This is a genomic window from Klebsiella sp. EMBS2024, assembly GCF_036233805.1.
GTDB classification, from domain to species: Bacteria; Pseudomonadota; Gammaproteobacteria; order Enterobacterales; family Enterobacteriaceae; genus Klebsiella; species Klebsiella pneumoniae.
In genome coordinates, this window is record NZ_JAZARW010000001.1 from 99,590 (window position 1) to 145,418 (window position 45,829).

Genomic DNA, 45,829 nt, shown 5'->3' on the forward strand with positions numbered 1-45,829 from the left:
TTGCGAAATCAGTAGGAACTGTAAGCGAAAGCGGTTGCTGCGCTAACTATTCTGCGCTTAGATGTTATAAAAAGGATTCCATACCTGAATAATGGTTATGTTTGGCACTTCTTACCCAAGGGGCAATTGTGAAACTGGATGAAATCGCCCGGCTGGCCGGTGTTTCAAGAACCACCGCGAGCTATGTGATTAATGGCAAAGCGAAGCAGTACCGCGTAAGCGATAAAACGGTCGAAAAAGTGATGGCTGTGGTGCGAGAGCACAACTATCACCCAAATGCGGTCGCTGCTGGCCTGCGTGCAGGACGCACACGCTCTATCGGTCTGGTGATCCCGGATCTGGAAAACACCAGCTATACCCGGATTGCAAATTATCTCGAACGTCAGGCGCGTCAGCGCGGCTATCAGCTACTGATTGCCTGCTCGGAGGATCAGCCCGATAACGAGATGCGCTGCATTGAGCATCTGCTGCAGCGCCAGGTGGACGCTATCATTGTCTCTACTTCGCTGCCGCCGGAGCATCCATTTTATCAGCGCTGGGCTAACGACCCGTTTCCGATTGTCGCCCTCGACCGCGCCCTCGATCGCGAGCACTTCACCAGCGTGGTTGGCGCTGACCAGGATGACGCCGAGATGCTCGCAGCTGAGCTGCGGACGTTTCCTGGCGAAACGGTGCTCTATCTCGGCGCGCTGCCGGAGCTGTCGGTGAGCTTCCTGCGTGAACAGGGCTTCCGTAAAGCCTGGCAGGACGATCCGCGTGAGGTGCATTATCTCTATGCCAACAGCTATGAGCGCGAAGCGGCGGCCCAGCTGTTTGAGAAATGGCTTGAAACCCATCCGATGCCACAGGCGCTGTTTACCACCTCTTTCCCGCTGCTGCAGGGCGTAATGGATGTGACCTTGCGTCGCGAGGGTAAACTGCCCTCCGAGCTGGCGATCGCCACCTTCGGTGATAATGAGCTGCTCGATTTTCTGCAGTGTCCGGTACTGGCCGTGGCCCAGCGTCATCGCGATGTCGCTGAACGGGTGCTGGAGATCGTCCTCGCCAGCCTCGACGAACCTCGCAAGCCGAAGCCGGGTCTTAGCCGCATTCGCCGTAATCTCTATCGTCGCGGTAGCCTGAATCGCCGCTAAGGGCGCCATATCGCCAGCGCCCAGGTATAAACCTGGCAGGCCTGACCGTAAGCAGGCCGCTGGCGATAAATCAGGCAATTGACGTGCAAAATGCAAAACTGAATATATTTCAGACAAATCCCTAAACTTCTTTACGCGTTATTTTATTTTATTCACTGACCATCGTTTTGTGACTCCAAATGAGGTAGAAAAAATGACTGCGCGGACTTTAATTGTATTATTTTGTTACATTCATCAGGTTAATTGCTGAATTAACACTCATTTTGTACGCGCCACGCTTTCTTCCCCGTCATATCCCGCGCCTGGCCAGTCCCTCTGCCAGCAACAGGTACTGTTAACGGCCGGCATAATGGCCTAAAATGCCGCTCGCGTCGCAAACTGACACTTTATATTTTCCCGCCGAAGATATTCTGTTGTTTATAACTGTTACGAGTTTGTTGGTTATTTTCTTACACGTATTCATAACGTTAATTTGCCTCGCCTGTTGATGATTTTTTCATCAGGGCTAATGTCGGCTGTAAATAATGGGTTTTTGAGCTCCGTTGGCATCCGTGCTGGCTTGACAAGCTTTTCCTCCGCTCCGTAAACTCCTTCTGGTGGGAATTTGTGGGGTAAAGTGGCGAAAAGGGGTGAGGCTGGCATGTTCCGTGGAGCAACGTTAGTCAATCTCGACAGCAAAGGCCGCCTGGCCGTGCCAACGCGCTATCGCGAAGGGCTGATCGAGGACGCTGCCGGTCAATTGGTATGCACCATTGACATCCATCACCCGTGCCTGCTGCTTTATCCATTGCCTGAATGGGAAGTCATCGAGCAGAAATTGTCGCGTTTATCGAGCATGAATCCCGTTGAGCGGCGCGTACAGCGTTTGCTTTTGGGTCATGCCAGCGAATGTCAGATGGATAATGCCGGCCGCTTGCTGATTGCGCCGGTGTTACGGCAGCATGCCGGGCTGACAAAAGAAGTGATGCTGGTCGGGCAGTTTAATAAATTTGAACTGTGGGATGAAACGACCTGGTATCAACGGGTCAAGGAAGATATCGACGCTGAGCAGTCCGCGACCGGTGAACTGTCGGAGCGCCTGCAGGATTTGTCCTTATAAAAATGATGGAAAATTATAAACATACTACGGTACTTCTGGATGAAGCCGTCAACGGCCTCAATATTCGTCCAGACGGTATCTATATTGATGGTACTTTTGGCCGCGGCGGTCACTCGCGCCTGATCCTCTCCCGGCTGGGTGCGGAAGGACGCTTGCTGGCTATCGATCGCGACCCGCAGGCGATTGCCGTCGCGCAAACCATCGATGACCCCCGCTTTTCCATCGTACATGGTCCCTTTTCACAACTCGCTGAGTACGTCGGCGAGCGCAATCTTACCGGTAAGATCGACGGCATTCTGCTCGATCTCGGCGTCTCTTCCCCGCAGCTTGACGATGCGGAACGCGGCTTTTCCTTTATGCGTGACGGGCCGCTGGATATGCGCATGGATCCGACGCGCGGTCAGTCCGCAGCCGAATGGCTGCAGACGGCTGAAGAAGACGATATCGCCTGGGTGATTAAAACCTTTGGCGAAGAGCGTTTCGGCAAACGTATCGCCCGCGCGATCGTCGAACGTAATCGCATTCAGCCGATGACCCGCACCAAAGAGCTGGCGGAAGTCATCGCCGCGGCGATGCCGGTAAAAGATAAGCACAAACATCCCGCGACCCGTACCTTCCAGGCGGTGCGCATATGGGTAAACAGTGAACTGGAGGAGATAGAGCAGGCGCTAAAAAGCTCGCTCAGCGTGCTGGCCCCGGGCGGGCGGCTGTCGATCATTAGTTTTCATTCGCTGGAAGACCGCATTGTGAAGCGCTTTATGCGTGAGCAAAGCCGCGGTCCGCAGGTTCCGGCGGGAATACCGATGACCGAAGCGCAGCTCAAAAAACTGGGCGGCCGTGAGTTGCGAGCACTAGGCAAGTTGATGCCGGGCGAAGAAGAGGTGGCAGAGAATCCACGCGCCCGTAGTTCAGTGCTGCGTATCGCAGAGAGGACGAACGCATGATCGGCAGAGTGACAGAGGCCTTAAGCAAGGTTAAAGGGTCGATTGGAAGCAACGAGCGCCATGCTTTGCCTGGCGTGATCGGGGACGACCTTCTGCGGTTTGGGAAACTGCCACTCTGCCTGTTCATTTGCATCATTATTACGGCGATTACCGTGGTCACCACTGCGCATCACACGCGCCTGTTGACCGCGCAGCGTGAACAGCTGGTTCTGGAGCGCGACGCCCTGGATATTGAGTGGCGCAACCTGATCCTCGAAGAGAACGCGCTCGGCGATCACAGTCGGGTTGAGCGGATCGCGACCGAGAAGTTACAGATGCAACACGTCGATCCATCACAAGAAAATATCGTTGTACAGAAATAAGGATTATTGCGACGGATGAAAGCAGCGCCAAAAACGCCTAAAGCAAAACGTCAGGAAGAACAGGCCAACTTTATCAGTTGGCGTTTTGCGTTGCTGTGCGGCTGTATTCTGCTGGCGCTGGCTTTTCTGCTGGGTCGCGTCGCCTGGCTACAGGTGATCAGCCCCGATATGCTGGTGCGCCAGGGCGATATGCGTTCTCTGCGCGTACAGGAAGTGTCCACCGCGCGCGGGATGATAACCGATCGCTCCGGACGTCCGCTGGCGGTCAGCGTGCCGGTGAAGGCTATCTGGGCCGACCCGAAAGAGCTCCATGACGCCGGCGGGGTTACCCTGGATACACGCTGGAAGGCGCTGGCGGATGCCCTCAATATGCCGCTGGATCAGCTGGCGACGCGCATCAATACCAATCCGCGGATGCGGTTTATCTATCTGGCGCGTCAGGTTAATCCTGACATGGCCGATTACATCAAGAAGCTGAAGCTGCCGGGCATTCATCTGCGCGAAGAATCCCGTCGTTACTACCCTTCCGGGGAAGTAACCGCTCACCTCATCGGCTTTACCAACGTCGATAGTCAGGGGATTGAAGGGGTTGAGAAAAGCTTTGATAAATGGCTTACCGGTCAGCCGGGCGAGCGTATCGTACGTAAAGACCGCTATGGCCGGGTAATTGAAGACATCTCTTCTACCGATAGCCAGGCAGCGCACAACCTGGCGCTGAGTATCGACGAACGCCTGCAGGCGCTGGTCTATCGCGAGCTAAACAACGCCGTGGCCTTTAACAAAGCCGAGTCGGGCAGCGCCGTGTTAGTAGATGTTAACACCGGTGAAGTGCTGGCGATGGCCAACAGCCCATCCTATAACCCGAACAACTTCGCCGGTACGGCAAAAGACACCATGCGTAACCGTGCGATTACCGACGTGTTTGAGCCGGGTTCGACGGTGAAACCGATGGTGGTCATGACGGCGCTGCAGCGCGGTATCGTCAACGAAAATACCGTGCTCAATACCGTGCCTTATCGAATTAACGGCCACGAAATCAAAGACGTGGCGCGCTACAGCGAATTGACCCTGACCGGGGTGCTACAGAAGTCGAGTAACGTCGGTGTTTCTAAGCTGGCGTTAGCGATGCCGTCCTCAGCGTTAGTAGATACTTACTCACGTTTTGGGCTTGGAAAGGCGACCAATTTGGGGTTGGTCGGAGAACGCAGTGGCTTATATCCTCAAAAACAACGGTGGTCTGACATAGAGAGGGCCACCTTTTCTTTCGGCTATGGGCTAATGGTAACCCCGTTACAGTTAGCGCGAGTCTACGCAACGATTGGCAGCTATGGCATCTATCGCCCGTTGTCGATTACCAAGGTTGATCCTCCGGTTCCGGGCGAGCGCGTCTTCCCGGAATCACTCGTTCGTACCGTCGTTCATATGATGGAAAGCGTGGCGCTGCCCGGCGGCGGCGGTGTGAAAGCGGCGATCAAAGGCTATCGCATCGCGATTAAAACCGGTACGGCGAAAAAAGTGGGGCCGGATGGCCGCTATATCAACAAATATATTGCTTACACCGCAGGCGTTGCGCCCGCCAGCCATCCGCGCTTCGCGCTGGTGGTGGTGATCAACGACCCGCAGGCAGGTAAATACTACGGTGGCGCCGTTTCCGCGCCGGTCTTCGGTGCCATCATGGGCGGCGTATTGCGCACCATGAACATCGAGCCGGATGCGCTGGCAACGGGCGAAAAAAGTGAATTTGTAATTAATCAAGGCGAGGGAACAGGTGGCAGATCGTAATTTGCGCGACCTACTCGCTCCATGGGTGCCAAACGCACCGGAGCGCATTCTGCGAGAGATGACGCTGGACAGCCGGGTGGCTGCTTCCGGCGATCTCTTTATCGCGGTACAGGGTCATCAGGCGGACGGGCGTCGTTATATCCCGCAGGCGATAGCGCAAGGTGTGGCTGCCATTATTGCTGAAGCGCAGGGCGAAGCTAAAGACGGTGAGATCCGTGAAATGCACGGCGTGCCGGTTATCTACCTGAGCCAGCTTAACGAACGCTTATCGGCGCTGGCCGGGCGTTTTTATCATCAGCCGTCGCAGCAGCTGCGTCTGGTGGGCGTCACCGGCACCAACGGGAAAACCACCACCACTCAGCTGCTGGCGCAGTGGGCAAAGCTGCTCGGCGAAACCAGCGCGGTGATGGGGACCGTCGGTAACGGTCTGCTGGATAAAGTCGTTCCAACTGAAAACACCACCGGTTCCGCGGTGGACGTTCAACATGTGCTCTCCAGTCTGGTCGGGCAGGGGGCTACCTTCGGCGCGATGGAAGTCTCCTCCCACGGTCTGGTACAGCACCGCGTAGCGGCCCTGCAGTTTGCCGCCTCGGTGTTTACCAATCTCAGCCGCGATCATCTCGACTACCATGGCGACATGGAGCACTACGAAGCGGCGAAATGGCTGCTGTACTCCACCCATCATTGCGGTCAGGCCATCGTCAATGCTGACGATGAAGTCGGTCGTCGCTGGCTGGCAAAACTGCCGGACGCGGTGGCGGTATCGATGGAAGATCATATCAACCCGAATTGCCACGGCCGCTGGCTAAAGGCCACCGCGGTGAACTATCACGACAGCGGGGCGACCATCCAGTTTGACTCCAGCTGGGGCAAGGGCGAAATCGAAAGCCGCCTGATGGGCGCATTTAACGTCAGCAACCTGCTGCTGGCGCTGGCCACGCTGCTGGCGCTGGGCTATCCGCTGGCCGATCTGCTGAAGACCGCAGCGCGTTTACAGCCGGTGTGCGGCCGTATGGAAGTGTTCAGCGCGCCGGGTAAACCTGCCGTGGTGGTAGATTATGCCCATACGCCTGACGCGCTGGAAAAAGCGCTGCAGGCGGCACGCCTGCACTGCAGCGGCAAGCTGTGGTGCGTCTTCGGCTGCGGCGGCGACCGCGACAAAGGTAAACGTCCGTTGATGGGCGCTATCGCGGAAGAGTTTGCCGACATCGTGGTCGTGACTGACGATAACCCGCGCACCGAAGAGCCGCGGGCGATTATCAACGATATTCTGGCCGGCATGCTCGATGCAGGTCAGGCGAAGGTGATGGAAGGCCGCGCGGAAGCGGTGACCAACGCCGTGATGCAGGCGAAAGAGAACGACGTGGTGCTGGTGGCGGGTAAAGGCCATGAAGATTACCAGATCGTCGGCAACCGCCGTCTGGATTATTCCGACCGCGTGACCGTCGCGCGTCTGCTGGGAGCGGTAGCATGATTCGCTTTACGTTAAGTCAACTTGCCGCGATCGCCCATGGCGAACGGCAGGGTAGCGATGTCGCTATCGACGAGGTGATCACCGATACCCGTAAAGTGACGGCGGGCTGCCTGTTTGTGGCGCTGAAAGGGGAGCGTTTCGACGCCCATGATTTTGCCGAACAGGCGAAAGCGGCGGGCGCCGGCGCGCTGCTGGTGAGTCGTCCGCTGGCCTGCGATCTCCCGCAGGTGATTGTGAACGATACCCGGCAGGCTTTCGGTGAGTTAGCCGCCTGGGTGCGTCAGCAGGTGCCGACTCGCGTCGTCGCCCTGACCGGCTCGTCCGGTAAAACCTCGGTTAAAGAGATGACCGCGGCGATCCTCAGCCAGTGCGGCAACACACTGTATACCGCCGGCAACCTGAACAACGATATCGGCGTCCCGATGACGCTGCTGCGGCTGACCAAAGAGCATCAGTACGCGGTGATCGAACTCGGCGCCAACCACCAGGGCGAAATCGCCTGGACCGTCAGCCTGACGCGTCCGGAAGCGGCGCTGGTCAACAACCTTGCTGCGGCGCACCTGGAAGGTTTCGGTTCGCTGGCGGGCGTGGCGAAGGCGAAGGGCGAAATCTATACCGGTCTGCCGGAAAATGGCATCGCCATCCTCAATGCCGACAATAACGACTGGCTGAACTGGCAGGCGGTGATTGGCGATCGCAAAGTGTGGCGCTTCTCGCCGAACGCGGCGAACAGCGATTTCACGGCGACCAATGTGCAGATCACCAGCCACGGCACCGAATTTACGCTGCAGACCCCAACCGGCAACGTTGACGTACTGCTGCCGCTGCCGGGACGCCACAACATCGCTAATGCGCTGGCCGCCACTTCGCTGGCGATGGCGGTAGACGCCGATTTGGCGGCGGTGAAAGCCGGACTGGCGCAGCTGCAGGCCGTTCCGGGACGTCTGTTCCCGATCCGGCTGACCGAGAGCCAGCTGCTGCTGGATGATTCCTATAACGCTAACGTTGGTTCGATGACCGCGGCGGTGCAGGTGCTGTCAGAGATGCCCGGCTTTCGCACGATGGTGGTCGGCGATATGGCAGAGCTTGGCGCGGAGAGCGCGGCCTGCCATCGCGAAGTCGGCGAAGCGGCGAAAGCGGCGGGTCTGGATTGCGTCCTCAGCGTCGGCGCCTTGAGCGCGGATATCAGCCGCGCCAGCGGCGTGGGCGAACATTTTAACGATAAAGCCGCCGTGGTGGCTCGCCTGCGCGAGCTGCTGGCGGAGCACAAAATAATGACCATTTTAGTGAAGGGTTCACGTAGTGCCGCCATGGAAGAGGTAGTACGCGCATTACAGGAGACTGGGACATGTTAGTATGGCTGGCCGAACACTTGGTCAAATATTATTCCGGCTTTAACGTCTTTTCATATCTGACGTTTCGCGCCATCGTCAGCCTGCTGACCGCGCTGTTCATCTCGTTGTGGATGGGCCCGCGCATGATCGCCCGTCTGCAAAAACTCGCCTTTGGCCAGGTCGTACGTAACGACGGCCCGGAGTCTCATTTCAGTAAACGCGGTACTCCGACCATGGGCGGGATCATGATCCTCACCGCGATCACCGTTTCCGTTCTGCTGTGGGCCTATCCATCTAACCCGTACGTCTGGTGCGTACTGACGGTATTAATCGGCTACGGCATCATCGGTTTCGTTGATGATTACCGTAAAGTCGTGCGCAAAGATACCAAAGGCCTGATCGCCCGCTGGAAGTATTTCTGGATGTCGGTGATCGCCCTGGGCGTGGCCTTCGCGCTGTATCTGGCGGGGAAAGATACCCCGGCAACCGAGCTGGTGGTGCCGTTCTTTAAAGACGTAATGCCGCAGCTGGGGCTGTTCTATATCTTGCTGGCCTACTTCGTTATCGTCGGTACCGGCAACGCCGTCAACCTGACCGACGGCCTCGACGGCCTGGCGATTATGCCGACCGTTTTCGTCGCGGCAGGCTTTGCGCTGGTGGCATGGGCCACCGGCAACATGAATTTCGCCAACTACCTGCATATCCCGTATCTGCGCCACGCCGGCGAGCTGGTGATCGTCTGTACGGCGATTGTCGGGGCGGGGCTGGGCTTCCTGTGGTTCAACACCTACCCGGCGCAAGTCTTTATGGGCGACGTCGGTTCACTGGCGCTCGGCGGCGCGTTGGGCATTATCGCCGTGCTGCTGCGTCAGGAGTTCCTGCTGGTGATCATGGGCGGGGTTTTCGTGGTGGAAACGCTGTCGGTTATTCTGCAGGTCGGCTCCTTTAAGCTGCGCGGTCAGCGCATCTTCCGCATGGCGCCGATCCACCACCACTATGAACTGAAAGGCTGGCCGGAGCCGCGCGTTATCGTGCGCTTCTGGATTATTTCGCTGATGCTGGTGCTGATTGGCCTGGCGACGCTGAAGGTACGTTAATCATGGCAGATTATCAGGGTAAAAAAGTCGTCATTATTGGGCTGGGCATGACCGGCCTGTCATGCGTGGACTTTTTCATGGCGCGCGGCGTAACCCCGCGCGTGATGGACACCCGCGTCGCGCCTCCGGGGCTGGATAAATTACCCGAATCGGTCGAATGCCATGTCGGCGGACTCAATGATACCTGGCTGCTGGCGGCGGACCTGATTGTCGCCAGTCCGGGGATTGCGCTGGCCCATCCTTCGCTCAGCGCAGCGGCCGACGCTGGCGTAGAGATCGTTGGCGATATCGAACTGTTCTGCCGCGAAGCGCAGGCGCCGATTATCGCCATTACCGGTTCTAACGGCAAAAGCACTGTTACTACCCTGGTGGGCGAGATGGCGAAAGCCGCTGGAGTTAACGTCGGCGTGGGNGGCAATATCGGCCTGCCGGCGCTGATGTTGCTGGACACCGATCGAGAGCTGTATGTGCTGGAGCTCTCCAGCTTCCAGCTGGAAACCACCTCCAGCCTGCAGGCGGTGGCGGCAACCATCCTCAACGTGACTGAGGACCATATGGACCGCTACCCGCTGGGGCTGCAGCAGTATCGCGCGGCGAAGCTGCGGATTTACGAGAATGCGAAGACCTGCGTGGTGAACGCGGACGATGCGCTCACCATGCCGGTACGCGGGGCGGACGAACGCTGCATTAGCTTTGGCGTCGATGTCGGTGACTACCACCTTAACCGCCAGCAGGGCGAAACCTGGCTGCGCGTTAAAGGTGAGAAAGTCCTCAATGTGAAAGAGATGCCTCTCACCGGTCAGCATAACTACAGCAACGCCCTGGCGGCGCTGGCGCTGGCCGATGCCGCGGGTCTGCCGCGGGCCAGCAGCCTGAAGGCGCTGACCACCTTTACCGGTCTGGCGCACCGTTTCCAGCTGGTGCTGGATCACAACGGCGTACGCTGGATTAACGACTCGAAGGCGACCAACGTCGGCAGCACCGAGGCGGCGCTGAACGGCCTGCAGCTGGACGGCACGCTCTATCTGCTGCTGGGCGGCGACGGCAAGTCCGCTGATTTCACCCCGCTGAAGCGCTACCTCGGCGGCGATCGTATTCGCCTGTACTGCTTTGGTCGCGATGGCGCCGAGCTCGCTGAGCTGCGTCCTGAGGTGGCGGTACAAACTGAGACTATGGAACAGGCGATGCGTCAGATTGCTCCCCTGGTGAAAGCGGGGGACATGGTGCTCCTGTCGCCGGCCTGCGCTAGCCTGGATCAGTTTAAGAACTTTGAACAACGGGGCGAGATGTTTGCCCGTCTGGCGAAGGAGTTAGGTTGATGCGTTTCTCTCTCCCACGCCTGAGAATGCCGCAGCTGAGCCTGCCTCGGCTGAGACTGCCGCGACTGCCGGGGATGTTTATTTTCGCCTGGCTATTCGCTGCGCTGAAAGGCTGGGTGATGGGCTCGCGCCCGAAAGATAACGACAGTCTGGTGATGTATGACCGGATGCTGCTATGGCTGACCTTCGGCCTGGCGGCGATCGGCTTTATTATGGTGACCTCGGCGTCGATGCCGGTCGGACAGCGCCTGGCGAACGATCCTTTCCTCTTCGCCAAGCGTGACGGCCTGTACATTGTACTGGCCTTCGCGCTGGCGATGATTACGCTACGTCTGCCGATGGATTTCTGGCAGCGCCACAGTACCGCGATGCTGATCGCCTCGATCGTCATGCTGCTGATCGTACTGGTAGTAGGCAGCTCGGTAAACGGCGCATCGCGCTGGATAGCCCTTGGTCCGCTGCGTATTCAGCCGGCGGAGTTCACCAAGCTGTCGCTGTTCTGCTACATCGCCAACTATCTGGTGCGTAAAGCCGACGAAGTGCGTAACAACCTGCGCGGCTTCTTAAAACCGATGGGCGTGATTTTCGTACTGGCCATCCTGCTGCTGGCGCAGCCTGACCTCGGTACCGTGGTGGTCCTGTTCGTCACCACGCTGGCGATGCTGTTTCTCGCCGGCGCGAAGCTGTGGCAGTTCATCGCCATTATCGGCATGGGTATTTCGGCGGTGGTCCTGCTGATCCTCGCCGAACCATACCGTATTCGCCGCGTGACCTCCTTCTGGAACCCGTGNGAAGACCCGTTCGGCAGCGGCTACCAGCTGACCCAGTCGCTGATGGCTTTCGGCCGCGGCGAGATGTGGGGGCAGGGCCTCGGCAACTCGGTGCAAAAACTGGAGTATTTACCGGAAGCGCACACTGACTTTATCTTCGCCATTATCGGCGAAGAACTCGGTTATATCGGTGTGGTACTGGCGCTTTTAATGGTATTCTTCGTCGCTTTCCGCGCCATGTCGATTGGCCGTAAAGCGCTGGAGATCGATCATCGCTTTTCCGGCTTCCTCGCCTGTGCGATTGGTATCTGGTTTAGCTTCCAGGCGTTAGTTAACGTCGGCGCGGCGGCGGGGATGCTGCCGACGAAAGGTCTGACGCTGCCGCTGATCAGTTATGGTGGTTCCAGTCTGTTGATTATGTCGACGGCCATTATGTTGTTGTTGCGAATTGATTATGAAACGCGTCTGGAAAAAGCCCAGGCGTTTACACGGGGTGTGCGATGAGCGGTCAGGAAAAGCGGTTGATGGTGATGGCGGGCGGTACCGGCGGGCATGTGTTCCCGGGACTGGCGGTCGCGCACCATTTAATGGACCAGGGCTGGCAGGTTCGCTGGCTGGGTACCGCCGATCGTATGGAAGCGGATTTAGTGCCGAAAAACGGCATCGAAATTGATTTTATCCGCATCTCCGGCCTGCGTGGCAAAGGTATCAAAGCGCAGCTACTGGCGCCGGTGCGTATCTTTAACGCCTGGCGTCAGGCGCGGGCGATCATGAAGCGTTTCCAGCCGGACGTGGTGCTGGGCATGGGCGGCTATGTTTCCGGGCCTGGCGGTCTGGCGGCGTGGTCGCTGGGGATCCCGGTGGTCCTCCACGAGCAAAACGGCATTGCCGGCCTGACTAACAAGTGGCTGGCGAAGATTGCGAAGAAAGTGATGCAGGCGTTTCCCGGCGCGTTCCCGCATGCGGACGTCGTTGGGAACCCGGTGCGCACCGATGTACTGGCGCTACCGCTGCCAGGTCAGCGTCTGGTTGGCCGTCAGGGACCGATTCGCGTGCTGGTGGTCGGTGGCTCTCAGGGCGCGCGCGTCCTGAACCAGACGATGCCGCAGGTGGCGGCGAAGCTCGGCGCTACGGTGACCATCTGGCATCAAAGCGGCAAAGGCGGCCAGCAAACCGTGCAGCAGGCCTATGCCGCCGCCGGACAGCCGCAGCATAAAGTGACGGAATTTATTGATGACATGGCCGCGGCGTATGCCTGGGCAGATGTTGTGGTTTGCCGTTCCGGCGCGCTGACGGTTAGCGAAATCGCGGCCGCAGGTTTACCAGCGCTGTTTGTCCCGTTCCAGCACAAAGATCGTCAGCAGTACTGGAATGCGCTGCCGCTGGAGAAAGCCGGCGCGGCGAAAATTCTTGAACAGCCTGAGTTCACGGCAGAGGCGGTTGCCTCTACCCTGGCGAGCTGGGATCGGGAAACCTTGCTGGATATGGCGGAACGAGCGCGTGGCGCTTCGATTCCGGACGCTACCGAGCGGGTAGCAGAAGAGGTCAGCGCCGTAGCTTTGGCGCGCTAATTGCGGTGATTTTCACCGCCCGAATACAGAAGTTGATGGCGTAAAGAATGAATACACAAGATTTGGCAAAACTGCGTTCCATAGTGCCCGAGATGCGTCGCGTTCGGCACATTCACTTTGTCGGCATCGGCGGTGCCGGTATGGGCGGTATTGCCGAAGTGTTGGCTAACGAAGGTTACCAGATCAGCGGCTCCGACCTGGCGCCGAATCCGGTGACCCAGCAGCTGTCGCAGCTTGGCGCCACCATTTATTTCAACCATCGCCCGGAAAACGTGCGTGATGCCAGCGTGGTTGTCGTTTCCAGCGCGATTTCGGCAGATAACCCGGAAATCGTTGCCGCGCATGAGGCGCGTATCCCGGTGATCCGTCGTGCCGAAATGCTGGCGGAGCTGATGCGCTTTCGCCACGGGATCGCCATTGCCGGGACCCACGGCAAAACCACCACCACCGCGATGGTATCCAGCATTTACGCCGAGGCCGGGCTGGACCCGACCTTCGTCAACGGCGGACTGGTAAAAGCGGCGGGCGTACATGCCCGTCTTGGCCATAGCCGTTACCTGATCGCGGAAGCGGATGAGAGCGACGCGTCGTTTCTGCATCTGCAGCCGATGGTGGCCATTGTCACCAACATCGAAGCCGATCACATGGATACCTACCATGGCGACTTTGAGAATCTGAAGCAGACCTTTATCAACTTCCTGCACAACCTGCCGTTCTACGGACGCGCGGTGATGTGCGTGGACGATCCGGTGATCCGGGAATTGCTGCCGCGCGTTGGCCGGCAGATCACCACCTACGGTTTTAGCGAGGACGCCGACGTGCGCGTCGAGGACTATCGTCAGGTTGGGGCGCAGGGGCATTTCCGCCTGGTACGCCAGGATAAAGCGATCCTGCAGGTGACGCTCAATGCCCCGGGACGCCATAACGCGCTGAACGCGGCGGCGGCCGTCGCCGTGGCGACGGAAGAGGGGATTGACGATCGGGCTATTCTGCGCGCACTGGAGAGCTTCCAGGGAACAGGACGCCGCTTTGATTTTCTTGGCGAGTTTCCGCTGGCCGAAGTCAACGGCAAACCGGGCAGCGCGATGCTGATCGATGATTACGGTCACCACCCGACGGAAGTGGACGCCACCATTAAAGCAGCGCGCGCCGGCTGGCCGGATAAAAACCTGGTGATGGTATTCCAGCCGCACCGTTATACCCGTACCCGCGATCTGTATGATGATTTTGCCAACGTGCTGACCCAGGTGGATGCCCTGCTGATGCTGGACGTCTATCCGGCGGGCGAAGCGCCGATCCCGGGTGCCGACAGCCGCTCGCTGTGCCGCACCATTCGCGGCCGCGGGAAAGTGGATCCGATCCTGGTGCCCGATTCGGCCCAGGCCGCGGAGATGCTGGCGTCAGTCCTGACCGGCAACGATTTAGTACTGGTGCAGGGCGCCGGTAACATCGGTAAAATCGCCCGCCACCTGGCTGAAATCAAACTGATCCCGCAAAAAACGGAGGAGGAGCGCCATGGCTGATAAAATCGCGGTGCTTTTCGGTGGAACCTCCGCTGAACGTGAAGTGTCGCTGAATTCAGGCGCGGCGGTGCTGGCCGGGCTGCGTGAAGGCGGGGTGGACGCCCATCCGGTCGACCCGCGCGATGTTGATATTACCCAGCTAAAAAAGCAGGGCTTTAAGAAAGCGTTTATTGCCCTCCACGGCCGCGGCGGGGAAGATGGCACTCTGCAGGGGCTGCTGGAGTTAATCCAGCTGCCTTATACCGGCAGCGGCGTGATGGCTTCGGCGATTTCAATGGATAAACTGCGCAGCAAGTGGCTGTGGCAGGGCGCCGGATTACCGGTCGCGCCGTGGGTGGCGCTGACCCGCGCCCAGTTTGCCGCCGGGCTGTCTACTGACGTCGAACAGCAAATTGCGGCGCTGGGTCTGCCGGTCATCATCAAGCCGAGCCGTGAAGGCTCCAGCGTCGGGATGTCGAAAGTCAGCGAAAGTTGTGATTTAGCAAGTGCATTGGCGTTGGCTTTTCAGCATGATGATGAAGTTTTGGTCGAAAAATGGCTCAGTGGACCGGAATTTACCGTCGCCATAGTCGGTGAAGAAATTTTACCGTCAATACGTATCCAGGCCGCGGGAACCTTCTATGATTATGAGGCGAAGTATCTCTCTGATGAGACGCAATATTTCTGCCCAGGATTTGAAGATCCCGCGGGTGAGTCAGCTATTCAGAACCTGGTGCTTAAAGCCTGGAATGTTCTGGGTTGCAAAGGCTGGGGCCGTATTGACGTGATGCTGGACAGCGATGGCCAGTTTTATCTGCTGGAAGCGAATACTTCCCCGGGCATGACCAGCCATAGCCTTGTGCCAATGGCGGCGCGTCAGGCAGGAATGAGCTTCTCCCAGCTTGTTGTACGAATTCTGGACCTGGCGGGGTGATATGTCGCAGGCTGCGCTGAATACGCGGAACCATGAAGAAGAGGCTTCTTCTTCGCGTCGGAGTAATGGAACGCGGCTGGCAGGGATCGTTTTCCTGCTGGCGGTGCTGTTTACCGTGCTGGTCAGCGGGTGGATGGTTCTTGGCTGGATGGAAGATGCGCAGCGCTTACCGCTGTCGAAGATGGTGGTGACCGGCGAGCGTCACTATACGCGCAATGATGACATCCGTCAGGCGATCCTGGCGCTGGGTTCGCCGGGTACCTTTATGACTCAGGATGTGAACATCATCCAGAGCCAGATTGAACGTCTGCCGTGGATTAAGCAGGCGAGCGTCCGAAAGCAGTGGCCCGATGAATTGAAGATTCATCTGGTTGAATATGTGCCGATTGCGCGCTGGAATGATCAACATATGGTGGATGCAGAAGGAAATGCCTTCAGCGTGCCGGCGGATCGCACCAGCAAACAGAATTTACCGATGTTATACGGTCCCGAAGGCAGCGAGAACGAAGTGCTGCAGGGGTATCGTGACATGGGGCAGGTGCTGGCAAAGGATAAATTCACGTTGAAAGTGGCGGCGATGACCGCCCGTCGCTCCTGGCAGTTGACGCTTAATAATGACATCAAGCTCAACCTTGGCCGTGGCGATACCATGAAACGGCTTCAGCGCTTTATGGAACTCTACCCGGTTCTTCAGCAGCAGGCGCAGACCGACGGCAAACGGATTAGCTACGTTGATTTGCGTTATGACTCGGGTGCGGCAGTGGGCTGGGTACCTGCTCCCGCAGAGGAAACTAATCAACAACAGAATCAGGCACAGGCAGAACAACAATGATCAAGGCGACGGACAGAAAACTGGTAGTTGGACTGGAGATTGGCACCGCCAAGGTGGCCGCTTTAGTAGGGGAAGTTCTGCCCGACGGCATGATCAATATCATCGGCGTGGGCAGTTGCCCATCGCGTGGTATGGATAAAGGCGGTGTGAACGACCTCGAGTCGGTGGTGAAATGCGTACAGCGCGCCATTGACCAGGCCGAACTGATGGCGGATTGCCAGATTTCATCAGTTTATTTGGCACTTTCGGGTAAACATATAAGCTGTCAGAATGAAATCGGGATGGTACCGATTTCGGAAGAAGAAGTGACGCAGGACGACGTCGAGAACGTGGTCCACACCGCGAAGTCGGTTCGCGTTCGCGATGAACATCGTGTCCTGCACGTGATTCCGCAGGAATATGCTATCGACTACCAGGAAGGGATTAAAAACCCGGTAGGGCTGTCCGGCGTGCGTATGCAGGCGAAGGTGCATCTGATCACCTGCCATAACGATATGGCAAAAAACATTGTTAAAGCAGTGGAACGTTGTGGTCTGAAAGTTGACCAACTTATTTTCGCCGGGTTAGCGGCCAGTTATTCGGTATTAACAGAAGACGAACGTGAGCTGGGCGTCTGCGTTGTGGATATCGGCGGTGGTACAATGGATATCGCCGTCTACACCGGCGGCGCATTGCGTCACACCAAAGTGATCCCGTATGCCGGTAACGTGGTGACCAGCGATATCGCCTATGCCTTCGGTACGCCGCCGAGCGATGCCGAAGCCATCAAGGTTCGTCACGGATGCGCATTGGGTTCCATCGTCGGTAAAGACGAAAACGTCGAAGTACCGAGCGTCGGTGGACGTCCTCCGCGTAGCCTGCAGCGTCAGACGTTGGCAGAGGTGATTGAACCGCGCTATACCGAGCTGCTTAACCTGGTCAATGAAGAGATCCTGCAGCTGCAGGAACAGCTCCGCCAGCAGGGTGTTAAACATCATCTGGCGGCGGGGATTGTGTTAACCGGCGGCGCGGCGCAAATTGAAGGTCTGGCGGCCTGTGCGCAGCGCGTGTTCCATACTCAGGTGCGCATTGGCGCGCCGCTGAACATCACCGGTTTAACCGACTATGCCCAGGAGCCGTATTATTCAACGGCGGTGGGGCTGCTGCACTACGGGAAAGAGTCACATCTCAGTGGTGAAGCGGAAGTAGAAAAACGCGTGACGGCCTCAGTGGGCTCGTGGATTAAGCGACTCAACAGCTGGCTGCGAAAAGAGTTTTAATTTTTTAAGAGAACGCAGACAATTAGCGTTCTCAGGCGACAGGCACAAGACGGAGAGAAACTATGTTTGAACCTATGGAACTGACCAACGACGCGGTGATTAAAGTCATCGGCGTCGGTGGCGGCGGCGGTAACGCCGTTGAACACATGGTGCGCGAGCGCATTGAGGGTGTTGAATTCTTCGCGGTAAATACCGATGCGCAGGCGCTGCGTAAGACGGCGGTTGGCCAGACTATCCAGATCGGTAGCGGTATTACCAAAGGTCTGGGCGCGGGCGCGAACCCGGAAGTCGGCCGTAACGCGGCTGATGAAGACCGTGAAGCGCTGCGTGCAGCCCTTGATGGCGCAGACATGGTGTTCATCGCGGCAGGCATGGGCGGCGGTACCGGTACTGGCGCGGCGCCCGTAGTCGCGGAAGTGGCGAAGGATCTGGGGATCCTCACCGTTGCGGTGGTCACTAAGCCGTTTAATTTTGAAGGTAAGAAGCGCATGGCGTTCGCTGAGCAGGGGATCACCGAGCTGTCCAAGCACGTTGACTCACTGATCACCATCCCGAACGACAAGCTGCTGAAGGTCCTGGGGCGTGGAATTTCCCTGCTCGACGCATTCGGCGCGGCAAACGACGTCCTGAAAGGCGCGGTGCAGGGTATCGCCGAACTGATCACCCGTCCGGGTCTGATGAACGTCGACTTCGCGGACGTCCGTACCGTGATGTCTGAAATGGGCTACGCGATGATGGGCTCCGGGGTGGCGAGCGGTGAAGACCGTGCGGAAGAAGCGGCTGAAATGGCTATCTCTTCTCCGCTGCTGGAAGATATCGACCTGTCAGGCGCGCGCGGCGTGCTGGTCAACATTACTGCGGGCTTCGACCTGCGTCTGGACGAGTTCGAAACTGTGGGTAACACCATCCGTGCTTTTGCCTCGGATAATGCGACCGTGGTTATCGGTACCTCTCTGGACCCGGATATGAACGACGAGCTGCGCGTGACCGTAGTGGCGACCGGTATTGGCATGGATAAGCGCCCGGAAATCACCCTGGTAACCAACAAGCAGGTTCAGCAGCCGGTGATGGATCGTTACCAGCAGCATGGTATGTCGCCGCTGACTCAAGAGCAGAAGCCGGCAGCCAAAGTGGTGAACGACAATACGCCGCAAACCGCGAAAGAGCCGGATTATCTGGATATCCCAGCCTTCCTGCGTAAGCAAGCCGATTAAGAATCGACTGGAAGTTGGGCATCTGCGCTCTTTGTGCTAAACTGGCCTCCCGATAGTGGTGTACACTTCGGTTGGATAGGTAAATTGGCGAGATTATACGATGATCAAACAAAGGACTCTTAAACGTATCGTTCAGGCGACTGGCGTCGGTTTGCATACCGGCAAGAAAGTCACACTGACGTTACGCCCTGCGCCGGCAAATACCGGGGTCATCTATCGTCGCACCGACTTGAATCCACCGGTAGATTTTCCGGCTGATGCCAAATCTGTGCGTGATACCATGCTCTGTACTTGCCTGGTTAATGAGCATGACGTGCGGATTTCTACGGTTGAACACCTGAACGCCGCATTGGCTGGCCTGGGTATCGACAACATTATTGTTGAAGTCGATGCGCCGGAAATCCCGATTATGGACGGCAGTGCGGCTCCGTTCGTTTATCTGTTGCTGGACGCCGGCATTGATGAACTGAACTGCGCCAAGAAATTTGTACGTATCAAAGAGACGGTTCGCGTCGAAGATGGCGACAAATGGGCTGAATTCAAACCGTACAATGGTTTTTCGCTGGACTTCACCATCGATTTTAACCATCCAGCGATTGATGCCAGCACCCAGCGCTATACGCTGAACTTCTCGGCCGATGCGTTCATGCGTCAGATTAGCCGTGCGCGTACCTTCGGTTTTATGCGCGATATCGAATATCTGCAGTCCCGCGGCCTGTGCCTGGGCGGCAGCTTCGATTGTGCCATCGTTGTTGACGATTATCGCGTACTGAACGAAGACGGTCTGCGCTTTGAAGACGAATTTGTTCGCCACAAAATGCTGGATGCGATCGGTGACCTGTTTATGTGTGGTCACAACATTATCGGCGCATTCACGGCGTACAAATCGGGTCACGCGTTGAACAACAAACTGTTGCAGGCGGTTCTGGCAAAACAGGAAGCCTGGGAGTATGTGACCTTCGAAGACGACGCAAAACTGCCAATGGCGTTCCGCGCACCGTCGATGGTTCTGGCGTAAGCCTGACCATTCAGTAAATTCGACTGGTAACCTGGTACTCTCTCCGACCAGGGAGCCAGTCGTTTTTCTTTTATAGCACCCTCCAGTTATTTTCGCTGCGATCCCTGGATAATAATTAGCGTGCGTTCGCTGCTTTATTAAGCGTTTTCGCCGGGCAATCGCCTTCATTCATGCTGCCTCAGGCCGGTATTAATGTTAGTATTTGAGCGCAAAATTATTTCTCAGGGTTGCTTTACCCCGTGGACATCAGGTTGTCCTGCGAAAAACATCAATAAAGAGACAGCCTGAACGACGACGGGTCTAGCAAAGAAAGGTAATGAACGTGAGTGGATTGCTGACGCGCTGGCGACAGTTTGGCAGACGGTATTTTTGGCCGCATCTCCTGTTGGGGATGGTCGCGGCCAGCCTCGGCCTGCCTGCGCTAAGCAACGGTCACGAGACCGCGGCGCCAGCGAAGGCGACCGCCAGCAATCACAATCCGAGCAAGGTTAATTTCTCTCAGCTGGCGCTGCTGGAGACGAATCGCCGGCCCAGCTTTACCGTCGACTACTGGCATCAGCACGCCATTCGCACCGTTATTCGTCATCTCTCCTTCGCCATGGCGCCGCAGGCGCTGCCGGTGGCGGAAGAAACTTCCCCGCTGCAGGCTCAGCATCTGGCGCTGCTCGACACCCTCAGCGCGCTGCTGACGCAGGACAGCACGCCGCCGGTGGTGATCCGCCAGGCGGGTTACATCCCTTCTTCATATTCTGCCTTCCGCGTCAGCGCCTGGATAAGCCAGGTGGCGGGGATCCGCGCAGGGCCTCAACGTCTCAGCTGAAAATAACCACGGACCATCCTATTTTTTGTGACTCCGCACCGCGGGGCGTTTGAGATTTTATTATGCTTATCAAAATGTTAACCAAGGTTTTCGGCAGCCGTAACGACCGTACGCTGCGTCGTATGCGCAAAGTCGTCAATATCATCAACGGCATGGAACCGGCGATGGAAAAGCTCTCTGATGACGAGCTGAAAGCGAAAACCACTGAATTCCGCGCGCGCCTGGAAAAAGGCGAAACGCTGGAAAGCCTGATCCCTGAAGCTTTCGCCGTCGTTCGCGAAGCCAGTAAGCGCGTATTCGGCATGCGCCACTTCGACGTCCAGCTGCTGGGCGGTATGGTGCTTAACGATCGCTGCATCGCCGAGATGCGTACCGGTGAAGGTAAAACCCTGACCGCGACCCTGCCGGCGTACCTCAACGCGCTAACCGGCAAAGGCGTTCACGTAGTGACCGTCAACGACTATCTGGCCCAGCGTGACGCCGAAAATAACCGCCCGCTGTTTGAATTCCTGGGCATGACAGTTGGCATCAACATGTCCGGCCTGCCGGCGCCGGCGAAGCGTGAAGCTTACGCTGCCGATATCACCTATGGCACCAACAACGAATACGGCTTCGACTACCTGCGCGACAACATGGCCTTCAGCCCGGAAGAGCGCGTTCAGCGTAAACTGCACTATGCGCTGGTGGATGAGGTGGACTCCATCCTGATCGATGAGGCGCGTACGCCGCTGATCATTTCCGGCCCGGCGGAAGACAGCTCTGAAATGTACCGCAAGGTAAACAAAATCATCCCGCATCTGATCCGCCAGGAAAAAGAGGATTCGGAAACTTTCACTGGCGAAGGCCACTTCTCGGTGGATGAAAAAGCGCGTCAGGTTAACCTGACCGAACGTGGTCTGGTGCTGATTGAAGAGCTGCTGGTACAGGAAGGCATTATGGATGAAGGTGAGTCCCTGTACTCTCCAACCAACATTATGCTGATGCACCACGTTACCGCCGCGCTGCGCGCCCATGCGCTGTTCACCCGCGACGTTGACTACATTGTCAAAGATGGCGAAGTTATCATCGTCGATGANCACACTGGCCGCACGATGCAGGGCCGCCGCTGGTCCGATGGTCTGCACCAGGCCGTTGAGGCCAAAGAGGGCGTGGAGATCCAAAACGAGAACCAGACTCTGGCCTCTATCACCTTCCAGAACTACTTCCGTCTGTACGAGAAGCTGGCGGGGATGACCGGTACAGCCGATACCGAAGCCTTTGAATTCAGCTCTATCTATAAGCTGGATACCGTGGTTGTACCGACCAACCGTCCGATGATCCGTAAAGATATGGCGGATCTGGTCTATATGACCGAAGCGGAAAAAATTCAGGCAATTATCGAAGATATCAAAACTCGTACCGCTGCCGGTCAGCCGGTGCTGGTGGGGACTATCTCGATCGAAAAATCTGAAGTGGTTTCCCGCGAACTGACTAAAGCCGGCATCAAGCACAACGTCCTGAACGCCAAATTCCACGCCAGCGAGGCGGATATCGTCGCCCAGGCGGGCTACCCTTCAGCGGTGACCATCGCCACCAACATGGCGGGTCGTGGTACCGATATTATGCTCGGCGGTAGCTGGCAGGCGGAAGTCGCTGCGCTGGAAAACCCAACGCCAGAGCAGATTGAGAAAATCAAAGCCGACTGGCAGGTACGCCACGATGCGGTACTGGCCGCAGGCGGTCTGCACATCATCGGTACCGAGCGTCATGAATCTCGCCGTATCGATAACCAGCTGCGCGGCCGTGCTGGTCGTCAGGGGGATGCCGGTTCTTCCCGCTTCTACCTGTCAATGGAAGATGCCCTGATGCGTATCTTCGCCTCCGATCGCGTGTCTGGCATGATGCGTAAACTGGGAATGAAACCAGGTGAGGCGATTGAGCACCCGTGGGTCACCAAGGCGATCGCCAACGCCCAGCGTAAAGTGGAAAGCCGTAACTTCGATATCCGTAAGCAGCTGCTGGAATATGATGATGTGGCCAACGACCAGCGCCGGGCGATCTACACCCAGCGTAACGAGCTGCTGGACGTGTCTGACGTCAGCGAAACCATCAACAGCATCCGCGAAGACGTCTTTAAGGCGACGATCGATGCCCATATTCCGCCGCAGTCGCTGGAGGAGATGTGGGATATCGAAGGTCTGCAGGAGCGTCTGAAAAACGACTTCGATCTCGACCTGCCAATCAAAGAGTGGCTGGATAAAGAGCCGGAGCTGCATGAAGAGACCCTGCGCGAACGTATTCTGCAGAGCGCGGTAGAAACCTACCAGCGTAAAGAAGAAGTGGTCGGCGCCGAGATGATGCGCCACTTCGAGAAAGGCGTGATGCTGCAGACTCTGGATTCGCTGTGGAAAGAGCACCTGGCGGCGATGGATTACCTGCGCCAGGGTATCCACCTGCGCGGCTATGCGCAGAAAGATCCGAAGCAGGAGTACAAGCGCGAATCGTTCTCAATGTTTGCCGCGATGCTGGAGTCACTGAAGTATGAAGTGATCAGCACCCTGAGCAAAGTCCAGGTGCGGATGCCGGAAGAAGTCGAGGCGATGGAACAGCAGCGTCGTGAAGAGGCCGAGCGCCTGGCGCAGATGCAGCAGCTCAGCCATCAGAGCGATGATGAAGCCGCAGCCCAGGATCTGGCGGCGCAAACCGGCGAACGTAAAGTGGGCCGTAACGATCCGTGCCCGTGCGGCTCCGGCAAAAAGTACAAACAGTGCCACGGCCGTCTGAGCTAAGGTCTGATAAAACAAACAAAGGCGCAGAGTTCTGCGCCTTTTTTATGGAGCGCATTCAATGAAAAAACTGCAAATCGCCGTCGGGATAATTCGCAATCCGCAAGGCGAAATCTTTATTACCCAGCGCGCCGCCGATGCCCATATGGCGAATAAGCTGGAGTTCCCGGGCGGGAAAATTGAATCTGATGAGACGCCTGAGCAGGCGCTAATCCGCGAACTGCAGGAGGAGGTTGGGATTACGGTCACCGCCTCTTCGCTCTTTGATAAGCTGGAGTATCAGTTCCCCGATCGCCATATTACGCTGTGGTTTTTCCTCGTGGAAAGTTGGCAAGGCGAGCCGTGGGGTAAAGAAGGGCAGCCGGGTCGGTGGATGGCGGGACCAACGTTGGATCCGGCGGCGTTTCCTCCGGCGAATGAACCGGTTATCAGCAAACTTATCGCCCAGGGCTGAGCCCCGGGGCGCGAGGCTAACCCGCCAGGCGCCGGGTTAGCTTGCCATCAAATCAGGGTTGCTGCTCGCTCCAGTCATCGCTATCGGAGAGATCCCCCGCGCTGGGGATGCGCTTCTCTTCCGCAGCCCATTCTCCCAGATCGATCAGTTGGCAGCGCTTGCTACAGAACGGACGAAACGGACTCTGCTCGCCCCACACCACAGTTTTGCCGCAGGTCGGGCAGTTGACGATAGTCTCTTCTGACATGTTATCTCCTTAACAGCAGGCCAGTTCAAAATCAAAGCGCTCCGGCACGATCCCATATTCACTGTCCAGCGCCAGGAAACGGATGGCGAAACGGCTCTTATGGCCGGAAATTTGCGGATAAAGCTGGTGAGCCAGNTCGAGACGCAGGCGCAGCAGATCGGCATCTTCGCCATTATCCTGATAAAAGCCGTTGAGGCTGGTCTGTTTGCGGAACAGCGCGGAGTTGCGGATAAGATCGAGGATCAGGCTCAGGGACTGGACCAGCGGATCGAGGCTGGCAAGCCAGCTGGCCACCTGCTCGTCGCGATGCGCCTGTGGCATATGGAGCCAGATATGCAGGGTCGGTAAATCGAAGCTGCAGCAGCCGCCAGGAATACTCAGGCGCTGACGCACCAGCGCAATCAGGCGATCTTCACGCAGAAACTGACCAATGCGCGGCGCGGCCATCAGGGTGCTGGAGGACTGCTTCAACTGGTGGCGCAGCTCGTTTATGCNCTCCTGATCGACGCCCGGCACTTCTGCCCATGACTGGAGCTTACGCTGNTGGCGTTCCAGCTCTTTAACCAGGTCAGTGCGCACCTCGCCGCGCTCCAGGACATCCAGCAGATCGCCGGCGTTACGGAAAAAATGGAGCGCATCGGCATGGCTGGCAATCTGCGGATGGAAAGCCATCTGCTGGATCAGAAATTCGATGCGCAGCCAGGTGCGCATTTTCTCATTAAGAGGATGTTCAAACAGAACGGGGGTATGCATTACGAGTTTTCCTGTGAGGCGGCCTGCGATGCCAGCGTTAAATACTTTTCGTGCAGGCGGGCAACATCCGATGCCACTGCATCCGGCGTGCCAGTGTTTTCAATAACATCGTCCGCGACGGCCAGGCGCTGCTGGCGCGTGGCCTGGGCGGCAAGAATATGTTCAGCATGTTCGCGGCTGACCTTATCGCGCAGCATGGTGCGTTCGATTTGCGTCTCTTTCGGCACATCGACGACCAGTACGCGATCGGCCTGGCCGGACAGGCGGTTTTCGACCAGCAAAGGTACGACCCAGAGGAGATAAGGGGAGGTGGCGGCCTGCATCTGGCGGCGCGTTTCCTGCTGAATCAGCGGGTGCAACAGCGCATTGAGCCAGGCTTTTTCCTCCACGTGAGCAAAAATTTTTTCCCGCAGCAGGCGGCGGTTCAGCGTGCCGTCGGGGGCAATCATCTGTGGTCCAAAGTGGCCGACAATGGCCTGGAGCGCCGGGGTACCGGGCTCGACCACCTGACGGGCGATAACATCGGCATCGATAACCTTAACCCCAAGCTGCGCGAAGGCGTCGGCGACCGTACTTTTACCGCTGCCGATCCCGCCTGTTAACGCGACTGTGTACCCCATATCTTCTGACCCTGAAACGGATTGCTCGTATTTTTTGCAGGCAGACAGCGATGACTGGCAGCGCGCCGGGGAGGCGACAGTGAGCATGTCGTGAGGGCCCCGCGCCAACCGGGATCGCCGTCCGCTATACTGTTTGTTTTAATCAAGCAAATCAAATGGTTAAAAACAATACTCCGGCAGGGGAAGGCATAGGCGCCTTTTTCTCCATTCACCAGGTAAATTTATACGATTGTAGCGTAAAAAAAGTGAAAATCGCAGTCTTGCGCGGGCCTGATTCGCGCGTATGATAACGTCACTGGAGTTGTGCTCTCACATTCATGCCATTAACCCCAGGAATTCGCACATGCGTATTGAAGAAGATCTGAAGCTTGGTTTCAAAGACGTTCTTATCCGCCCGAAACGCTCTACCCTCAAAAGCCGTTCTGATGTTGAGCTGGAACGTGAATTCACCTTTAAACATTCAGGCCTGACCTGGTCCGGCGTGCCGATTATTGCGGCTAACATGGATACCGTCGGCACCTTCAGCATGGCTAAAGCGCTGGCCACTTTTGGTATTCTGACCGCGGTACATAAGCACTACACCGCTGAAGAATGGCTGGCGTTTACCCAGGGCGCATCCGCAGACGTACTCAAGCATGTGATGGTTTCCACCGGCACGTCCGATGCGGATTTCGAAAAAACCCAGCAGATCCTCTCTCAGAACCCACAGCTGAGTTTTGTGTGTATCGACGTCGCCAACGGCTACTCCGAGCACTTTGTACAGTTCGTGGCGAAGGCGCGCGAAGCCTGGCCGCAAAAAACTATCATCGCCGGGAACGTGGTCACCGGTGAAATGTGCGAAGAGCTGATCCTCTCCGGCGCCGATATCGTCAAAGTTGGCATCGGCCCGGGATCCGTCTGCACCACCCGCGTTAAGACCGGGGTCGGCTATCCGCAGCTCTCCGCCGTGATTGAGTGCGCCGATGCGGCGCACGGCCTTGGCGGCCAGATCATCAGCGACGGCGGTTGCACCATGNCGGGCGATGTGGCGAAAGCCTTCGGCGGCGGCGCTGATTTCGTGATGCTTGGCGGCATGCTGGCGGGCCATGAAGAGAGCGGCGGAACCATCGTTGAAGAGAACGGAGAGAAATTCATGCTGTTCTACGGCATGAGCTCCGAGTCGGCGATGACCCGCCATGTGGGCGGTGTCGCGAAATACCGCGCGGCGGAAGGCAAAACCGTTAAGCTGCCTTTGCGTGGACCGGTGGAGAATACCGCACGTGATATTCTCGGCGGCCTGCGTTCTGCCTGCACCTACGTTGGCGCCTCGCGTCTGAAGGAGCTGACCAAGCGTACGACCTTTATCCGCGTTCAGGAACAAGAGAACCGGGTATTCAATAGCCTGTAATCGGCTGCACTGGCGCCTGCGCGGCGCCAGTGTTTCTCATCCTCCCGCCCCGCCAATGGCATCGCCCAGGTGAAAAACGGGCAAATACATTGCCACCACCAGAATCCCGACCAGCGAGCCGGTTATCACCAGCATCATTGGTTCAAGATGCGCAGCCAGACTATCGGCTCGCTGATAGGTTTGCTGGCGATGGTGATGCGCCAGGTTTTCCAGCATCTGATCCAGCGCTCCCGCGCTTTCCCCCGTGCGGATGAGCTGCAGGCACAGCGGTGTAAAACCGCCGCAGCGGCTTAACGCCTGCCAAATCGGCTCCCCCTGAACGATCAGCGCGCGGGCCTGCGCCAGACGCTGGCGCCACAGCGGGCACGACAGGGACTCTTCAACGCTTTGCAGCCCCTGCAGAAAGCTAATACCGGCGCTTTGGGTTAACGCCAGGATGGTGAAGATCAGGCTCAGCTGTTGTCCGCCGATCAGGGAGCCAATGAGAGGGAGCGCGTTAAGCAACCGCTGGCGGCGCAGCAACCAGTCGCTGCGCCGCCGGATCAGCTGGTTGAGCAGCAGCGGGCTCAGCAGCGAGGCCAGCAGCAGCGGCCAGCCGCGACTTAGCATGTCGCCTGCCGCAACGACCATCCGCGTCAATAGCGGTAGCGGCGTACTGAACGTCTGGTAGATGGCGGTGAACTCGGGCAGGACAAAATAGAGCATCCCCAGCACCACCAACAGCGCCAGAGAGAGCACGATCAGCGGGTAGCGCAGCGCTTTTTTGACTTTGCTGGCGAGCCGCTGCTGCTCCTGCTGCTGATTCGCCAACTGCAGGCAGCAGATATCGAGCTTGCCCGTCAGTTCGCCGGTGCTAATCATCGCCAGATATAGGGGCGGAAAAGCCTGGGGCCACTGCGCCAGCGCGGCAGAGAACGCCACGCCCTGGGCCAGCTCGCGGCCTAGCGCCTCAAGCAGCGCCTGCCACTGGGCATGCGACTGCTGCTGCGCCAGCAGCGATAACCCTTCCGCCAGCGGCAGGCCGGCCTGCAGCAGGGTCGCCAGCTGGCGGATCGTTTCGCAACTGTAGCGCGGGTGCCAGAGGCTCTGCTTCACCGCACAGCGGCGTACAGCCAGCGGTATAACTCGCTGCTGTTGGAGGTGCTGCAGGACCTCCAGACGCTTGGTTTGCCATAGCATCCCCTGACAAGGGGCGCCCTGCACATCGATACCGCGCCAGCGCCAGAGACGCTTAGTCGCCATGGGGGATCCCCAGCACCCGCACCACCTCTTCGAGGCTGGTCAATCCCTGTTCGATAGCCTGACAGCCGCTTTCAAAAAGCGTCATCATCCCTGCGGCTCGCGCCAGAGATTCAATCTCAATGGCGTTAAGTCCCTGGACTATCCCCTGGCGTAGCCCGGGGGTAACAGGCAGCACTTCGAACAGCGCCAGCCGGCCGTAATATCCGTGGTAACAATGTTCGCAGCCCGCTGCCTGCCAGCGTGGCAGCGGGCGGGGCCACAGGCTGTGCGGCAGGTCGGCGGCGCTGCCGGCATTACGCCGACAGTGGGGACACAGCTTGCGGACCAGACGCTGGGCGATGACCAGCGAGAGCGCAGAGGAAATCATCCAGCGGGCGATGCCCATTTGCTGCAGGCGGGTCAGGGTTTCACTGGTGGAATTGGTGTGCAGGGTGGATAGCACCAGATGACCGGTCTGGGCGGCTTTGAGCGCGATTTCAGCGGTCTCGGCATCGCGGATCTCGCCCACCATGACAATATCCGGATCCTGGCGTAACAGGGCGCGCAGCACACTGTGAAAAGTGAGTCCGGCGCGGGGATTGATTTGCGTCTGGTTCATCCCGGCGATGGGGATCTCCAGTGGATCCTCCACGCTACAGATATTCACTTGCTCACGGTTTCTGGCCTGCAGGGCGCTGTAGAGGGTCACCGTTTTCCCGCTTCCGGTTGGGCCGGTGACCAGCAGCAGACCCTGCGGCTGGTTCAGCGCCTGGCGAAAGGCCGCCAGCTGGGAGGATGAGAGTCCGAGTGCTTCCAGATCCAGCGCCTGGTCAACCTGATGCAGAAGGCGCAGGACAATCTTTTCGCCATAGCGGCAGGGCAGAGTGGCGATGCGAAAAGAGAGCGGTCGTCCCGCAAGATTCAGCGCGAACTGGCCATCCTGCGGTAAACGGTGCTCGGCGATATCGAGACTGGCCAGGACCTTGAGTCGCGCGATAACCGGTGCGGCCAGTTCGGGAGCCAGCAACGGTAGGGCGTGAAGGACGCCATCGACCCGCAGGCGGATGCGTAAGTGCGTTTCCGTGGGCTCGATATGAATATCAGACGCCCGCTGACGCAGGGCCTGTTCGAGGATCTGGTTGACCCGTTCGGCGATATTTTCCGGCCCGTCGTTCTGCGCCAGTTGCGCCTGCTTTTCCTGGGCCTGCAGACGCTTATCCATCTGCTCCTGGCTCCAGCATTCAATGTCGATCCGCTTTTGCGTCGCGAAGCGTAGCGCCTCCATTAACTCCGCCGGCGGGGTATTAACCACCGCAATAGAGATTGTCTGTTCATCGCTATGCAGCAGCATGGCGTGGTAGCGACGGCAGAGGGGGATCAGCTGTTCTGTTTTCATGCATTCGCCCTCACTTCACCCGGAAAACGTCTTCGCAGGCCTGCTGAAGCGCGCTATTGCCGGTGATGGTGCAGACGCGCTGCCAGCCGGTGACGCCCTCGGCATTGTCCCAGGTCGGCGTCAGGGTGACCCCCAGTCCGTTCAGACTCTCCTGACCGGTGAGGGTGACGACCCCTTTGGCCACGCTCATGGCGGAGAGGTAGCGCGTGGTTGTCGGCGAGGGAATGCCGTTGCTGCCGCCGTCGCATGGCGTTAGGCCGCCATGATCGAGCGCGCAAAGTTCGATGGCTGTCCGGTAAGGGACAAAGGTCTGCAGCAGGTCGGTGAGGGCGGCTTTACGCAGGTAGTTCTGGTAGGCCGGGATGCCGATGGCGCTAAGAATGGCGATGATTCCGATAACCACCATCAGTTCAATCAGGGTAAAACCTCGTTGTTTATCCATAAGTCGCTCCTTGTTGTGACAGGAGCACTGTGAAGGGATTGAGGGGCGCAGGCGAGGGGGCGAAAACGATCCGGGAAAGCGGGTTCCAGGGTTTTTATCTGGATTTCATGGTGAGCACGGGCGACTGCGAGGCGGGCCGCAAATTCAGGCCTTCACGCCCGGAAGCGTGAAGGCCTGTTGCTCAGCGAAAGCGCATCGACAGGTCGAGCGCCTGCACATGTTTGGTCAGGGCGCCGACGGAAATATAGTCGACGCCGGTATCGGCGAATTCGCGGATGGTGTCAAAGGTAACGTTGCCGGAGACCTCCAGCGCCGCCTGGCCTGCGGTAATTTTCACCGCCTCGCGCATCAGGTCGGTGGTGAAGTTATCGAGCATAATGATATCGGCCCCGGCTTTTAACGCCTGCTCCAGTTCATCCAGGGTTTCCACTTCCACTTCCACCGGCACATCAGGATGCAGCCAGAACGCCTTTTCCACTGCCTGACGGATCGATCCGGAGGCGATAATGTGGTTTTCTTTAATCAGGAACGCGTCGAACAGGCCCAGTCGATGGTTGGCGCCGCCGCCGCAGAGTACCGCGTATTTCAGCGCGGTACGCAGCCCTGGCAGCGTTTTGCGCGTATCCAGCAGTTGGGTTTTGGTGCCGGCGAGCAGGTCGACATAGCGACGGACGACGCTGGCGACGCCGGAGAGGGTTTGCACAAAGTTCAGCGCCGTGCGTTCGCCGGTGAGCAGAATACGCGACGGGCCTTCCAATTCGAACAGCGGCTGGTCGGCTTTGACCGCATCGCCGTCGGCCACGTGCCAGGTGATATTCACGTCGTCACCGGCGAGCTGAATAAAGACCTCTTCCACCCAGCGTTTGCCACAGAAGACGCCATCTTCACGAGTAATGACCACCGCATGGGAGCGTGCATCCTGCGGCAATAATTGCGCGCTAATATCGTTGTTGGCGTCGACTTCGCCGCCCAGATCTTCCCGCAGGGAGTGTGCGACAGCATCGGTAATATCGAGATTAATACGTTCCAGCAGCACGTCACGGCGGCGGTCGGGGTTGTAACGACGAGGCGACATGATAAAGCTCCAGATAGATAAGATTCAGAAGTGGGAAACATGCTAACCTGAACGACGTTTCAGTACCATACACACTTCATCCTTTGGGCCGGCGTGTGGCCCGGAAGCATGAGTTCGCGAAAGGAGATCCCGCATGCAGTTGAACGAGGGGTGGTTGGTCGGCGCGCGTCGGGTTCCCTCGCCGCACCATGACTGCCGTCCGGATGAAGAGACCCCTTCCTTACTGGTGGTGCATAACATTAGCCTGCCACCGGGGGAATTTGGTGGTCCGTGGATTGATGCGCTGTTCACTGGTACCCTGGATCCGCACGCGCATCCTTTCTTTGCCGAGATTGCTCATCTGCGCGTTTCGGCGCATTGTCTGATTCGCCGTGATGGCGAAATCGTGCAGTATGTGCCTTTCGATAAGCGGGCGTGGCATGCGGGCGTCTCCTGTTATCAGGGACGCGAACGCTGCAATGACTTTTCCATCGGCATAGAGCTGGAAGGCACCGATACTCTGGCGTATACCGACGCGCAGTACCGGCAGCTGGCGGCGGTGACGGATCTGCTGATCGCGCTTTATCCGGCTATCGCCGAAAACATTGCGGGCCACAGCGATATCGCGCCCGTGCGGAAAACCGATCCAGGACCGGCCTTTGACTGGATAAAATACCGTGCGCTGCTCAGCGCCCCGTCAGAAAAGGAGACCTCATGACGCTGTTTACGACGCTGTTGGTGCTTATCGCCGAACGGCTGTTTAAGCTGGGCGAACACTGGCAGCTTGATCATCGGCTGGAGGTGGCGTTTCGCCGGATAAAACATTTCTCGTTACCGGGCACGCTGCTGATGACGCTGGTGGCTGTCGCGGTCGTGTATATCATTCAGCGTCTGCTGCAGGGGCAGCTGTTTAACATACCGCTGCTGGTGTTCTGGATTTTACTGGGCCTGCTATGCATTGGCGCCGGCAAAGTTCGGCTGCACTACCATGCCTATCTGAAAGCGGCGTCGCGCAATGACAGTCGCGCCTGCGATGCCATGGCCAGCGAGCTGACGCTTATTCACGGCGTGCCGCCGGGCTGTGATGAGCGTGAGTACCTTAGCGAACTGCAAAATGCGCTGCTGTGGATTAACTATCGATACTATCTGGCGCCGCTTTTCTGGTTTGTCGTGGGGGGCGCCTGGGGCCCGCTGACGCTTATCGCCTACAGCGTACTGCGCGCCTGGCAGACATGGCTGGCGCGCTACCAGACGCCGCACCACCGGTTGCAGTCCGGGATCGATGGTATCCTGCATATTGTGGACTGGCTGCCGGTGCGTCTGGTGGGGGTGGTCTATGCCCTGGTGGGCCATGGTGAAAAAGCGCTCCCGGCGTGGTTTGCTTCGCTGGGCGACCGCCATTCGTCGCAGTATCAGGTGTTGACCCGCCTGGTGCAGTATTCTCTGGCCCGTGAGCCGCACGTGGATAAAGTAGCGACGCCGAAGGCTGCGGTATCGATGGCTAAGAAGACTTCGCTGGTGGTAGTGGTGATTATGGCGCTGCTGACGATTTACGGTACCCTGGTTTAACGGCCTGAGCCCGCGCGCTGCCTGCCACGATGTACGTACCTGCGGGGCTTTTGTTGCCTGATGGCGCTGCGCTTATCCGGCCTGGCGAGTCACCCGCAGGCTCACGTCACGTAGGCCCGGCAAACAACAGCGTCGCCGGGCGATATATCAGACGCCGTGCTGGTCATGTTGCCGGGTGGCGGCTTCGCCTGACCCGGCCTGGAGAACCCGCGCCAGCGGGTAACATTCCGAACCGCTACAGCGTATCCGCCGGTGGAATACCGAAGTCGGGCATCCCGTCTTCCCGCCAGCTGACCAGCTTTAACCGCGTATGGCGATTGGGATCATACAGCGGGTCGCCTTCTATCTCAGTGTAATTCCGCGCGTGATACACCAGCACATCTTCCCCTTCCGGCGTTTGGGTAAAACTATTATGACCTGGGCCATACTGGCGGTTTTCATAGCTGGTGCGGAACACCGGCTGCGGAGCTTTATGCCAGTTTGCCGGCTGCAGCGGATTGGCCTGCCGGTCGATCCATAACAACCCCATGCAGTAGTTTTCATCGGTGGCGCTGGCGGAATAGCTGATAAATAGCTTATCGCCATGCATCAGTACCGCAGGCCCTTCGTTGACCTTAAATCCCCGGCACTCCCAGTCGAACTCCGGCTTGCTCAGCATGACCGGCTCGCCTTTTAACGTCCACGGGTTAGCCATTTCGGCGAGATACAGGTTTGAGTTGCCTTCGATATGCGGGGATTTTTGCGCCCACAGATACCAGCGTTTCCCCTGATGGGTAAAAGTGGTGGCATCGAGGGCGAAGGTATCGAAAGGCGTGACCACCTGGCCTTTTTCCTGCCAGCGGCCGGTCAGCGGATCGCTGTCAGCGCACTCGAGAACGAACATGCGATGCTGGAACATCCCCAGCGCATCCAGATCGTGAGTATGGGTGGCGGCAAAATAGATATACCACTTACCGTCTATTTCATGCAGCTCCGGCGCCCAAATCAGCTGGCTCATCGGCCCGCTTTGCGGCGCGCGCCAAACCACGACCGGCTCAGCATCGCGTAATCCTTCAAGGGTTACCGCGCGCCGGATCTCCAGCCGGTCGTATTCCGGCACCGAGGCAATAAAGTAGTAGTGGCTAAGATGGCGCAGGATAAAGGGGTCTGCACGCTGTTCAATAAAGGGGTTTGGCCAGTTGTTCATCAGGCTTTCCTTACGTGTTCACTGGTTTTCAGTTCCTGGTATTCGTTCAGCTCGCTGTAGTTGCTGCGGCGCTTCTCCAGATCGCTCTGAATCTGGCGCATCAGGGTACGGTCAACCTTCAGCAGACGCACCACGCCGGCGGTGATCAGATAGCCGACGCCGGGAATGACTGAGAATAGCAGCACGATACCGTTCAGCGCGGAGGCGCTTTGCGCTTTCGCGCCGGCGTCGTAGCCGTACCATGACAGCAGGAAACCGACCATCGCCCCGGCGACCGCCAGGCCAACCTTCAGGAAGAACAGATTACCGGAGAAGCTGATACCGGTGATGCGCTTGCCGGTTTTCCATTCGCCGTAGTCATCAACGTCGGACATTAGCGACCAGTGTAGCGGGGAAGGGATTTGATGCAGAATGTTGAGCAGGAAGTAGAGCACCATAATCAGCGTGGTGGCGTGTGGATTAAAGAAATAGAAGGCGCAGGAGAACACGGCCAGCACGATATTGGTCCAGAAGAAAACCTGCAGTTTGCACCAGCGGTCGGTCAGGACTTTCGCCAGCATGCTGCCAATCATCATCCCAACTACGCCGAGGCTGATAAACAGGGTGGCAAAATGGGTGCTTTGTCCCATCACCCAGGTGACGTAGTACATGGTGGCGGCCATGCGGATAAAGCCCGGACAGACGTTGCACAGCGTGAGCAGCAGGATGCGCACCCACTGGTCATTTTTCCAGACGTCTTTCAGATCTTTTTTCAGTTCGTCATTCGTCTGCACCGCCGGGCGGATACGTTCGCGCACGGTGGCGAAGCAGAACAGGAACATACACATACCGATAAAGGCCAGCACGGTCATCGCCATCTGGTAGCCCTTCGCTTTATCGGCGCCGCCGAACCAGTCGGCCATTGGCAGCAGCGTCAATGACAGCAGGAGCGTGGCGATACCCACCATGACGAAACGATAAGACTGGCAGGCAACACGCTCTTTCGGATCGGCGGTCATCACCGTTCCCAGCGAGCAGTAGGGAATATTAATCGCGGTATAGGTAATCGACAGCAGAAAGTAGGTCACAAACGCATAGATGACTTTGCTATTGTAGGTCCACTCAGGAGTGGTGAACATCAGGACGCTGAACAGGGCGTAGGGGAAGGCGATCCACAGCAGCCATGGACGAAAGCGACCATATTTACTACGGGTGCGGTCGGCAAGAGCGCCCATGATAGGGTCGGTTACCGCATCGATGACTCGCACCGAGAGCAGAAGTACGCCGACCAGCGCCGGCGCCAGTCCGAATATATCAGTGTAAAAATAGTTCACAAACAGCATGATGGCGCCAAAGATAATATTGCATCCGGCATCACCCATCCCGTAACCAATCTTTTCTCTTATTGAAAGCGTGTTCTCTGCCATGTGCGGTCTCTCCGTTGCAGTATGGAGAGAATTATTGGCTGCGGTTGGCAGAAATACGTTGCAGGAACTCGTTGACGATATGGATAAATAAGCTATGGAGGGGAAAGTGTGAAGCAGATAACAATGCTCTGCGCCCATTATTCAGGGGAGGGCGCAGAGCAAAGTGAAGTATTGATGAGATGTATTATTGTGCTTTTATGGTGGCGGCGGCTTTCTCTTTAAACAGGTAGCCCACGCCCAGCACCGCAATCCATACCGGGATCAGCCAGACGGAAATCGCCATCCCCGGGGTCATCAGCATAATCACCAGCACCGCCGCCATAAACAGCAGGCACAGCCAGTTGCCCAGCGGATAGAAGAGGGCCGGGAAACGCGTGACCACGCCCTGCTGCTTTTTGGCGCGACGGAATTTCATATGCGCGAGGCTGATCATCGCCCAGTTGATGACCAGGGCCGAGACCACCAGCGCCATCAGCAGACCGAAAGCAGATTCAGGCGCCAGGTAGTTGATCAGCACGCACAGCGCAGTGACCAGGGCCGAGACGAGAATGGTATTCACCGGCACGCCGCGTTTGTCGACGCTGAGCAGCGCTTTTGGCGCGTTGCCCTGCTGAGCAAGGCCGAACAGCATACGGCTGTTGCAGTACACACAGCTGTTATAAACCGACAGCGCTGCCGTCAGCACCACCACGTTCAGAGCGTTTGCCACCAGCGTATCGCCAAGTTCATGGAAGATCAGGACGAACGGACTGGTGTCCGCGGTGACGCGGGTCCACGGCAGCAGGGAGAGCAGCACCGCCAGCGAACCAACATAGAAGATCAGAATACGGTAAATAACCTGATTGGTGGCTTTAGGAATGCTTTGCTCCGGATTATCCGCTTCCGCGGCGGTGATCCCCACCAGCTCCAGGCCGCCAAAGGAGAACATGATGATCGCCATCATCATTACCAGCCCGTAAAAGCCGTGCGGCAGGAAGCCCCCCTGATCCCACAGGTTACGTACCGTCGCCTGCGGGCCGCCGTTGCCGCTGAACAGCAGCCAACCGCCGAACAAAATCATCGCCACTACGGCGACCACTTTGATAATCGCGAACCAGAATTCCATTTCACCGAACACTTTGACATTGGTCAGGTTAATGGCGTTGATGGCGATGAAGAAGACCGCCGCCGAGGCCCAGGTAGGGATTTCCGGCCACCAGAACTGGATATATTTGCCAACGGCGGTCAGTTCCGCCATGGCCACCAGGACATACAGTACCCAGTAGTTCCAGCCGGAGGCGAAGCCGGCAAAACCGCCCCAGTATTTGTAAGCAAAGTGGCTAAATGAGCCGGCCACCGGCTCTTCCACCACCATTTCGCCCAGCTGACGCATGATCAGGAAAGCGATAAAACCGGCGATAGCGTAACCAAGAATGATACCCGGGCCGGCGGACTGAATGGCGGACGCGCTCCCCAGAAACAGGCCGGTGCCGATAGCCCCGCCCAGCGCGATGAGCTGAATGTGACGGTTTTTCAGGCCGCGCTTCAGCCGATCGCCGTGCTGTTGACCTTCCATATGAAACCTCGTGTGTGGTTATTTTTTGTGTACGTCATCCGTCAGGTTGCTGCTTCACTGCTGTCCCTGCCTGAAAGCATAGCCAGCGAAAATTTGGGCGAAGTGGCCCACTTTTTACCCGAGTGATGGCGCGCACATATTGTTGTGTTTGTGTATTTTGGAACTTCCGTTTCTGTATTGTTTTGTTTACGGAAGGCTGTGTGGTAATTCCGAAAAAGGCCTTTCGTCTCCGGCAGAATAGTGGTAAGCGCGTTTGAATGCACCTGCTTTATGAAGGGATGATGACGATGTGTCTAAAAAGACATCAATAGTCACAATCTGTCGTATTTTGATGCATGCTGCTTTGTCATTATTTATTCACTGTAAGTGACTATGTATTCATTTATTGCAGCGTTGAATCGGTTCAGAAAGCGTAATTTTTCGTTTCTATAAAGTTAAGGCTACCTCTTTGTGAGTAAACGTAACATTTGTGCAAGGTTACATTTCTGAAATGTTATTTCTGTAAGGTTGTTAAAATGTCCCGGGTTTACTGATTTCAATCAAAACCTGTATGGACAGAAGGTGAATACTTTGTTACTTTAGCGCTACGAACTTTAAATTGGTAAGACCAATTGACTCCGGGCTAATGGCAGAGACAGGGAATATGGCCTACAGCAAAATCCGCCAACCAAAATTATCCGATGTGATAGAGCAGCAGCTGGAGTTTCTGATTCTTGAGGGGACCTTGCGCCCCGGTGAAAAACTCCCGCCAGAACGCGAACTGGCTAAACAGTTCGACGTTTCCCGCCCCTCGCTGCGTGAGGCGATTCAACGCCTCGAAGCCAAGGGCTTGTTGCTTCGTCGTCAGGGAGGTGGAACGTTTGTTCAGAGCCGCCTGTGGCAGAGCTTCAGCGATCCGCTGGTTGAGCTGCTGTCCGATCACCCTGAATCCCAATTCGATCTGCTTGAGACCCGTCACGCGCTGGAAGGCATCGCGGCCTATTACGCGGCGCTGCGCAGCAATGATGAGGATCGCGACCGTATCCGTGAGCTGCATCAGGCTATTGAACGCGCTCAGCAGTCGGGCGATTTGGACGCTGAGTCCGGCGCCGTCGTCCAGTATCAAATCGCCGTCACCGAGGCGGCACACAATGTGGTGTTGCTTCATCTGCTAAGGTGTATGGAGCCGATGTTGGCGCAAAACGTGCGTCAGAACTTTGAATTGCTGTATGCCCGGCGGGAAATGCTCCCGTTGGTCAGCAACCATCGCACTCGCATTTTCGAGGCGATAATGGCCGGGGAGCCGGAGCAGGCGCGTGAAGCGTCGCACCGTCACCTGGCGTTCATTGAGGAAATTTTGCTGGATCGTAGTCGTGAGCAGAGCCGTCGAGAGCGCTCACTGCGTCGTTTACAGCAACGAAAGGACGAGAACTCCGGTTCTTAAGCGCCATTTTTAGAGCGCGGCAACTAAACGCAGAACCTGTCTTATTGAATTTTTGGTTGTTCCAGCGTGAAGAACGAAGAGTTCAATGGGACAGGTTCCAGATTAATCAACGATTAGATAGATAAGGAATACCCCCATGTCAGAACGTTTACACAATGACGTGGATCCGATCGAAACTCGCGACTGGCTACAGGCGATCGAATCGGTCATCCGTGAAGAAGGTGTTGAGCGCGCTCAGTATCTGATTGACCAACTCCTTTCTGAAGCACGTAAAGGCGGAGTGAAGGTTGCTGCAGGCGCTTCCGCCGGCAACTACGTCAACACTATTGCCGTTGAAGATGAGCCGGAATACCCGGGCAATCTGGATCTGGAACGTCGCATTCGTTCTGCGATTCGCTGGAACGCCATCATGACCGTTCTGCGCGCGTCGAAAAAAGATCTCGAACTGGGCGGCCACATGGCGTCCTATCAGTCTTCCGCGACCTTCTACGAAGTCTGTTTCAACCACTTCTTCCGTGCGCGCACTGAGAAAGATGGCGGCGATCTGGTGTACTTCCAGGGTCACATCTCTCCGGGCGTATATGCACGTGCGTTCCTGGAAGGCCGTCTGACCGAAGAGCAGATGGACAACTTCCGCCAGGAAGTTCACGGCAAGGGTCTGTCCTCTTATCCGCACCCGAAACTGATGCCGGAATTCTGGCAGTTCCCGACCGTATCCATGGGTCTGGGGCCGTTGGGCGCTATCTATCAGGCCAAATTCCTGAAATATCTGGAACACCGCGGTCTGAAAGACACCTCCGAACAAACCGTTTACGCCTTCCTGGGCGACGGCGAGATGGATGAGCCGGAATCAAAAGGCGCTATCACCATCGCCACCCGTGAAAAACTGGACAACCTGGTCTTCGTCATCAACTGCAACCTGCAGCGTCTGGACGGACCGGTCACCGGTAACGGCAAAATCATTAACGAACTGGAAGGCATCTTCGGTGGTGCTGGCTGGAACGTTATCAAGGTTATCTGGGGCGGCCGTTGGGATGAGCTGCTGCGTAAAGACACCAGCGGTAAGCTGATTCAGCTGATGAACGAAACCGTTGACGGCGACTACCAGACCTTCAAATCCAAAGACGGCGCTTACGTTCGTGAGCACTTCTTCGGCAAATATCCGGAAACCGCTGCCCTGGTCGCTGACTGGACTGACGAGCAGATCTGGGCTCTGAACCGCGGTGGTCACGATCCGAAGAAAGTCTACGCTGCATTGAAGAAAGCGCAGGAGACCAAAGGTCAGCCGACCGTGATCCTGGCGCATACCATTAAAGGTTATGGTATGGGCGATACCGCTGAAGGTAAGAACATCGCGCACCAGGTTAAGAAAATGAACATGGACGGTGTTCGCTACGTCCGCGATCGTTTCAATGTGCCGGTGGCGGATGCCGATCTCGAAAAACTGCCGTACGTAACCTTCCCGGAAGGTTCCGAAGAGCACACTTACCTGCACGCTCAGCGTCAGAAGCTGAACGGCTATCTGCCGACTCGTCAGCCGAATTTCACTGAGAAACTCGAGCTGCCGACCCTGGCCGACTTCAGCGCGCTGCTGGAAGAGCAAAACAAAGAAATCTCTACCACTATCGCTTTCGTTCGCGCCCTGAACGTGATGCTGAAGAACAAGTCGATCAAAGATCGTCTGGTGCCGATCATCGCCGACGAAGCGCGTACCTTCGGTATGGAAGGTCTGTTCCGTCAGATCGGTATTTACAGCCCGAACGGCCAGCAGTATACCCCGCAGGACCGTGAGCAGGTTGCTTACTACAAAGAAGACGAGAAAGGCCAGATTCTGCAGGAAGGGATCAACGAGCTGGGCGCAGGCGCATCCTGGCTGGCTGCTGCGACCTCTTACAGCACCAACAACCTGCCGATGATCCCGTTCTACATCTACTACTCGATGTTCGGCTTCCAGCGTATCGGCGATCTGTGCTGGGCGGCTGGCGATCAGCAGGCTCGCGGCTTCCTGATTGGCGGGACTTCCGGTCGTACTACCCTGAACGGCGAAGGTCTGCAGCACGAAGATGGTCACAGCCACATTCAGTCGCTGACTATCCCGAACTGTATCTCTTACGACCCGGCGTACGCCTATGAAGTGGCTGTCATCATGCATGATGGTCTGGTCCGTATGTACGGCGAAGCGCAAGAGAACGTTTACTACTACATCACTACGCTGAACGAAAACTACCACATGCCGGCCATGCCGGAAGGCGCCGAGGAAGGTATCCGTAAAGGTATCTACAAACTCGAAACCATCGAAGGTAGCAAAGGTAAAGTTCAGCTGCTGGGCTCCGGTTCTATCCTGCGTCACGTGCGTGAAGCAGCGCAGATCCTGGCGAAAGACTACGGCGTGGGTTCCGACGTGTATAGCGTTACCTCCTTCACCGAACTGGCGCGTGATGGCCAGGATTGCGAACGCTGGAACATGCTGCACCCGCTGGAAACCCCGCGCGTGCCGTATATCGCTCAGGTAATGAACGACGCTCCGGCAGTGGCATCCACTGACTATATGAAACTGTTCGCTGAGCAGGTTCGTACTTACGTACCGGCTGATGATTACCGCGTACTGGGTACCGATGGCTTCGGTCGTTCCGACAGCCGTGAAAACCTGCGTCACCACTTCGAAGTCGATGCTTCCTATGTGGTCGTAGCAGCGCTGGGCGAACTGGCTAAACGTGGTGAAATCGATAAGAAAGTGGTGGCTGACGCTATCGCGAAATTCGACATCGATGCAGAAAAAGTTAACCCGCGTCTGGCGTAAGAGGTAAAAGAATAATGGCTATCGAAATCAAAGTACCGGACATCGGGGCTGATGAAGTTGAAATCACCGAGATCCTGGTCAAAGTTGGCGACAAAGTAGAAGCTGAACAGTCGCTGATCACCGTAGAAGGCGACAAAGCCTCTATGGAAGTCCCGTCTCCGCAGGCTGGCGTCGTGAAAGAGATTAAAGTCTCCGTCGGCGACAAAACCGAGACTGGCAAACTGATTATGATTTTCGATTCCGCCGAAGGTGCAGCCGCCGCTGCACCTGCGCAGGAAGAGAAGAAAGAAGCCGCTCCGGCAGCCGCTGCTCCAGCGGCTGCCGCGGCAGCGAAAGAAGTTCACGTCCCGGATATCGGCGGCGATGAAGTCGAAGTCACTGAGATCATGGTTAAAGTGGGCGACACCATCGCCGCTGAGCAATCCCTGATCACCGTAGAAGGCGATAAAGCCTCTATGGAAGTTCCGGCGCCGTTCGCCGGTACCGTCAAAGAGATCAAAATCAATACCGGCGATAAAGTTTCCACCGGCTCCCTGATTATGATCTTCGAAGTGGCGGGCGCTGCGCCTGCAGCCGCTCCGGCACAGGCTGCCGCGCCGGCTGCTGCGGCTCCGGCTGCCGCAGCAGGCGTGAAAGATGTTAACGTCCCGGACATCGGCGGCGACGAAGTTGAAGTCACCGAAGTGATGGTTAAAGTCGGCGATAAAGTCGCGGCGGAACAGTCCCTGATCACCGTAGAGGGCGACAAAGCCTCTATGGAAGTTCCGGCGCCGTTCGCGGGTACCGTTAAAGAGATCAAAATCAGCACCGGCGATAAAGTCAAAACCGGTTCCCTGATCATGGTCTTCGAAGTGGAAGGCGCTGCGCCTGCCGCCGCTCCGGCTCAGGCTGCTGCCCCGGCACCAGCTGCTGCCCCGGCTCAGGCCGCTAAGCCTGCCGCTGCGCCGGCTGCGAAAGCAGAAGGTAAAAGCGAATTCGCTGAAAACGATGCCTACGTTCACGCGACCCCGCTGATTCGCCGCCTGGCGCGCGAGTTCGGTGTTAACCTGGCGAAAGTGAAAGGCACCGGCCGTAAAGGTCGTATCCTGCGCGAAGACGTTCAGGCCTACGTGAAAGACGCGGTTAAACGCGCTGAATCCGCACCGGCGGCTGCCGCTGGCGGCGGTATCCCGGGCATGCTGCCGTGGCCGAAGGTTGACTTCAGCAAGTTTGGCGAAGTCGAAGAAGTGGAGCTGGGTCGTATCCAGAAAATCTCTGGCGCCAACCTGAGCCGTAACTGGGTGATGATCCCGCACGTTACCCACTTCGACAAAACCGATATCACCGATCTGGAAGCGTTCCGCAAGCAGCAGAATGCCGAAGCTGAGAAGCGTAAACTGGACGTGAAATTCACTCCAGTGGTCTTCATCATGAAAGCGGTTGCCGCTGCGCTTGAGCAGATGCCGCGCTTCAACAGCTCGCTCTCCGAAGATGGTCAGCGCCTGACGTTGAAGAAATACATCAACATCGGTGTGGCGGTGGATACCCCGAACGGTCTGGTGGTTCCGGTCTTCAAAGACGTGAACAAGAAGAGCATCACCGAGCTGTCTCGTGAATTGACCACCATCTCGAAGAAAGCGCGCGATGGCAAACTGACGGCTGGCGAAATGCAGGGCGGTTGCTTCACCATCTCCAGCATCGGCGGCCTGGGTACCACCCACTTCGCGCCGATTGTTAACGCGCCGGAAGTGGCCATCCTCGGCGTGTCTAAGTCCGCGATGGAGCCGGTATGGAATGGTAAAGAGTTTGTGCCGCGCCTGATGCTGCCGATCTCTCTGTCCTTCGACCACCGCGTCATCGACGGTGCTGATGGTGCCCGCTTCATTACCATCATTAACAACACCCTGAGCGACATTCGCCGCCTGGTGATGTAATCGAAAAAGCCGGCCTGACGGCCGGCTTTTTTCTGATAACCTCAGGCTGTTGGGGATTATCAGCAACAAAGGACAAAATCGTTTGCCGTTTGTTGTTTAAAAATTGTTAACAATTTTGTAAAATACACGCGGATAGAACGTCCCGGTGGACTTGGGCGTAAGAATAATAGCGTCAGACCCGCCGGATATAAATTACAGAGGTCATGATGAGTACTGAAATCAAAACTCAGGTCGTGGTACTTGGGGCAGGCCCCGCAGGTTACTCTGCAGCCTTCCGTTGCGCTGATTTAGGTCTGGAAACCGTCATCGTAGAACGTTACAGCACCCTCGGTGGTGTTTGTCTGAACGTGGGTTGTATCCCTTCTAAAGCGCTGCTGCACGTGGCAAAAGTTATCGAAGAAGCGAAAGCGCTGGCCGAACACGGCATCGTTTTCGGCGAACCGAAAACTGACATTGACAAGATCCGCACCTGGAAAGAAAAAGTCATCACTCAGCTGACCGGTGGTCTGGCTGGCATGGCCAAAGGTCGTAAAGTGAAGGTGGTTAACGGTCTGGGTAAATTTACCGGCGCTAACACCCTGGAAGTGGAAGGCGAAAACGGCAAAACCGTGATCAACTTCGACAACGCTATCATCGCGGCGGGTTCCCGTCCGATTCAGCTGCCGTTTATCCCGCATGAAGATCCGCGCGTATGGGACTCCACCGACGCGCTGGAACTGAAATCTGTACCGAAACGCATGCTGGTGATGGGCGGCGGTATCATCGGTCTGGAAATGGGTACCGTATACCATGCGCTGGGTTCAGAGATTGACGTGGTGGAAATGTTCGACCAGGTTATCCCGGCTGCCGACAAAGACGTGGTGAAAGTCTTCACCAAACGCATCAGCAAGAAATTTAACCTGATGCTGGAAACCAAAGTGACTGCCGTTGAAGCGAAAGAAGACGGTATTTACGTTTCCATGGAAGGTAAAAAAGCACCGGCGGAAGCGCAGCGTTACGACGCAGTGCTGGTCGCTATCGGCCGCGTCCCGAACGGTAAAAACCTCGATGCAGGTAAAGCTGGCGTGGAAGTTGACGATCGCGGCTTCATCCGCGTTGACAAACAAATGCGCACCAACGTGCCGCACATCTTTGCTATCGGCGATATCGTCGGTCAGCCGATGCTGGCGCACAAAGGTGTCCATGAAGGCCACGTTGCCGCAGAAGTTATCTCCGGTCTGAAACACTACTTCGATCCGAAAGTGATCCCATCCATCGCCTACACTGAACCAGAAGTGGCATGGGTCGGTCTGACCGAGAAAGAAGCGAAAGAGAAAGGCATCAGCTACGAAACCGCCACCTTCCCGTGGGCTGCTTCCGGCCGTGCTATCGCTTCTGACTGCGCAGATGGTATGACCAAACTGATCTTCGACAAAGAGACCCACCGTGTTATCGGCGGCGCGATTGTCGGCACCAACGGCGGCGAGCTGCTGGGAGAGATCGGCCTGGCTATCGAGATGGGCTGTGACGCTGAAGACATCGCCCTGACCATCCACGCTCACCCGACTCTGCACGAGTCCGTTGGCCTGGCGGCGGAAGTGTTCGAAGGCAGCATCACCGACCTGCCAAACGCCAAAGCGAAGAAAAAGTAACTTTTTCTTTCAGGAAAAAAGCAAAAGCGGCTCCGGGAGCCGCTTTTTTTATGCCTGATGTTTAGAACTATGTCACTGTTCATAAACCGCTACACCTCATACATACTTTGAAAATAGTCACTCAGTAAACTTATAGGTAGTTAATGATATCGATGAGGTGTGAGATGAAACGCTTTTTAACCACAGCGCTGGTCGCTGCAACGTTTTTTACCGGTGTGGCTTGCGCCGCTGACGCCAACATTCCCTGGGCGGACAACAGCGGCGGTACGGAAACGACCCACATTGCGGCGATGGGCCAGGATCTGAATGCCCAGCATCAGCAGATGACGAAGACCAATGAAGGGGTATGGGCGGCGAATTCCGGTAGCATCAGCGCTGACGAAGCGGCATTATCCAGCACAAAACCAGCCTTTGCCGGCGATCCTTCTCTGATGCCTCACCAGGGCTAAGTGAATGAAAACGCCCGGTTGCGTGAGTGCAACCGGGCGTTTTTTTTAAGGTTCTGCCACCTGCCAGCCGGCGTCAGCGTCGGGGGTAAAGCGCGTTATCTCCTGTGCCTTTGCGGCGCTCTCTTCACCGAGATTGGCCTGATAGACCCTATCCTGCTGATCGATCATAAAGCTCATCACGCCGGTTTCACCCCAGGCTATCGGCCAGGCCAGCAAGGCGACGCTCTGGTCATCGCGACCGGCGATAATTCGAAAGCGATAGCCATGGTAGCCGCTACCGGGCACCGTCGGGCTAAAGGCCGGACCGAGCGGGCTTGGCGCTTCGCCCGGCGAAGTTGGCCAGTACAAGCCATCTTTTTTGCCTTCGCTACTGATGATTTTCTGCGCCCAGCGGTGGTTCAGATGATAATAATCCTGCTGGGCATCAACATAGGCATGCATGGCGGCGATCGCCGACAGCTCATTGCGGCCGATGGCGCGGGTGAGGATCTCCTCTTCGCCAGCGGCCATATCAAAGCGCCATCCCTCAGACGTTTTTACGATAGGCACGGGCAGACGCCATGCCTCGCTACCGACATCGAGCCAGGCTTTGCCACCCTGCTGGATGATGACATGTTTCACCTGCCAGTCGCGTTGAAAGCGATCGACGGCGGCAGGGTCGATCCCGTCCGTGGGTAAAAACTGCTGCCAGTTATCGCCGAGTACTTCGCTCAGCGCGGCTTCATTAGGCTGGCTGATCGCTTCGGCCAGCGCAGTTGCGGCCTGTTCCGGCGTGGCAAACTGCTGTTGGGCGAAGGCGGCAAGCGGCGACAGCATTAACGTAAACAGGGCAACGGATAATGAGTTTCTCATTCTGCTCATCCTTAGCGGCGACGCAGTTCATGGTGTTCGGAAAGACGTTCTCTGGCGCCCTCGCGTAACTCGCGGTTTACGCCGGAAAACTGGCGGCTCTGCAGTCCTCGTTCCTGCTGCGCTTGCCAGGAGGGGGCGCGGCTTTCGTTGCCGCTAAGGGCGTTGGCGCGCAGATGGCTGAGCGTCTGCTGACGCTGGGCTGGCGTGGCGGACTGGAACTGCTGCCGGCGCTGCTGCTGCTG

39 protein-coding genes and 1 pseudogene are annotated in these 45,829 nt (G+C 57.2%); 28 read left to right on the plus strand and 12 right to left on the minus strand.

The window, feature by feature from the left end; all coding sequences use genetic code 11:
* Window positions 1-128: 128 nt before the first annotated feature.
* From cra to mutT, 20 genes are all read left to right on the plus strand, one after another.
* Window positions 129-1,133 carry a catabolite repressor/activator gene (gene cra, locus VZP09_RS00440; RefSeq protein ID WP_004145952.1) on the plus strand — a complete coding sequence of 335 codons (1,005 nt, stop codon included), beginning with the start codon at window positions 129-131 and terminating at the stop codon, window positions 1,131-1,133.
* A gap of 640 nt (window positions 1,134-1,773) precedes the next feature.
* Window positions 1,774-2,232, plus strand: coding sequence for a division/cell wall cluster transcriptional repressor MraZ (mraZ, locus tag VZP09_RS00445; RefSeq protein ID WP_002888541.1), 459 nt, complete (start codon window positions 1,774-1,776; stop codon window positions 2,230-2,232).
* Window positions 2,233-2,234: 2 nt separating this feature from the next.
* Complete coding sequence (gene rsmH / locus VZP09_RS00450; RefSeq protein WP_002888547.1) at window positions 2,235-3,176, plus strand: 16S rRNA (cytosine(1402)-N(4))-methyltransferase RsmH; 942 nt, start codon at window positions 2,235-2,237, stop codon at window positions 3,174-3,176.
* Entirely contained in the window at window positions 3,173-3,538 is a 366-nt protein-coding gene (gene ftsL, locus VZP09_RS00455; RefSeq protein ID WP_002888550.1) for a cell division protein FtsL, read from the plus strand. Before rsmH ends, ftsL begins: the two co-directional genes overlap by 4 nt.
* 15 nt (window positions 3,539-3,553) lie before the next feature.
* Window positions 3,554-5,320, plus strand: a complete 1,767-nt coding sequence (locus VZP09_RS00460) for a peptidoglycan glycosyltransferase FtsI (protein ID WP_002888559.1) — start codon at window positions 3,554-3,556, stop codon at window positions 5,318-5,320.
* Entirely contained in the window at window positions 5,307-6,794 is a 1,488-nt protein-coding gene (gene murE / locus VZP09_RS00465) for a UDP-N-acetylmuramoyl-L-alanyl-D-glutamate--2,6-diaminopimelate ligase (protein ID WP_004182923.1), read from the plus strand. The genes VZP09_RS00460 and murE overlap by 14 nt, the downstream gene beginning before the upstream one ends.
* Window positions 6,791-8,149, plus strand: coding sequence for a UDP-N-acetylmuramoyl-tripeptide--D-alanyl-D-alanine ligase (gene murF / locus VZP09_RS00470; protein ID WP_328794821.1), 1,359 nt, complete (start codon window positions 6,791-6,793; stop codon window positions 8,147-8,149). Before murE ends, murF begins: the two co-directional genes overlap by 4 nt.
* Entirely contained in the window at window positions 8,143-9,225 is a 1,083-nt protein-coding gene (gene mraY / locus VZP09_RS00475; protein ID WP_002888562.1) for a phospho-N-acetylmuramoyl-pentapeptide-transferase, read from the plus strand. The genes murF and mraY overlap by 7 nt, the downstream gene beginning before the upstream one ends.
* A 2-nt stretch (window positions 9,226-9,227) precedes the next feature.
* Window positions 9,228-10,544, plus strand: a complete 1,317-nt coding sequence (gene murD / locus VZP09_RS00480) for a UDP-N-acetylmuramoyl-L-alanine--D-glutamate ligase (RefSeq protein ID WP_004151364.1) — start codon at window positions 9,228-9,230, stop codon at window positions 10,542-10,544.
* A complete protein-coding gene (gene ftsW, locus VZP09_RS00485) occupies window positions 10,544-11,818 on the plus strand; it encodes a cell division protein FtsW (RefSeq protein WP_328794822.1) in 1,275 nt (424 codons plus the stop codon). The genes murD and ftsW overlap by 1 nt, the downstream gene beginning before the upstream one ends.
* On the plus strand, window positions 11,815-12,885 hold the full coding sequence (gene murG, locus VZP09_RS00490; protein ID WP_032414515.1) for an undecaprenyldiphospho-muramoylpentapeptide beta-N-acetylglucosaminyltransferase: 1,071 nt from the start codon (window positions 11,815-11,817) through the stop codon (window positions 12,883-12,885). The genes ftsW and murG overlap by 4 nt, the downstream gene beginning before the upstream one ends.
* 47 nt (window positions 12,886-12,932) lie before the next feature.
* Entirely contained in the window at window positions 12,933-14,408 is a 1,476-nt protein-coding gene (murC, locus tag VZP09_RS00495; protein ID WP_016529359.1) for a UDP-N-acetylmuramate--L-alanine ligase, read from the plus strand.
* Window positions 14,401-15,321, plus strand: a complete 921-nt coding sequence (locus VZP09_RS00500; protein WP_060612578.1) for a D-alanine--D-alanine ligase — start codon at window positions 14,401-14,403, stop codon at window positions 15,319-15,321. Before murC ends, VZP09_RS00500 begins: the two co-directional genes overlap by 8 nt.
* Before the next feature lies 1 nt (window position 15,322).
* Window positions 15,323-16,153, plus strand: a complete 831-nt coding sequence (gene ftsQ / locus VZP09_RS00505) for a cell division protein FtsQ (RefSeq protein ID WP_002888624.1) — start codon at window positions 15,323-15,325, stop codon at window positions 16,151-16,153.
* Window positions 16,150-17,412, plus strand: coding sequence for a cell division protein FtsA (gene ftsA / locus VZP09_RS00510; RefSeq protein WP_002888625.1), 1,263 nt, complete (start codon window positions 16,150-16,152; stop codon window positions 17,410-17,412). Before ftsQ ends, ftsA begins: the two co-directional genes overlap by 4 nt.
* Window positions 17,413-17,474: 62 nt before the next feature.
* Window positions 17,475-18,626, plus strand: coding sequence for a cell division protein FtsZ (gene ftsZ / locus VZP09_RS00515; RefSeq protein WP_002888628.1), 1,152 nt, complete (start codon window positions 17,475-17,477; stop codon window positions 18,624-18,626).
* Window positions 18,627-18,726: 100 nt separating this feature from the next.
* On the plus strand, window positions 18,727-19,644 hold the full coding sequence (gene lpxC / locus VZP09_RS00520) for a UDP-3-O-acyl-N-acetylglucosamine deacetylase (RefSeq protein WP_002888632.1): 918 nt from the start codon (window positions 18,727-18,729) through the stop codon (window positions 19,642-19,644).
* A 322-nt stretch (window positions 19,645-19,966) separates the two neighbouring features.
* Window positions 19,967-20,464, plus strand: a complete 498-nt coding sequence (gene secM / locus VZP09_RS00525) for a secA translation cis-regulator SecM (protein ID WP_002888635.1) — start codon at window positions 19,967-19,969, stop codon at window positions 20,462-20,464.
* A gap of 62 nt (window positions 20,465-20,526) precedes the next feature.
* Entirely contained in the window at window positions 20,527-23,232 is a 2,706-nt protein-coding gene (secA, locus tag VZP09_RS00530) for a preprotein translocase subunit SecA (protein ID WP_328794823.1), read from the plus strand.
* Between the two features lie 58 nt (window positions 23,233-23,290).
* Complete coding sequence (mutT, locus tag VZP09_RS00535) at window positions 23,291-23,683, plus strand: 8-oxo-dGTP diphosphatase MutT (RefSeq protein ID WP_002888641.1); 393 nt, start codon at window positions 23,291-23,293, stop codon at window positions 23,681-23,683.
* A gap of 52 nt (window positions 23,684-23,735) precedes the next feature.
* Here mutT and yacG read toward each other — a convergent pair whose 3' ends face one another.
* The 3 genes from yacG to coaE form a co-directional block, all read right to left on the minus strand.
* On the minus strand, window positions 23,736-23,930 hold the full coding sequence (gene yacG, locus VZP09_RS00540) for a DNA gyrase inhibitor YacG (protein ID WP_002888644.1): 195 nt from the start codon (window positions 23,928-23,930) through the stop codon (window positions 23,736-23,738).
* Window positions 23,931-23,939: 9 nt separating this feature from the next.
* Window positions 23,940-24,683, minus strand: coding sequence for a cell division protein ZapD (gene zapD, locus VZP09_RS00545; RefSeq protein ID WP_328794824.1), 744 nt, complete (start codon window positions 24,681-24,683; stop codon window positions 23,940-23,942).
* Window positions 24,683-25,303 carry a dephospho-CoA kinase gene (gene coaE / locus VZP09_RS00550; RefSeq protein ID WP_002888649.1) on the minus strand — a complete coding sequence of 207 codons (621 nt, stop codon included), beginning with the start codon at window positions 25,301-25,303 and terminating at the stop codon, window positions 24,683-24,685. The genes zapD and coaE overlap by 1 nt, the downstream gene beginning before the upstream one ends.
* Before the next feature lie 343 nt (window positions 25,304-25,646).
* Between coaE and VZP09_RS00555 the strand changes: the two genes are divergently transcribed.
* On the plus strand, window positions 25,647-26,690 hold the full coding sequence (locus VZP09_RS00555) for a GMP reductase (protein WP_328794825.1): 1,044 nt from the start codon (window positions 25,647-25,649) through the stop codon (window positions 26,688-26,690).
* Between the two features lie 36 nt (window positions 26,691-26,726).
* On the opposite strand, the gene hofC is transcribed toward VZP09_RS00555, so the two are convergent.
* The 4 genes from hofC to nadC form a co-directional block, all read right to left on the minus strand.
* A complete protein-coding gene (gene hofC / locus VZP09_RS00560; protein WP_004182933.1) occupies window positions 26,727-27,932 on the minus strand; it encodes a protein transport protein HofC in 1,206 nt (401 codons plus the stop codon).
* A complete protein-coding gene (gene gspE / locus VZP09_RS00565; RefSeq protein ID WP_004145935.1) occupies window positions 27,922-29,307 on the minus strand; it encodes a type II secretion system protein GspE in 1,386 nt (461 codons plus the stop codon). Before gspE ends, hofC begins: the two co-directional genes overlap by 11 nt.
* Before the next feature lie 10 nt (window positions 29,308-29,317).
* Entirely contained in the window at window positions 29,318-29,749 is a 432-nt protein-coding gene (ppdD, locus tag VZP09_RS00570; protein WP_002888683.1) for a prepilin peptidase-dependent pilin, read from the minus strand.
* Window positions 29,750-29,930: 181 nt separating this feature from the next.
* The gene (nadC, locus tag VZP09_RS00575; protein WP_002888684.1) at window positions 29,931-30,824 is read right to left on the minus strand and encodes a carboxylating nicotinate-nucleotide diphosphorylase; all 894 of its coding nucleotides are present in this window, start codon (window positions 30,822-30,824) and stop codon (window positions 29,931-29,933) included.
* A 133-nt stretch (window positions 30,825-30,957) separates the two neighbouring features.
* Between nadC and ampD the strand changes: the two genes are divergently transcribed.
* Together ampD and ampE are read left to right on the plus strand one after the other, a co-directional pair.
* Complete coding sequence (gene ampD / locus VZP09_RS00580) at window positions 30,958-31,521, plus strand: 1,6-anhydro-N-acetylmuramyl-L-alanine amidase AmpD (protein ID WP_002888692.1); 564 nt, start codon at window positions 30,958-30,960, stop codon at window positions 31,519-31,521.
* On the plus strand, window positions 31,518-32,372 hold the full coding sequence (ampE, locus tag VZP09_RS00585; protein WP_048331599.1) for a beta-lactamase regulator AmpE: 855 nt from the start codon (window positions 31,518-31,520) through the stop codon (window positions 32,370-32,372). The genes ampD and ampE overlap by 4 nt, the downstream gene beginning before the upstream one ends.
* A gap of 235 nt (window positions 32,373-32,607) precedes the next feature.
* On the opposite strand, the gene VZP09_RS00590 is transcribed toward ampE, so the two are convergent.
* The 3 genes from VZP09_RS00590 to aroP all read right to left on the minus strand — a co-directional run bounded on the left by VZP09_RS00590 (window position 32,608) and on the right by aroP (window position 36,519).
* Window positions 32,608-33,558, minus strand: coding sequence for a glycoside hydrolase family 43 protein (locus VZP09_RS00590; protein WP_328794826.1), 951 nt, complete (start codon window positions 33,556-33,558; stop codon window positions 32,608-32,610).
* Complete coding sequence (locus VZP09_RS00595; RefSeq protein WP_004145929.1) at window positions 33,558-34,964, minus strand: glycoside-pentoside-hexuronide (GPH):cation symporter; 1,407 nt, start codon at window positions 34,962-34,964, stop codon at window positions 33,558-33,560. The genes VZP09_RS00590 and VZP09_RS00595 overlap by 1 nt, the downstream gene beginning before the upstream one ends.
* A 184-nt stretch (window positions 34,965-35,148) precedes the next feature.
* Entirely contained in the window at window positions 35,149-36,519 is a 1,371-nt protein-coding gene (aroP, locus tag VZP09_RS00600; protein ID WP_328794827.1) for an aromatic amino acid transporter AroP, read from the minus strand.
* 643 nt (window positions 36,520-37,162) lie between these two features.
* On the opposite strand from aroP, the gene pdhR reads away from it, so the two are divergent.
* From pdhR to VZP09_RS00625, 5 genes are all read left to right on the plus strand, one after another.
* A complete protein-coding gene (gene pdhR / locus VZP09_RS00605; RefSeq protein ID WP_002888699.1) occupies window positions 37,163-37,942 on the plus strand; it encodes a pyruvate dehydrogenase complex transcriptional repressor PdhR in 780 nt (259 codons plus the stop codon).
* Between the two features lie 136 nt (window positions 37,943-38,078).
* A complete protein-coding gene (gene aceE, locus VZP09_RS00610) occupies window positions 38,079-40,742 on the plus strand; it encodes a pyruvate dehydrogenase (acetyl-transferring), homodimeric type (RefSeq protein WP_328794828.1) in 2,664 nt (887 codons plus the stop codon).
* A gap of 14 nt (window positions 40,743-40,756) precedes the next feature.
* The gene (aceF, locus tag VZP09_RS00615) at window positions 40,757-42,655 is read left to right on the plus strand and encodes a pyruvate dehydrogenase complex dihydrolipoyllysine-residue acetyltransferase (RefSeq protein ID WP_004147092.1); all 1,899 of its coding nucleotides are present in this window, start codon (window positions 40,757-40,759) and stop codon (window positions 42,653-42,655) included.
* A gap of 206 nt (window positions 42,656-42,861) precedes the next feature.
* Window positions 42,862-44,286 carry a dihydrolipoyl dehydrogenase gene (gene lpdA / locus VZP09_RS00620; protein WP_002888731.1) on the plus strand — a complete coding sequence of 475 codons (1,425 nt, stop codon included), beginning with the start codon at window positions 42,862-42,864 and terminating at the stop codon, window positions 44,284-44,286.
* A gap of 164 nt (window positions 44,287-44,450) precedes the next feature.
* Window positions 44,451-44,735: a hypothetical protein gene (locus VZP09_RS00625; protein ID WP_032434216.1), complete on the plus strand. Its 285-nt coding sequence runs from the start codon at window positions 44,451-44,453 to the stop codon at window positions 44,733-44,735.
* 45 nt (window positions 44,736-44,780) lie between these two features.
* On the opposite strand, the gene VZP09_RS00630 is transcribed toward VZP09_RS00625, so the two are convergent.
* Complete coding sequence (locus VZP09_RS00630; RefSeq protein ID WP_004177402.1) at window positions 44,781-45,587, minus strand: DUF2950 family protein; 807 nt, start codon at window positions 45,585-45,587, stop codon at window positions 44,781-44,783.
* Window positions 45,588-45,598: 11 nt separating this feature from the next.
* A pseudogene (locus VZP09_RS00635) lies at window positions 45,599-45,829 on the minus strand (DUF3300 domain-containing protein); the annotation flags it as partial.

What these genes read in the sequence shown, in the direction of transcription:
- mraZ (WP_002888541.1), top strand. Translation starts at nt 1,774, where the DNA reads ATGTTCCGTGGAGCAACGTTAGTCAATCTCGACAGCAAAGGCCGCCTG.
- rsmH (WP_002888547.1), top strand. Translation starts at nt 2,235, where the DNA reads ATGATGGAAAATTATAAACATACTACGGTACTTCTGGATGAAGCCGTC.
- ftsL (WP_002888550.1), top strand. Translation starts at nt 3,173, where the DNA reads ATGATCGGCAGAGTGACAGAGGCCTTAAGCAAGGTTAAAGGGTCGATT.
- VZP09_RS00460 (WP_002888559.1), top strand. Translation starts at nt 3,554, where the DNA reads ATGAAAGCAGCGCCAAAAACGCCTAAAGCAAAACGTCAGGAAGAACAG.
- murF (WP_328794821.1), top strand. Translation starts at nt 6,791, where the DNA reads ATGATTCGCTTTACGTTAAGTCAACTTGCCGCGATCGCCCATGGCGAA.
- mraY (WP_002888562.1), top strand. Translation starts at nt 8,143, where the DNA reads ATGTTAGTATGGCTGGCCGAACACTTGGTCAAATATTATTCCGGCTTT.
- murG (WP_032414515.1), top strand. Translation starts at nt 11,815, where the DNA reads ATGAGCGGTCAGGAAAAGCGGTTGATGGTGATGGCGGGCGGTACCGGC.
- murC (WP_016529359.1), top strand. Translation starts at nt 12,933, where the DNA reads ATGAATACACAAGATTTGGCAAAACTGCGTTCCATAGTGCCCGAGATG.
- VZP09_RS00500 (WP_060612578.1), top strand. Translation starts at nt 14,401, where the DNA reads ATGGCTGATAAAATCGCGGTGCTTTTCGGTGGAACCTCCGCTGAACGT.
- ftsQ (WP_002888624.1), top strand. Translation starts at nt 15,323, where the DNA reads ATGTCGCAGGCTGCGCTGAATACGCGGAACCATGAAGAAGAGGCTTCT.
- ftsA (WP_002888625.1), top strand. Translation starts at nt 16,150, where the DNA reads ATGATCAAGGCGACGGACAGAAAACTGGTAGTTGGACTGGAGATTGGC.
- ftsZ (WP_002888628.1), top strand. Translation starts at nt 17,475, where the DNA reads ATGTTTGAACCTATGGAACTGACCAACGACGCGGTGATTAAAGTCATC.
- lpxC (WP_002888632.1), top strand. Translation starts at nt 18,727, where the DNA reads ATGATCAAACAAAGGACTCTTAAACGTATCGTTCAGGCGACTGGCGTC.
- mutT (WP_002888641.1), top strand. Translation starts at nt 23,291, where the DNA reads ATGAAAAAACTGCAAATCGCCGTCGGGATAATTCGCAATCCGCAAGGC.
- yacG (WP_002888644.1), bottom strand. Translation starts at nt 23,930, where the DNA reads ATGTCAGAAGAGACTATCGTCAACTGCCCGACCTGCGGCAAAACTGTG.
- coaE (WP_002888649.1), bottom strand. Translation starts at nt 25,303, where the DNA reads ATGGGGTACACAGTCGCGTTAACAGGCGGGATCGGCAGCGGTAAAAGT.
- hofC (WP_004182933.1), bottom strand. Translation starts at nt 27,932, where the DNA reads ATGGCGACTAAGCGTCTCTGGCGCTGGCGCGGTATCGATGTGCAGGGC.
- gspE (WP_004145935.1), bottom strand. Translation starts at nt 29,307, where the DNA reads ATGAAAACAGAACAGCTGATCCCCCTCTGCCGTCGCTACCACGCCATG.
- ppdD (WP_002888683.1), bottom strand. Translation starts at nt 29,749, where the DNA reads ATGGATAAACAACGAGGTTTTACCCTGATTGAACTGATGGTGGTTATC.
- nadC (WP_002888684.1), bottom strand. Translation starts at nt 30,824, where the DNA reads ATGTCGCCTCGTCGTTACAACCCCGACCGCCGCCGTGACGTGCTGCTG.
- ampD (WP_002888692.1), top strand. Translation starts at nt 30,958, where the DNA reads ATGCAGTTGAACGAGGGGTGGTTGGTCGGCGCGCGTCGGGTTCCCTCG.
- ampE (WP_048331599.1), top strand. Translation starts at nt 31,518, where the DNA reads ATGACGCTGTTTACGACGCTGTTGGTGCTTATCGCCGAACGGCTGTTT.
- VZP09_RS00590 (WP_328794826.1), bottom strand. Translation starts at nt 33,558, where the DNA reads ATGAACAACTGGCCAAACCCCTTTATTGAACAGCGTGCAGACCCCTTT.
- VZP09_RS00595 (WP_004145929.1), bottom strand. Translation starts at nt 34,964, where the DNA reads ATGGCAGAGAACACGCTTTCAATAAGAGAAAAGATTGGTTACGGGATG.
- aroP (WP_328794827.1), bottom strand. Translation starts at nt 36,519, where the DNA reads ATGGAAGGTCAACAGCACGGCGATCGGCTGAAGCGCGGCCTGAAAAAC.
- pdhR (WP_002888699.1), top strand. Translation starts at nt 37,163, where the DNA reads ATGGCCTACAGCAAAATCCGCCAACCAAAATTATCCGATGTGATAGAG.
- aceE (WP_328794828.1), top strand. Translation starts at nt 38,079, where the DNA reads ATGTCAGAACGTTTACACAATGACGTGGATCCGATCGAAACTCGCGAC.
- aceF (WP_004147092.1), top strand. Translation starts at nt 40,757, where the DNA reads ATGGCTATCGAAATCAAAGTACCGGACATCGGGGCTGATGAAGTTGAA.
- lpdA (WP_002888731.1), top strand. Translation starts at nt 42,862, where the DNA reads ATGAGTACTGAAATCAAAACTCAGGTCGTGGTACTTGGGGCAGGCCCC.
- VZP09_RS00625 (WP_032434216.1), top strand. Translation starts at nt 44,451, where the DNA reads ATGAAACGCTTTTTAACCACAGCGCTGGTCGCTGCAACGTTTTTTACC.
- VZP09_RS00630 (WP_004177402.1), bottom strand. Translation starts at nt 45,587, where the DNA reads ATGAGAAACTCATTATCCGTTGCCCTGTTTACGTTAATGCTGTCGCCG.